Below are 55,202 nucleotides of genomic sequence, written 5' to 3'. Positions count from 1 at the left end.
CGCTGACCCGCCAGGCACCGTGATGACCGTTCAAGTTCGCTTATTTGCGGAAATGGTTATCGACAATAACAATCTGGCCGACGCCGCTTGCGCAGCCGCCCCGGGAGGGCCACCCATGTATTTCGATCCAGACGTCGTCCGTTTCTTCGCCCAGGCCCAGCAGTCCGGGCAGCCGCCGATGGAGGAACTGCCCTTGCCCGAGGCGCGGGCGATGATGCGCGGCGTCGCCGCGCAGTTCGGTTTTCCGCGTGTGGAAATGGCCGAGGTCCGCGACCTGCAGGCGCCGGGTCCGGCCGCGCCGATTCCGCTGCGCCTGTACCGCCCGCACGGCCTCGACGCCGGTCCGGCCCCCACTTGCCTCTATGCGCACGGCGGTGGCGGCGTGGTCGGCGACCTCGACTCGCACGACGACGTGTGCCGGCAACTGGCCGCGCGCGCCGGCTGCCAGGTGCTGGCGGTGGACTACCGGCTGGCGCCCGAGCATCCGGCGCCGGCCGGCACCGAGGACGTGATCGCCGCGCTGCACTGGTTGGCCGCGCACCCGGGCGAAGTCGGCGCCGATCCGCAGCGTCTGGCCGTGGCCGGCGACAGCATGGGCGGCGCCCTGGCGGCGAGCGCCGCGCTGGACGCGCGCGATGCCGGCATCGCCCTGCGCTGCCAGATCCTGATCTATCCGCTGACCGACGTGCGCCCGGACAATCCCTTTCCCTCGCGCGTGCACAACGCCGGCATCCCGCCGCTGACCGAAGCGGCGATGCGCTACTTCGATCGCCAACTGCTGCCGGACCCGTCGCTGGCGTCGGACTGGCGCATCTCGCCGGTGGTGGCGCCGGACGTGGCCGGTGTCGCCCCGGCGCTGGTGGTGCTGGCCGAGCGCGACGCGCTGCACGACGAAGGCCTGCACTACGCGCAGCGCCTGCGCGAGGCGGGCGTGGAAACCCTGGTGCGCGTCCACCCCGGCATGATCCACGGCTTCATCAACATGGGCGGCGTGATGCGCGTGGCCGGCGAAACCCTGGACCTGGCCGCGCTGCTGCTGCGCCAGCGCCTGCTGCCGGTGGCTACGCAGGACTGAGCCCAACCGCAGCGCGTCCCAGCTTCCGGCAATCACCGCCGGTCGCTGCCTCGCCAGGAACAATGCGTCCGTCGCGTCCGTAGGAGCGGCTTTAGCCGCGACGGAGCACCTCCGATGTGCGACCGGGTCGCGGCTGAAGCCGTTCCTACGTGGGGCGGCGTTGGGTGGCCTCACTGCACGCTGCAGTTGCCGCGCCGCGCCGCGCGCGCTTAGCGCGGGGTGCTGCGCAGCAGTTGCCGGAACGCCTCGTCCAATTCAAGCTGGTCGCCGCTGCCAGCGGGCAGTTGCGGTGCACCTGCCTCCATCCTGCCCAGCTCCGCGTCAAGGAAATCGCTGATCGCCGGAATCCGTGGCCCGTCTTCGACCTCGGCCGATGCCCGCTTCTTGTCCAGCAAGGCGTCGATGGCGTCGCGCAGGGCACCGGAAGGAACCAGGGCATCCAGCAGCGAGGCGAAGGCCATCGGAGGCATGCCGTGCCCGCGTTCGATCCATTGGCAGGCCAGCACGGGGCGCAACACGTACAGATACTTCTTGGTGCGGATGCGCTCGCCGCGCAGGTAGCCGCGGTAATTGCCCTTGGCCATGCTGAAGTAATGCCACCAGGTCGCCAGCGGCGAATAGAAGTCCTGGGCCATCTCCCGCAGCGTCGCCACGGCCGCGGCGTCTTGCCGGTACACCACCGGCGATTGCAGCCACTCCAGCAAGGTCGGGTTGGATTTGGAGACCAGCCGCAACGCCTTGCGCAGGTCCCAACCGCTGACATCCAGGTCGCTGTCGATCGGCAGCTCGATCACGTCGCGCTGCGGCTCGCCCGGCCCGGTCCGTTCGTTGACGGTGAGGTACCAGTCCGGCCGATGCACATAGACGAACCGCGCGTCGTAGTCGCTGTCGGGCGAGGAAAAGCCCCAGCCGCGGCTGCCGGATTCGCAGGCCAGCAGGATGCGGACCTCATGGCGTTGCTCGATGTCCTGCAACGTGGCCAGCACGGCGGCACGCTTGTCGGGGGCGATCGGGTGGATCGCCATGTCGGGTGAGGTGGATTGATCTGCCACAGCAACTTCCATCGAAGGTTGGATCACGCCACCCGGTTGCGCCGCGCGCGTTCCAGGTGCACCAGCAGCAGCGAGATCGCCGCCGGGGTCATGCCGGGGATGCGCTGCGCCTGGCCCACGGTCTGCGGGCGCACGCGCTCGAGCTTCTGCTGCACTTCGGCCGACAGCCCGCGCACCTGCGCGTAGTCGAAGGCGGCCGGGATCGGGGTGTCCTCGTGGCGCTGCTGGCGGGCGATCTCGTCGCGCTGTCGGTCCAGGTAGCCGGCGTACTTGATGCCGATCTCCACCTGCTCGGCCACCTGCGCGTCGGCCACGCCCGGGCCCAGCGACGGCACCCGCATCAGCGCGGCGTAGTCCAGCTCCGGACGCTTGATCAGGTCGAGCACGGTGGTCTCGCGGCTCACCGCCACGCCCAGCGTGGCCGCGACCTCGCGGCCCAGCGCGTTGCCTGGCGTGGCCCACAGCGCGCGCAGGCGCTCGTTCTCGCGCGCCACCGCCTCCTGCTTGGCCTGGAAGCGCGCCCAGCGCGTTGCGTCGACGATGCCCAGGTCGTGGCCGATGCCGGTCAGGCGCGCGTCGGCGTTGTCCTCGCGCAGCTGCAGCCGGTACTCGGCGCGGCTGGTGAACATGCGGTACGGCTCGCTAGTGCCGTGGGTGATCAGGTCGTCGATCAGCACGCCGATGTAGGCCTGGTCGCGGCGCGGCGACCACGGGTCCAGCCCGCGCACCTGGCGCGCGGCGTTGAGGCCGGCGATCAGGCCCTGCGCGGCGGCTTCCTCGTAGCCGGTGGTGCCGTTGATCTGCCCGGCGAAGAACAGCCCGGGCATGGCCTTGGTCTCCAGCGAGGCCTTGAGCCCGCGTGGGTCGAAGAAGTCGTACTCGATGGCGTAGCCGGGGCGGGTGATGTGCGCGCGTTCGAAGCCGCGGATCGAGCGCACCAGCTCCAGCTGCACGTCGAACGGCAGCGAGGTGGAGATGCCGTTGGGGTAGATCTCGACCACGTCCAGGCCTTCCGGCTCGACGAAGATCTGGTGGCTGGCCTTTTCGGCGAAGCGCACCACCTTGTCCTCGATCGAGGGGCAGTAGCGCGGGCCGATGCCCTCGATCTGGCCGGTGTACAGCGGCGAGCGGTCCAGCGCGCCGCGGATGATGGCGTGGGTGCGCTCGGTGGTGTGGGTGATCCAGCACGAGACCTGGCGCGGATGCTGGGCGGCCTCGCCCAGGAACGACATCACCGGCAGCGGATCGTCGCCGGGCTGTTCCTCCATCGCCGCGTAGTCCAGGCTGCGCCCGTCGATGCGCGGCGGGGTGCCCGTCTTGAGCCGGTCCACGCCGAAGCGGCCGTCGCGCAGCGCCTGCGCCAGCGCGGTGGCCGGTGGGTCGCCGGCGCGGCCGCCGGCGTACTGGGTCTGGCCGATGTGGATCTTGCCGGCCAGGAAGGTGCCGGCGGTCAGCACCACCGCCGCGGCCTCGAAGCGCAGCCCGGTCTGGGTCAGCACGCCGCGCACGCGCTCGCCGTCCATCACCAGGTCGTCCACCGCGGCCTGGAACACGGTCAGGTTCGGCTGCGCCTCGACCAGGCGCCGGATCGCACTGCGGTACAGGTTGCGGTCGGCCTGGCAGCGGGTCGCGCGCACCGCCGGGCCCTTGGACGCGTTGAGGGTGCGCCACTGGATGCCGGCCAGGTCGGCGGCGCGGGCCATCGCCCCGCCCAGCGCGTCGATCTCCTTGACCAGGTGGCCCTTGCCGATGCCGCCGATCGCCGGGTTGCAGCTCATCGCCCCCACCGTCTCCACGTTGTGGGTCAACAGCAGGGTGCGCGCGCCGGCGCGCGCGGACGCCAGCGCCGCCTCGGTGCCGGCATGGCCGCCGCCGATCACGATCACGTCATGGCGGTAGAAGGAGTCGCTCATCGGGGTCTCGTCGGCCGGCGCGGGGCCGGCGGCAGGGGGCGACACGTGGCGTCGCCCAGGGTGTGAACAGGAATTTTAGCGGTTGCATCACAAATTGCAGATCCGGGCCTCAAGTTGGCACGCAATCTGCAGATATTCCCACTGCACCCAACGTGGCAATGCGTCAGGGGCGTATGACTGGAATTGGAACAGGGGCCAGTCACGCGCACGTTGGGGGAGCTGGGGGCCGGTAGTCGGGGGACTACCGGCCCTTTTTTATGCCCGTTTTTCGCCGGTCGCCGGCGCCACCCCAGCAATGGCAAGGCCCCAACGCGAAAAGCCCCGGCGGACCGGGGCTTTTCGTTGTGAGGCGCCGACGCCCGACAGGGCCGGAACAGGGGGGATCCAGATTTCCCTGTCGGACATCGACATAGACGGTGGGGTCGACCCCTTCGGGTCATAAAGCGACGCAGGCGGTCACCCCGTAGGACGTAGAGTGCGTGCTGGGACAGGCGAACGCAAGCCCTTTCTTAGGGTTCGAGTGTGCGACGCGTCCCATTGCTGCGACCCATATTGCCGGGGCGTGGCGCCGGCGGGCGCTGCATGCCCTCGGGACGCTGCATCGCCGGCCGGGCCGGCTGCATCGACTGCGGCCGCGGTGCCGAATTGAGCGCGTCCGGACGGCGCAGGCGGTCCATGTCGCGCCACGGCGTCGGTACCCGACCACCCACGCTGGGCGGCGGGGACGGCGGCCGCGAACCGCCGTCGTCCGGCCGCGGACGCGGTGGCGGGCGGTGGCGCGGACCATCGTAGCCACGGTAGTAGTAATACGGCACGCCGTACCCGTAGTAGCCGTAATAGGACGGGCCGTAGCCGTAGTAGGGCACCGCGCCGTAGGGCGAGTAGTACTCCGAGTAGCCGGCCGGGTAGCGGTATTCGACCGACGGGGCGCCACGGTAGTAGCCACCCTCGCCGCCTCCGGCGTAATCGTAGGTGGCACAGCCGCCCAGTGCGGCCAGCAGTCCAGCGGCGCAGATCAGGCGCAGTTTCATGGCGTTTGCCCTCCAGCAGGCTGGCTGACAGGTTCGGTCCGTGGCATTGAATCCCCCCTTAACTTCATCGGCCGCACTTGAACGCTTAAGTTGCGCGCAACGACGGCGAACCGGCGCGGGTCGCGGGCGCTGCACGTTGGCGACGATACGCTACCCTTTCGCGTATGGTCTCACGTTTTCTGCCCGAGTTCGGCGACGTCCTGGCGGCCGCCGCACGCATTGCCGCGCACGCGCGGCCGACCCCGGTGCTGCGTTCGCGGGCGCTGGATGCCGCCACCGGCGCGCAGCTGTACTTCAAGGCCGAACACCTGCAGCGCGGCGGCGCGTTCAAGTTCCGCGGCGCCTGCAACGCGGTGTGGGCGCTGGACCCGGCGCAGGCGGCCTGCGGGGTGGTCACCCATTCCTCCGGCAACCATGGCGCGGCCCTGGCCCTGGCCGCGCGCACCCGCGGCATCGGCTGCCATGTGGTGGTGCCGGAGGGGGCGGTCGCCGCCAAGCTCGCCAACATCGCCCGCCACGGCGCCACGCTGTGGCGCTGCGCGCCCAGCATCGTCGCGCGCGAGGCGCTGTGTGCGCAGGTGCAGCGCGATACCGGCGCGACCCTGGTGCATCCCTATGCCGATCCGGCGGTGATCGCCGGGCAGGGCACCGCGGCGCTGGAACTGCTGGACGCCAGTGGCGGGCTGGACCTGCTGGTGGTGCCGGTCGGCGGCGGCGGCCTGGCCGCGGGCAGCCGGCTGACGCTGTCGGCGCGGGCGCCGCAGGCGCAGTTGCTGCTGGCCGAGCCGGCCGGCGCCGCCGACACCGCGCGCTCGCTGGCGGCCGGCGAGCGCCGCGTGGACATGGTCCCGGACACGCTCTGCGACGGCCTGCGCGGCACCCTCGGCGAACCCAACTTCGCCCTGCTGCACGGCCAGGCCGAGGTGCTGGTGGTGGAGGACACGGCGACCGTGGCGGCGATGCGGCTGCTGTGGCAGGTGCTCAAGCAGGTGGTGGAGCCGTCCTCGGCGATCGCCCTGGCGGCGGTGCTGGCGCAGCCGGCGCGCTTTGCCGGGCGCCGGGTGGGGGTGATCCTGTCCGGCGGCAACGTCGACCTGGACGCCTTGCCGTGGGGCGCGGCATGAGCGCGCGCGGGGGCTTCCGCTGGCTGCGCTGGCTGGTGCGCCTGGCGGCGTTGCTCGGGCTGTGGCTGCTGGGCGTGGCGATCTACATCGTCTGGGTCGGCGACCGCGACCAGGCGGCGCCGGCCGACGCGATCATCGTGCTCGGTGCCGCGGCCTACGATGCCAAGCCGTCGCCGGTGTTCGAGGAGCGCATCCGCCACGGCCTGGACCTGTACCAGCGCGGCTACGCGCCGACCCTGATCTTCACCGGCGGCTTCGGCAACGGCGCGCGTTTCGCCGAGTCGCAGGTGGCCCGGCGCTACGCGCTGCGCCACGACGTGCCGGCCGACGCGATCCTGATCGAAACGGTGTCGCGCACCACCCGGCAGAACCTGATCGAGGCGCGGCGGCTGATGCGCGAACACGGCCTGCACCGGGTGATCGTGGTCAGCGATCCGCTGCACATGGCACGGGCGCTGCGGCTGTGCCAGGAACTGCAGATCGACGCGCTGGCGTCGTCGACGCCGAGCAGCCGTTTCCGCAGCTTCCAGACCCGCTGGCGCTTCCTGCTGCAGGAGCTGTACTTCTTCCATCGCGACCTGCTGGAGCGGGGCGTCGAGCACGGTGGCGAGACCGTATGATGGGTCTTTCCACGGCCGGAGGGCGGCAGCCATGAGCAACCACGGAGTTCCTGCGCAGGACCAGGCCATCGCCCTGGTGCAGGCCTATTACGCGGCGTTCAACCGCGGCGACTGGGACGGCATGCTGGGCATGCTCACCGACGATGTCGCCCACGACCTCAACCAGGGCGCGCGCGAGACCGGCAAGGAGGTCTTCGCCGCCTTCCTGCAGCGCATGAACGCCAGCTACCGCGAGCAGCTGCACGACATCGTGGTGCTGGCCGCGCAGGACGGCCGCCGCGCCGCGGCCGAGTACGTGGTGCATGGCGAATACCACCACACCGACACCGGCCTGCCGGAGGCACGCGGCCAGCGCTACGTGCTGCCGGGCGGGGCGTTCTTCGACATCCGCGACGGCAAGATTGCCCGGGTGAGCAACTACTACAACCTGGAAGACTGGATCGCGCAGGTCTCCGCCTGAGCCGCGCGCCGGCCTGAGGCCGGCGCGTTCGCGCTGTCGCAAAACTGTCCGCCGGCCGTCATCTGCGGCCGCAGGCGCCGCCGCTATGGTCGCCGCGCCGAGTGGGGAGGATTGCCGATGCGCGCGCTGCTTCGTTCTCCGGCCGTCGCGGTGGCGCTGCTGGCCTGCACGCTCGCGCTGGCCCTGCTGGGCGTGCGCGGGATCTGGGACGCCGACGAAGGCCGTTACTCCAATGTCGCGCTGAACATGCTGCACAGCGGCGACTGGCTCACGCCGCGGCGCAGCGAGGACGTGGCGCACTGGACCAAGCCGCCGCTGACCTACTGGGCGATCGCCGCCAGCGTCGCGGTCTTCGGGCCATCGCCATGGGCGGCGCGGCTGCCCTCGGCGCTGGCCTACCTGTTGTGCGTGCTGTTGGTCTGGCGGCTGGCGATGCGGCTGTTTCCCGAACGCACCGAGTTGCCGGCGCAGGCGGCGCTGCTGTACGCGACCATGCTGGCGCCGTTCGGCGCGGCGCAATGGATTTCCACCGATTTCCTGCTCGCCGCCTGCGAGACCCTGGCGGTGTGGGCCTTCGTCGAAGCGCGGGCGCATCCACCCGGCCAGGGCAAGCGCTGGATCGCGGCGATGTGGGCCGGCTTCGCCCTGGCGTTCATGACCAAGGGCCCGCCTGGCCTGCTGCCGCTGCCGGCGCTGCTGCTGTTCAATGCGGTGACGCCCGGGCCGCCGCGGCGCGCGCTGCAGCTCTCCGGCATCGTCCTGTTCGTGGTGCTGGCGCTGCCCTGGTACCTGGCGGTGATCCACGGCCATCCGGGCTTGCTGCGGTACTTCGTCGGCGACGAAGTGGTCAAGCGCGTGGCCAGCGATGCGTTCGGGCGCAACGCGCAGTGGTACGGCTGGGCGGTGGCGTATGCGCCGATCCTGGTCCTGGGCACGCTGCCGTGGACGCCGGCCCTGGCGCGCTGGGCCTGGCAATTGCCGCGGCAGCTGCGGCAGTGGTGGCGCGATCCGGCGTTGGGCCTGCAGCAGGCCGCGCCGCTGCTGCTGGCACTGTGGCTGCTGCTGCCGCTGCTGGTGCTGTGCCTGTCGCGCTCGCGGCTGCCGCTGTACGTGCTGCCGCTGTTCGTGCCGCTGGCGCTGCTGGCGGCGTGGCAGCGTGCGCAGGAAGGCCGTGCGCCGTGGCGCTGGCCGTGGCTGCTGGCGTGGTGCGGGCTGTTGCTGGTGATCGAACTAGTAGTGGCGCTGTTGCCCACGCACAAGGATGCCGGCGCCTGGGCGCAGGCGATCGCCCGGCGTGCCGGCGCGCCGGTAACCGAGGTGGTGTTCGTCGAGGACATGGCGCGCTACGGCCTGCGCCTGGAACTGGGCACGCAGGTACGCAAGATCCGCCTGGAGCCGGTGCGTGACGCGCCGCGTTTCGGTCCCGAGTACGACGCCGATCTGGCCACGGTGCTGCGGCAACCGCGCGCCGGCCGCGTGTGGGTGTGCAAGCAGGAGGCCTGGCCGCAGGTGGCCGCGCGCATCGCCGCGCAGGGCGCACAGGCGCAAGCGTTGGGGATGCCCTACCAGGGCCGGGTGCTGTTCCGGGTGCGGCCTGGCTCAGTCGCCGCGGCGGCGGATCGGGATCGCTGACAGCGGCACCGCGGCGATCTCGCCGCCGCCTTCGCGGATCGGCGCGCCCGGCGGCGGCGCCCAGGCGTGCGCGTAGATCACTTCCCAGGTGCTGGGCAGGGTGCCGTCGGCGCCGCGCAGCGGCTCGTAGGCGGCGCTGGCGGCGGCGAAGCGGCCGCGGCCGGTGAGCGTGTGGCGGCGCGCCTGCAGTGCGTTGGTGGCGCCGATCGCGCGCAGTTCGCGCATCAGCGCGGGCAGGTCCGGATAGGTCAGGTTGAACACGTCGCGGTCCAGCACCGGATCGCGGAAGCCCGACAGCATCAGCGCATCGCCGAACTGCGCGATCGGCGCGAAGCGGCTCACGTGCGGCGTCGTCCGGTCGGCCTGGGCGAATGCCTCGCGCAGTTCGATCAGGGTATCCGGGCCGAAGCTGGAACACAGCAGCAGGCCGCCGGGGCGCAGCACGCGGCGGAATCCGGCGAACACCGCCGGCAGGTCCTCGACCCACTGCAGGCACAGATTGCTGAAGATCACATCGACGCTGTGCTCGGCCAGCGGCAGTGCGCGCGCATCGGCGCAGACGCGGCCGAACGGCTTCCACCAGCCGGCCTGGCGCTTGGCCTGCTGCAGCATCGGCAGTGCCTGGTCGAGCGCGATCACCTGCGCGCGCGGCCAGCGCTTCTTCATCGCCGCGGCGGCATGCGCCGGGCCGCTGCCCACGTCCAGCACCACCTGCGGCACGCGGTCGCCGAGGTAGTCCAGCGATTCCAGCAAGCGCCCCTGCACCTCGCGCTGCAGCGCCGCGGCGGCATCGTAACTGGCGGCGGCACGCGCGAACGCGCGGCGGATATGCTGGGAGTCGAACGCGGAAGGATCCATCCGCGCATTATCGCCGCCCGCGTCGTGCTGCGGCCAGCAGCGGCGCGGATCACCGCGTTCCGTACTGCGCGCCGACCGGACGCCGGGTGCGGCGGCTGTGCGTCTCAATCCTGCATTGCGTTTCCGGCGCCTTGTCGTCGCGCACATCCAGCGATGACAAGCGGATCAGCGCGATCCGCATTCGTCGCGACCAGGTATGCGAACCGGCTGTGCATCCCCACTCCCGAATCCCCACTCCCGGCTCTTCAGAACGCCCCCGGATAGCTGCCGCCATCCAGCAGCAGGTTCTGCCCGCTCAGGTAGCCGGCCTGCGCGCTGCACAGGAAGGCGCAGGCCGCGCCGAACTCTTCCGCGGTGCCGAAGCGCCCGGCCGGAATCTGCCGGCGCTTGCGTTCGGCCAGATCGGCGGGGTCGATGCCCTCGCGCTGCGCGGCGTGGGCGATGTTGCCGCGCAGGCGGTCGGTGTCGAATTGCCCCGGCAGCAGATTGTTGATGGTGACGTTGTGCGCCACGGTGCGCCGCGCCAGCCCGGCGACGAAGCCGGTGAGGCCGGCGCGCGCGCCGTTGGACAGGCCCAGGCTGTCGATCGGCGCCTTCACCGCGGCCGAGGTGATGTTGACGATGCGGCCGAAGCCGCGCGCCTGCATCGCATCGACGGTGGCGCGGATCAACGCGATCGGCGCCAGCATGTTGGCGTCGAGCGCGCGCAGCCAGTCCTCGCGTTCCCAGTCGCGGAAATCGCCCGGCGGCGGCCCGCCGGCATTGTTGATCAGGATGTCCACCTGCGGGCAGGCGGCCAGTGCGGCGGCGCGGCCGGACTCGGTGGCGATGTCCGCCGCCACCGCGACCACCTCGCCACCGCCGTCGAGCGCGCGCAGCTGCGCCGCGGCCGCATCCAGCCCGGCCTGGCCGCGCGCCACGATCACCACATGCACGCCTTCGCGGGCCAGCGCCTGTGCGCAACCCAGTCCCAGCCCCTTGCTCGCGGCGCAGACCAGCGCCCACTTGCCGGCGATTCCCAGGTCCATGCTTGCACTCCGGTTGGAAGGAGTCGCGATGATCGGACATCGGCGCTGTGGCGGCCAGCGTCACACCGCGACTGCAGGACAGTTGAGCGTGCAGGACATGTGCTGGAGCGACGCCGCTGCGCTGCGTTCGGCCGTCATGCGTCGTGATTGCAATGGCATCCACAGGGATAGGCCTGGCATCCTCGTGGGAGGGACTTCAGTCCCGACGACGGAGGGTGTCGGTCGGCTTTCGTCTTCGCTTGTCGCGGCGGCACGACAGTTGAGTCCCACGGCGGAGCCGCTTGCGTCTTTCTGACGTCGGTGCGGGTCGTGTGATGCAATGTCGGAGTCAACTGTCATGCAGCGCGCGACGCGCGAGGTGGTGTGCGCTTTCCGATGGCGCAATGCGTCGGGACTGAAGTCCCTCCCACAGTGCACCCGGCGGGCTCGTCGCAAGCGCCTGTAGGAGCGGCTTTAGCCGCGACCCGATGCAGCAGGCGTGTCGCGGCTGAAGCCGCTCCTACGACAGCACTGTGGAACGCGCTTCGCGACGCCGCTAGTCCAGCGTTGCCAGGAATCCGCGCAGCGCGTCGGCGACGGTGTCGGCATGGCCGAGGAACGGGGCGTGGCCGCCGCCGGCGATGATCAGTGCGCGCGCGTTCGGCGCCAGCGCCGCGGCGGCCTCCATGCCCGCGGGTGGGACCAGGCGGTCGCGTTGGCCGCCGATCCACAGGCTGGGCACGCGCAGGCCGGGCAGGGCGCGGCGCAGGTCGGTGCGTTCCAGCAGGGTCAGGCCGTCCTGCAGCACGTGCGGGTCGGGCGCGCCGCGGGCGTCGAGCGCCTCGCGCAGCGTGCGCAGTTCGGCGCGCGCGTGCGCCGAGCCGAGCGTATCCAGCGCCAGGAAGCGCTCGAGGGTGCCGCGATAGTCCTCGGCCAGATCGCGGCCGAACTGTTCGAACACCTGTGGCTCCACCGCGTGCGGCCAGTCGCTGCCGCGGACGAAGCGCGGCGTCGCCGCGAGCATCGCCAGCCCGCGCACCTGCGGTTGCGTGGCGGCGGCGTGCAGCGCGAACAGCCCGCCCAGCGACCAGCCCAGCCACACGGCCGGCGGGGTGGCCGCGGCGATCGCGCTGACCACGTGCGGCAGCGCCAGCGGTGTGTCGTCGCCGCGACTGTGGCCGTGCCCGGGCAGGTCCACCAGGTGCAGGCGGTACTGCGCCGACAGGCGCTCGACCAAGGGCGCGAAGATGCCGCCGTTCAACGCCCAGCCGTGCAGCAGGACCAGATCGGGGCCCTGCCCCAGGGTGTCGATATGCATCGTCGTGCGTCGTTGCGAAAGAACAGGAAAGGCGGCGTCGGCTGCCGCGTCAGTGCGCCGCGCGCTGCGCCAGCACCTGCGGCAGCAGCAGGCGCCACTGCCGGCGCGGATAGTCGCGGGTGCGCCAGGCGGACACGCGATGCGCACCGCGGCGCTGCTGGATCGCTGCGCTCAGCCAGTCGCCATCGATGCCCTGCCAGGCGCCGGCCGGCGTCAGCAGGTTCGGCGCCAGCCGCGGATGCACGTCGTCGCGCAGCATCTGCCACAGCGTGTCGGGGGCGAACGGCGAGGCGGCGAGCACGGCGGCGATCTGCGGATGGTGTGCGTCGACCGCGGTGTCCAGGTACAGCTCGGCCAGCGCGTCCCACACCGCGCGTCGCGCGGCGAGGTCGGTCGCGCTCACGCCGGCACGCCGGGCGGATGCGCGGCCACGCGATCGCGCGCGAGCGCCAGGGCATCCAGCAGCGCCTGCACCTGCGCCGGCGTGTGCAGCGCCGACAGGGTCACGCGCAGCCGCGACTTACCCTCCGGCACGGTCGGCGGACGGATCGCCGAGACCAGGTAACCGGCCTGTTCCAGCGCCGCCGACCAGGCCAGCGCGGTGCGCTCCTCGCCGCACAGCAGCGGCTGGATCGGCGTGTCCGAGGCCATCAGTTCCAGGCCATGGCGGCGTGCGCCACCGCGGAACAGGGCGATCAGTTCGACCAGCCGCTCGCGCCGCCACTGGTCGCGCCGCGCCAGCTTGACTGCCGCCAGCGAGGCCGCGGCCTGCGCCGGCGGCAGCGCGGTGGTGTACAGATACGGCCGCGCGGTTTCGGCCAGATGCCGGATCAGCGTGGTATCGCCGACCACTGCGGCGCCGTAGCCGCCCAGCGCCTTGCCCAGGGTCACCAGTTGCAGCGGAACGTCGTCGACACCCAGCCCGGCCTCGGCGACGCTGCCGCGCCCCTGCGGGCCGACCACGCCGACGCCGTGCGCGTCGTCCACGTACAGCAGCGCCTGTTGGGTGCGCGCCACCAGCGCCAGCGAGCGCAGCGGGGCGACGTCGCCGTCCATGCTGAACACGCCATCGGTGGCCAGCATCGCCGCGCCGTCGGCGGCGTGCTTGAGCTGGCGCATCGCGCCTTCGGCATCCAGGTGCGGATAGCGGCGCAGGCGGCAGCCGGCGAGGCGGCTGGCGTCGAGCAGGCTGGCGTGGTTGAGCCGGTCCTGCACGCACACGTCCTCTTCCTCGCTCAGCAGCGCCTGCTGTACCGCCAGGTTGGCGATGAAGCCGCTGCCGAACAGCAGCGCCTGCGGATAGCCGAGCCAGTCGGCGATCTCGCGTTCCAGCGCCTCGTGCAGCGCGTGGTGGCCGCACACCAGGTGCGAGGCGGTGGCGCCTGCGCCCTCGCGCGCGGCGGCGTCCTGCAGGGCGGCGACCACTTCGAACTGCTGCGCCAGGCCCAGGTAGTCATTGCTGCAGAAGCCGGTCAGCCAGCGGCCGTCCACTTCCAGGCGCACGCCGTCGCGGCGACCGACGCTGCGGCGCACGCGCAGGCGCCCCTGCGCTTCGCGCAAGGCGCGCGCAGACTGGATGCGGTCGTGCAGGTCGGGACGGGCCATGGGCGCGGGACGGGCATCTGGCGGGCTAGCGTAGCGCGTCCCCGGCCGAGCCGGGCGCCGCCGGCGATGGACGGCCGGATCGGCGGACGGACGCGCGACCCGGGGTCAGACCAGGGCCGCGGCGATCGCCGGCGTGGGCTGGGCGGTGATGTCCGCGTGCACGGTGCCGGGATGGTCGTGCGCGTCGGCGTCCACCATCACCTGCATCGGCCGCAGCCCCAGCCGCGCGAACAGCGCCTGGTCGCGCTCGGTGTCCGGGTTGCCGGTGGTCAGCAGCTTCTCGCCGTAGAAGATCGAGTTGGCGCCGGCACAGAAGCACAGCGCCTGCAGTTCGTCGCTCATGCTCTCGCGCCCGGCCGACAGCCGCACCATCGCCCGCGGCATCGCGATGCGGGCGACGGCGATCGTGCGCACGAATTCGAACGGATCCAGCTCGACCGTGCCGTGCAGCGGGGTGCCGGCGACCTGCACCAGGCGGTTGATCGGCACCGAGTCCGGATGCACCGGCAGGTTGGCCAGCGCCTGCAGCAGGCCGGCGCGCTGGTCGCGCGACTCGCCCATGCCGACGATGCCGCCGCAGCAGGTCTTCAGCCCGGCGTCGCGCACGTGGGTCAGCGTGTCCAGGCGATCCTGGTACTGGCGGGTGTGGATGATCGAGTCGTAGAAATCCGGCGCGGTGTCCAGATTGTGGTTGTAGTAGTCCAGCCCGGCCGCCTTCAGCGCCTGCGCCTGGTTGCCGTCGAGCATGCCCAGGGTGGCGCAGGTCTCCAGGCCCAGCGCCTTCACCTCGCGGATCATCTCCGCCACCTTCGGGATGTCGCGGTCCTTGGGCGAGCGCCAGGCCGCGCCCATGCAGAACCGCGACGCGCCGGCGGCCTTGGCCTGGCGCGCCTTGTCCAGCACCGCCTCGGTGCTCATCAGCTTCTGCGCCTCCACGCCGGTGGCGTAGCGCTGCGCCTGCGGGCAGTACGCGCAGTCTTCCGGGCAACCGCCGGTCTTCACCGACAGCAGCGTGGACACCTGCACCTGCGCCGGATCGAAGTGTTCGCGGTGCACGGCGCCGGCGCGGTGCAGCAGTTCCGGGAACGGCAGATCGAACAGGGCGAGCAATTCCTGGCGTTGCCAGTCGTGTCGGACGACAGCGGACATGGGGGTTTCCTGACGGTCAGCGGCTGGGAAAGCGGGCAGTCTGGTAAGCATGCAACGTCCTGTCAACTTCACGATGGCTGGTTTGGTTGACGGTGGCTGGCGCTGGCTGCAGCGCCGCCTGCTGCCGGAACGCTGCCTGGTGTGCGGGGAGCCCGGCGCGCCGGGCCTGGACCTGTGTGCCGCCTGTCGCGACGATGTGCCCTGGAATGCCGCGGCCTGTTGCCGCTGTGCGCTGCCGTTGCCGGCGCTGGATGCCGAGCAGGTCTGCGGCGCGTGCCAGCGTCGGCCGCCGCCGCTGGAGCGGGTGGCCAGCGCCTGCGTGTACGCCGCGCCGGTCGATGGCCTGTTGCGCCGCTTCAAGTTTCATCAGGACCTGGCTGCCGGGCGCCTGCTCGCCGCATTGCTGCAGGCACGCTGCGCGGCCTTGCCGCGGCCGCAGGCGCTGCTGCCGGTGCCGCTGCATCCGGCGCGGTTGCGCCAGCGTGGCTACGACCAGGCGCTGGAACTGGCGCGGCCACTGGCGCGCGCGCTGGCGCTGCCGCTGTGCCTGGAATTGCAGCGGGTGCGGGCGACTGCGGCGCAATCCGAACTGGACGCCCGCGCACGCCGGCGCAATCTGCGCGGCGCGTTCGCGGTGCCGGATTCGGCGGCGCTGCCGGCGCACGTGGCCCTGGTCGACGACGTGATGACCACCGGCGCGACCCTGCATGCCGCGGCAAAGGCGCTGCGCCGTGCCGGCGTCGAACGGGTCGATGCCTGGGTGGTGGCGCGGGTGCCGTGAGCGTGGTCGTCCATCGGGCGCGGGCGGTTGGCGTCGCTGGACGGCGCGCGACCGGGCCGCGCATGTCTTGCCTGCGAATCGGCCGACGGGTCGCAGCGGCGATCTGCCGGATGCGCGCGCCTGTGCGCATGAACGGTCGGCGGACGCACGGCTTTATGATCGTGAGGAAGCCAACAACGAAAGGAGCTTGCGATGCGCTGGAAGGCGTTGGGTCTGTCGATGGCGCTGTGTGTGTCCGGTGTTGCCGGGTGTGGGTATGACAAAGCCCCGGATGTCGCCGACGCCAGCCCGGTCAAGGCGAAGCTCGAATGGCGGCTGGCCAGCCATGCGTCCACCCCCGACTATGTGCAGGCCGACTATCACGGGCAGCCGGTGTACCTGGCACCGCAGGCGCTACTGGTCGTCGAAAAGGCGGCCACCGTCGCGCCCGCCGACAACGGCAATGGCCAGTCAGCGCTGGACCTGCGCTTTCCTGGACATGGCCAACGTCTTACCCAGGCCACCGAGCAGAACGTCGGCAAGCCGATCGCACTGCTGGCCGACGGCGAGGTGCTGACCGTGGCCACGATCATGGCGCCGTTGCCGGGGGACAGCCTGCGGATCAGCGGGCTGCAGGACGTGCAGGAACAGCAACGGGTGTTCGCGCTGCTGACCCACGCGCCGGCCGCGGATGCGCCAGCGCAGTACGCCAAGCGCTAGAACGCATCGGGGCGAGGAGGAGCGGCGGATGCCGCCTCCTTGTCAGGTCATGCGTGGGTCGAGTCGATGGCCTGGCTGACGGCGGGGCGCGCCGGAAGGTGACAATGTCGGCAGGGCGCGTCCTAGGCGCCGACCTTTTGCGAGGGCCCTGGAGCACGTTTCACAGTCCGGCGCGCACTGTGCGTGATCGATGACGGCCCTAGCCGGCGCGCAGCGCCAGCGCCGCGGCAATGCCGGCGAAGATGGCCAGGCCGACCCAGTTGTTGTGCAGGAAGGCGCGGAAGCACGCCGCGCGTTCGCGGTGCCGGGCCATGCGGAACTCGACGACGACCAGCAACGCCGCCACGCCCAGGCCGGCCCAGTACCACACGCTCAGGTCCGCGCGATGCCCGACGAAGGCGAGGGCGACGAACATCAGCGCGTACAGCACGCCCTGGATGACCAGGTCGAGTTCGCCGAACAGGATTGCGGTGGACTTGGAGCCGGCGCGCAGGTCGTCCTCGCGATCGACCATCGCATACCAGGTGTCGTAGGCGGTGGCCCACAGGATATTGACCGCGTACAGCAGCCAGCCCAGCGCCGGCACCTCGCCGCGCACCGCGGCGAAGGCCATCGGGATGCCCCAGCCGAAGGCCATGCCCAGGTAGACCTGCGGCAGGTAGGTGTAGCGCTTCAGATAGGGATAGCTGGCGGCCAGGAACAGCCCGACCACGCTCAGGCCGATGGTCAGCGCGTTCATCGTCAGCACCAGCGCGAACGCCACCAGCATCAGCACCGCGAACACCGCCAGCGCTTCGCGGCCGCTGACCGCGCCGGTGGCCAGCGGCCGGCTGCGGGTGCGCTCGACCTGCGGGTCCAGCCAGCGGTCGGCGTAGTCGTTGATCACGCAGCCGGCCGAGCGGGTCAGCCACACCCCGGAGGTGAACACGAACAGGGTCCACAGCGGCGGTACCCCATCGGCGGCCAGCCACAGCGCCCACCATGTCGGCCACAGCAGCAGCAGCACGCCGATCGGCCGGTCGCCGCGCAGCAGTTTCCAGTACTGGCCCAGGCGCGCGCGCGGCGGCAGCGCGGCAGGCGTTTCGTAGCGTTCGTAACCCATCGCGCAAGGGTAGCAGCCACGTCGTGCGGGCGGCAGCACGCAATGTCGTGGCGGTAGCCTGCGCGCCGTGCGGTGACCGCCTTGGGCGCGAGGCGTCGTCGTCGCTTGTGGGTCTGCAGGTGCGCACTGGCGGTGTGTCCGGCCCCAGCCTGCGGACGCGTCTGAGCGGAACCTTTGCTACGTCCGGGGGCGGCCTCGGCGTCGCCCGCGCCTTGCGTGCGGTTGCCTGGTCAAGCGGGGCGGCCTCGTCGGACGGCCGCGGGGGCGCTGTCGCAGGGAGTTGCGGCCGGGGGAGACGCGGCCGACGAATGCCGTTAGAATGCGCGTCCGTTGCGCCCGTAGCTCAGCCGGATAGAGTAGTGGCTTCCGAAGCCATTGGTCGGGGGTTCGAATCCCTCCGGGCGCGCCACCCCGTACTGCCCCTGCTTCCTCCGCATCGCCTTTCCGGCGATCACGCGCTCGGCAATCCGACCTGCTGGCGCCGCATCGCGCACGCCGCGACGCCGCTATCGTATGCGCATGCCTGCGCTCATCTTTCCCACCGCTATTCCTGCTCCTGCCCGTCCTGCCGCCTGCTGCGGCGCAGACGCTGGCACCACTGATCCGCGCGTGCGTGTCGGGTGCGCAGCGCAGCGCTGCCCATGAACATGACCGGTTCGCGTCTCACCAGTCCACGGGCGGCCTTGCCCAAGCCTGCCGTGCGCCGGCTCGGCGCGGACGATGCGCTGGCCTATCTGCGGGTGGGCGAGGGCGCGCCGGTGCTGCTGGTGCACGGTGCCCTGTGCGACTACCGCTACTGGGCGCCGCAGCTGCGCGGCCTGGCCGACCGATTCCAGCTCAGCGCGCTGAGCCTGGGCCAGTACTACCCGCGACTGCCGTCGGCGTCGCGGCATGCGTTCGGCTGGCGCTGGCATGCGCAGCAGCTCGCCCCCTTCATCGCCGAGGAAGCGCGGCCGGTGCATCTGGTCGGCCATTCCCGCGGCGCCGCCGTGGCCTGGCAGGCGGCGCTGTTGCGGCCGGACGCCATCGCCAGCCTGACCCTGTTCGATCCGGGTGGTCCGCAGCCGCAGGGGTTGCCGGCGGAGGTGCAGGCGGTCCGCGCGCAAGCGATCGCCTTGCTGCAGAGCGGCCAGGTCGAGGCCGGCCTGGAATGTTTCGTCGATTCGGTCAGCCAGCCCGGCGCCTGGGCGCGCAGCAGCGCAAGCTTCCGGCAGATGGTGCGCGACAACGCGCAGACTCTGGTGCCGCAGATCGCCGACGCGCTGCCCGCCTACCGGCCAGAGCAGGCGGCGACCTTGGCGATGCCGGTCCTGCTGGTCGCCGGCGAACACAGTCCGGTGCAATACCGCGACAACGCCGCTGCGCTGGCGGGCTGGCTGCCGGACGCACAACTGCAAAACATCGCTGGCGCGTCCCACGGCATGACCTTTACCCATGCGCGACGTTGCAACAAGGCGATCGCCGATGCGGTTGCCGCCGCCGAACGCGCGCGTTGAGCGATGCCGGGATGCACGCCAGCGTGGAACACGCCGGCGCTGGACGATTATCTAGACAAGAAGCGTGACCGGCCGATTTCTATGCACGGCACGCCTGATCCGATTGCGGCGGGCAGCCAGCCAGAAACCCTGCTGCGTTCTGCGCAGTGTCCATCGTTGCCTGTAAGCAAGCGGTTATAAATCGCCAACGCCGGCGCGCTGAATGAATCTTCACGCACTGTCACGATGAGACCGTCGTTGCAGAGTGGAATTATTTATTTTTCCGGTATTGACAGCATTTACCGGGTCGCTGAGTTTCGAATCGAACGCGCCGCTGCCCATCCACACCGGACAGTCCTCGTGTTCCACGCGACACCAACAGCCGCAGTCGCTACTTTCTCAAAATAACCTCAGGGGATTCCGTCATGAAAATGATTCGGATGCACGGGCTCGTGCATGCTTTGGCGATCGCCACATTCGCGCTCCCTGCCACACTCCTAGCGTCCGCCGTGTCGGCGCAGGCGATCGGCACGTTTCCGCCGATCGAAACCAGCATCACCCTTCCGCACGACGAGGCGGCGCATCGTCAGCCGGCGGAGTGGTGGTATATGACCGGCTTCCTGGATGGCACCGATCCATCTGGGGGGAAACACTCATATGCCTATGAAATGGTGGTGTTCCAGATCGTCGGCGTCGCGAATACACCGCCGGTCTACGATGCGCATTTCGCGATCTCGGATCTGGATCGGGGCGACTTCCGGTTCAAGAAACAGGTCATCACCGGGCCGTTCATGACCTCGACCGATCGTTTCGATCTGGACGTCGCCGGCTTCCAGATGGGCGGCACGATGGGCAGTTACTACGCCAAGGCCGCACCCGCCGATCTGGATTATGCCATCGACCTCAGCACCCAGGCGCTGCAGAAACCGACCTTGAACGGAACCAACGGCGTGGAAACCTATGGCGGATTCATCTCGCCGTATTATTCCTTCAACGTCAATGCAACCAGCGGCACGGTGTGGGACCACGGCGTGCCGGTCAAGGTCACCGGCACGTCCTGGTACGACCACGAATGGGCCAACGGCATTCCTGGCGATGCCAACAGCGGATGGACGTGGTTCGGCGTGTCGCTGGACGACAACAGCCAATACAACATCAGTTTCTTCATGAAGGGCGACGGCACGGTCGATCAGGCGCTCGCCGTCAAGACCGCCGACGGTCATTACGCGCCGGTCGATCCCAGCGCGATCAAGTTGGAGCGGATCGGCAGCTGGACCAGTCCCAATACCGGCTACACCTATCCGGCGCAATGGCAGGTCACCCTGCCGGACGGCGACATCACCATCACCCCGATGCTGCAGAACGCCGAACTGTACGCACCAGCGACGCAGAAGTTCTATTTCGAAGGTCCCGCCAAGGTGGTGGGCACGTTGGCCGGAAAACCGATCACCGGCAAGGCGTTCGCCGAAATGAATCCGTGGGGCGTGGAATGGGGTGCGCGCGTCCTGCCTTGACGTGCCGAATCGCATCCAGCCAGTACGACATCCATCATCACTTAGCAGGGGATCATGATGCGTTTCTCGACAACAACGTTTCGTCGCTTCCGCGGTTGGTTCGCCGCCGCCATGGTCATCGCGTGCGGCTTCTCATCCTTGCCTGCCGCTGCGCAGATTTTCGAAGAACCCGCACCGGTGCAATTGCCGCGCGACGAAGGTCCGCACCACAGTCAGTTGGAATGGTGGTATTTCGTCGGCCATCTGTACGGTGTCGATCCCAGTGGTGCCAAGCGCGAATTCGGCTACGAGGTCACCGTGTTCCAGTTGTGGCCGATCGGGTCCGGGCCTGCCACCTACTCCTGGCATTTCGCGGTGACCGACGTCAACAACAAGCTGCACAAGGTGGAGGAACGCGTCGTCACCGAGCAGATTCCGGATCAGAAGGGGTCCTTCAACTTCACCAACCAGGACTGGTCGATCAGCGGGTCGCAGCAGAACTACACGATCAAGGGCGCACTCAGCGACGGGCGCTTCGCCATCGACCTGAAGACCAGCAGCGACCTGCCGTTCGTGCTGCATAACGGCAACGGCGTGGTGGACTATCGGCCCATCGCCAAGACCTCGGCCTATTACTCCTCCACGGCGCTGGATACGGAAGGCACGGTCTACGACAACGGCGTGCCGATCAAGATCGTCGGCACCTCGTGGCAGGACCGCCAGTGGTTCGTGAAAGGCATGGCGTCCGACGAAAACGGCTCCTTCTTCGGCGGCGGCTGGAACTGGTTCGCGATCCAGATGGATAACGACACCCAGTACATGCTGTATTACCTGCAGGATCCCAATACCGGCGCCATCACCAACAAGTTCGGCACGCGCGTGTCCAAGGGCGTGGCGACCCCGGTGTCCGGCGACCAGATGGATCTGCAGCGGCTGGCGACCTGGACCAGTCCGAACTCCGGCTACACCTACGAGTCCAAGTGGAACGTGATCCTGCCGGAAGGCAATCTGCTCATTACCCCGCTGGTCGACGACCAGGAGATGCTCTGGACCGGGCATCGCACATATTGGGAAGGCGCTTCGCAGGTGGTCGGCAACCTCAACGGCGCTGCCGTGACTGGCCGCAGCTACGTTGAAGTCAATCCGTGGCGGCAGCCGTACACGTCGCTGCCCTGATCGACCCAACGCGCTTGCTTCTGGTCCAGGCGGATGGTTCGCCTGGACCAGTCGCGTTCACGGCCGTGGCGTTTTCGGGTGCTGCGGCGTCCCCCGCGAGGTGGATCGTTCGACGCGAATCGCTTGGTCAGCCCAGCAACCAGCGTGCCTCGCCAAGCCGCGGCGAAAGCGCCTTATTCGATGTGCCGCTACGCGCTGCGCGCCACCGGCGCCGGCTCGCCCCGGTCCAACTGCCGGTAGCCGATGGCCTCGGTCAGGTGCGCGGTGGCGATGGTGTCGCTGGCGTCCAGGTCGGCGATGGTGCGGGCCACGCGCAGGATCCGGTGCAGCGAGCGTGCCGACAGCCGCAGGCGTTCGATGGCATGCTCCAGCAGCGCCTCGTCGCGCGGCTGCAGGCGGCAGTCGCGCAGGGTCTCGCTGTGGCCGAGCTGGCCGTTGGGCCGCCCGGCACGTGCCTGCTGGCGTTGCCGCGCCTGCTCCACGCGCTCGCGCACGACGGCGCTGGCTTCGCCGGGCGGCGCATCGGCGCGCAGCGCCTGTGGCGGCAGCCGCGGCACTTCCACGTGCAGGTCGATGCGGTCCAGCAATGGGCCGGAGATGCGCGCGCGGTAGCGGCGCACTGCGTCCTCGCTGCAGCGACAGCGGCCGCTGGGGTCGCCGGCCCAGCCGCAGGGGCAGGGATTCATCGCTGCCACCAGTTGGAAGCGCGCGGGAAACTCGGCGCTGCGCGCCGCGCGCGACACGGTCACCTGGCCCGATTCCAGCGGTTCGCGCAGGACTTCCAGCGCATGCCGGTTCCATTCCGGCAGCTCGTCCAGGAACAGCACGCCGTGGTGCGCCAGCGAGATCTCTCCGGGGCGCGGATGGGTGCCGCCGCCGACCAGCGACACCGCGCTGGCGGTGTGGTGCGGTGCGCGGTAGGGGCGTTGCCGCCAGCGCGACGGGTCCACGCCGCGGCCGCTGACCGAAGCGATGGCCGCGCTCTCCAGTGCCTCGGCTTCGCTGGCCTCGGGCAGGACCCCGGGCAGGCGCGAGGCCAGCAGGGTCTTGCCGCAGCCGGGACTGCCGATCAGCAGCAGGTGGTGATGCCCGGCCGCGGCGATCTCCAGCGCACGACGCGCCTGCGCCTGGCCGCGCACGTCGCTCAGGTCGGGAAAGGGCGCGGCGACCGTGGGCGGCGCGGTGGCCGCGGGCAGGGTCTTGCTGCCGTTGAGCAGGCCGCATACTTCCAGCAGAGTGCGCGCGGTGTAGGCCTGCACGTGTTGCGCCAGTGCGGCCTCGGCGCCGTTGTCGGCCGGGACGATCAGGGTGCGTCCGGCCTGGGCGGCGGCCAGTGCGGCCGGCAGGACGCCGTCGACCGGGCGCAGTTCGCCGGTCAGCGCCAGTTCGCCAAGGAATTCGTACTGGCCGAGCACCTGCGGGTCGAGCTGGCCGGCGGCGGCAAGGATGCCCAGCGCGATCGGCAGGTCGAACCGCCCGCCTTCCTTGGGCAGATCGGCCGGGGCCAGGTTGACGGTGATCCGCCGTGCCGGGAACTCGTACTGCGCGCAGAGCAGGGCGGCGCGGACGCGATCGCGCGACTCGCGCACCGCCGCCTCGGGCAGGCCGACGATCTGCGTGGTCGGCAGGCCGCCGGACAGATGGACTTCGACCCGAACCGGAGGCGCAAGCACCCCCGCGCGGGCACGGCTGTGCACCAGCGCCAGGCTCATGGTGGCGGGTGGATCAGGCGTTGGGGCTGGGCGTGGGCCCGCTGCGCGCCGCTTCCAGCGCGGCGACGCTGCGCTCCAGCGCTTCGAGCTTCTCGCGGGTGCGCAGCAGCACCGCGCGCTGCACTTCGAATTCCTCGCGGGTGACCAGGTCGAGCTTGCCAAGCCCGGCCTGTAGCGCGCTCTTGAAGGTGCTCTGCAGTTCGTCGCGGGATTGGCGCAGGCCCGGCGGCACCAGGTCGCTGAGGCGGCGGGCGAGGTCGTCGAGATGGTTGAGGTCGATCATGGCTGTGCTCCGGCAGGTGGCGTCAGAGTGCGGCACCGGGAAGGTCGGGACCATCGGGATCGGACGCGGCGCGCTGTCGGAAAATTCCGGCGTTGGGGGCGCGCGGTCATTGAACCCGACGGCCGCCGATCGCGCAACCGCGCTATCCTGAGGCCATTGTGATTGGAGAACGCCGCATGAAGATGATCATGGCCGTGATCAAGCCGTTCAAGCTCGACGACGTGCGCGAAGCGCTCGCCGCGCAGGGCGTGGCCGGCATCACCGTCACCGAGGTCAAGGGCTTCGGCCGGCAGAAGGGCCACACCGAGCTGTATCGGGGCGCCGAGTACGTGGTCGATTTCCTGCCCAAGGTGAAGCTGGAAGTGGCGGTCAGCGAGGACCAGGTCGAGCGCGTGGTCGAGGCCATCGTCAAGGCCGCCGCCACCGGCAAGATCGGCGACGGCAAGGTGTTCGTCTACGACCTGGGCACGGTGGTGCGGATCCGCACCGGCGAACTGGACGCGGACGCGCTGTAACGCAGTCACCGCGCCTGCAGCGGCGTGGCATGGATGGTGTCGTGCAGGAGCGGCTTCAGCCGCGATGGGCGCTCCCGATAGAGCCTGTCGCGGCTGAAGCCGCCCCTTCAGGCGTGGCGGGCCAGCCGGATGGGCCGCCACGCTGCGCCAGACGCGGGCTCAGACGCCGCCGTAGCCGCGGCCGAGGGTGAGCCAGAACGTCGCCACCACCACCACCGCCACGGCGATCGTAGCGCTGCTGGACGGTAGCGGCAGTGGCGCGCGCGACCGGCGCGACAGCGCGATGACCACCAGGCCGATCGGTGCCAACAGGCCTTCCTGCGCCGCCTCGCGCAATGCCGGCAGCACCGGCCCGGCATGGAACAGCACGCTCACGCAGGCCACCGCGCCGGCAGTAGCGTAGGCCGCCAGCATTGGCCTGCCTTTCGGCAGCCACGGGGCAATGGCGCGCAGCACCTGCAGATACAGCCAGGCGCCGGCCAGTCCCATCCCCAGCCGCCAAGCCCAGGCCGGCTGCAGGGCGAGGTCGCGCAGGACGAAGGCGAGGTCCCCGTCATTGGTGACCGCGGAGAACAGCAGATAGCCGGCGCCCCACATTCCGTTGAAGGCGGCGATCAGCGCGAGCGCCAGGCGCGGCGTGTCCGCGCGACGGCGGCGTGCCGCCAGGATGCAGGCTGCGGCCACGCATAGATTCGCCAGCGGGCCGGCAGCATCGACGAAGGGGCGCCCAGGCTGGCAGCGGAAGTACACCGACGTGAGCCAGCGGACGGTGCCGCCGCTGCCCAGGCAGGCCAGGCCATGGCCCACCGCTTCGTGGGCCACGCAAGCGACGACGAAGCCGATCGCGGCCAGCGCGCACAGGGTCCACGGCGACGTCGTCTGGGAGCGCATGGGAGGCTCGCGGTTTGTGCGATGGAGGCCGGCGCATCGTCGCACGCGCGGGCCATGGCGTGCGGCATCGCTTGGCGCCTACAGCGCGCGATCGCGGCAACCGGCGAGGCGATGCCATGCGCGATGCAGCGCGCCTGTCGATTCGGATGCGCACGCATTGGGGGCCGGCCTTGCCGAGGGCCCCGACAGCGCTCCGCGGCATCGGCGCACGTCAGGCGCGCGCCGATGCCGATGGAGGACGGCGCCTTAGCCGCCCAGCGCCTCGGCCACGAACGGCGGCAGCACCTGGGTGCCGGTGTGCAGGTGCGCGCTGTAGTAGCGGGTGGCGAACGGCTTGGCCGCGGCGTCGTCCTGGCGGAAGTCGAAGCCGCCCTGCTTGCGCGCCATGGTCACGCTCCACCAGCCGGTCGGGTAGCAAGGCTGCGGGAACGGCACGGTGTGGAAGCTGGCGAAGCCGGCCTTGCCCATCTCCGCGCGCATTTCCTTGATCAGGTCCAGCAGCGCCAGCGGCGATTCGGACTGCTGCACCAGGATGCCGTCGTCCTTCAGCGCCTTGAAGCAGCTCTCGTAGAAGGCCTTGTTGAACAGGCCTTCGGCTGGGCCGACCGGGTCGGTGGAATCGACGATGACGATGTCCACGCTGCCGGCCGGGCAGTTGGCCATGTAGGCCACGCCGTCGTCGAACAGCAGCTCGGCGCGCGGGTCGCCGTTGGAGTCGCACAGCTCCGGGAAGTACTTCTCGGCCATGCGCGTGACCTGCTCGTCGATGTCGCACTGGGTGGCGCTTTCCACGCCCGGGTGCTTGAGCACTTCGCGCAGGGTGCCGCAGTCGCCGCCGCCGATGATCACCACGCGCTTGGGCGCGGCGTGGGTGAACAGCGCCGGGTGGCTGATCATCTCGTGGTAGAAGAAGTTGTCGCGCGTGGTCAGCATCACCGCGCCGTCGATCACCATCAGCTTGCCCCAGTCGGTGGTGTCGTAGATCTCGATCTTCTGGAACGGCGACTGCACCTCGTCCAGCTTGCCGGTGATGCGGTAGCCGATGGCCGAGCCGGTGGGCTGGAAGTGTTCGATGTACCAGTTGTCGTTGGCGCTCATGGAATGTCCTAGGAAAGCAAAAAAGAATGCAGCAGTCCCTTCTCCCCCCGGGAGAAGGTGGCGCGAAGCGCCGGATGAGGGTCGGGCGCAGCCTCGCGCAGCCAAGCCACGCGATGCTGTCACCCACTCTCTCCGGATGAGGGCCGGGCACAGCCACGTGCAGCCGAGCTACCCGATGCTGTCGCCGCACCCTCCGGACGCGGCCCCGCGCACTCAAGCCACGCCAGGCGCCCGCGAACCCGGCCCGGCTCCACCAGGAGCCGAGGGCGTCGGAACGGCGCGGATTGTAACGGACCCCACGCGTAGCAGGGGTTACAATCCACGCCCTTTTTCCGTCAGCCGAGCCGCCACGATGAGCGATTGGTCCCTCGACCAAGCCCGCAAGACCTACTCGATCCCGCACTGGGCCGACGGGTACTTCGACGTGGACGCGGCCGGCCGGGTGGTGGTGCGGCCGCAGGGCGCCGACGGCGTGGCGATCGCGCTGCCGGAGGTGGTGGACGCCGCACGTGCCGCCGGCGCCAAGCTGCCGATGCTGGTGCGCTTCCCGGACATCCTCGGCGAGCGCCTGGGCAAGCTGCAGGCCGCCTTCGCCCAGGCCCAGGCCGACTGGGACTACAGCGGCGGCTACACCGCCGTGTACCCGATCAAGGTCAACCAGCACCGCGGCGTGGCCGGTACCCTGGCCAGCCACCAGGGCGAGGGCTTCGGCCTGGAGGCGGGCAGCAAGCCGGAGCTGATGGCGGTGCTGGCGCTGTCGCGGCCGGGCGGGCTGATCGTGTGCAACGGCTACAAGGACCGCGAGTACATCCGCCTGGCGCTGATCGGGCGCAAGCTCGGCCTGCAGACCTTCATCGTCATCGAGAAGCCGTCGGAGCTGAAGCTGGTGCTGGAGGAGGCGCGCGCGCTGGACGTGAAGCCGGGCCTGGGCGTGCGCATGCGCCTGGCCTCGCTGGGCGCGGGCAAGTGGCAGAACAGCGGTGGCGACAAGGCCAAGTTCGGGCTGTCGCCGCGGCAGGTGCTGGACCTGTGGAAGACGCTGCGCGACACCGAATACGCCGACGCGCTGAACCTGCTGCACTTCCACATGGGCTCGCAGATCTCCAACGTGCGCGACATCGCCAACGGCATGCGCGAGGCCACCCGCTATTTCGTCGAGCTGTCCAAGCTGGGCGCGCAGATCAGCCACGTCGACGTCGGCGGCGGCCTGGGCATCGACTACGAAGGCACCCGCTCGCGCAGCTATTGCTCGATCAACTACGGCCTGCACTCCTACGCCAGCAACATCGTGCAGCCGCTGGCCAGCGCCTGCGAAGAGCACGGCCTGCCGCCGCCGCGCATCGTCACCGAGTGCGGGCGCGCGATGACCGCGCACCACGCCGTGCTGATCGCCAACGTGTCCGAAGTGGAGCAGGCGCCGGAAGGCCGCGTGCCCGACGCGCACGACGACGAACCGGCGGCGATCCGCCACCTGCGCGAGATCCATGCCGAACTGGACCAGCGCCCGGCGGTGGAACTGTTCCAGGAAGCGCAGCACTTCCACGCCGAAGGCCTCAGCGGCTACGCCCTGGGCCAGATCGACCTGACCCATCGCGCGCGCATCGACGACCTGTTCTACGCCATCGCCCATGGCGTGCGTGCGCGGCTGAGCCATGAGGAAAAGAGTCATCGTCCGGTGCTGGACGAACTCAACGAGCGCCTGGTCGACAAGTACTTCGTCAACTTCAGCGTGTTCGAATCGATTCCCGACGTGTGGGCGATCGACCAGGTGTTCCCGATCGTGCCGATCGAGCGCCTGAACGAGGCGCCGGCGCGGCGCGGCGTGGTCTGCGACATGACCTGCGATTCCGATGGCATGGTCAAGACCTACGTCGAGAACGAAAGCCTGGACAGCTCGCTGCCGCTGCACGCGCTGCGCCCGGGCGAGAGCTACCGCATCGGCTTCTTCCTGGTCGGCGCCTACCAGGAGATCCTCGGCGACATCCACAACCTGTTCGGCGACACCGACGCGGTGGAAGTGGCGGTGGACGGCGACGGCTACCGCATCGCCCAGCAGCGCCGCGGCGACACCACCGACGTGATGCTGGACTACGTCGGCTACCGCCTGGACGACCTGCGCGCCGCCTACGACGAACGCGTGGCCGCCGCGCAGTTGCCGGCCGCGCAGGCCACGGAACTGGCCGATGCGCTCGAGGCCGGCCTGACCGGCTACACCTACCTGTCGGACGAACCGCTGGGCTGAGTTCGCACAACCCGCGCCAACGCCGCGCATGGCGCGGTGAGCGTTAAGCCCCTCTCCCCTCGGGAGAGGGGTTGGGGTGAGGGTACGGCGCTGCAAGTAAGCATGGGGGACGCCTAGCGCCGCCGCCGCGCCTCGCAGGCGCGATCGCGCCGGCGCCGATGCCGGTGCACGACCGCCGCCGCAACCGGCGGTTCAGCCAGTAAGCTGCTCGCTCCCCACCGCCAACCGCCTTCGATGCGCTATCCCGGCCTCGACCTGCTGCGCGCCACCGCCATCGTCTGGGTGATGTTGTTCCACTCCTTCGTGGTCGGTGGGCTGGGCGCGGATTGGGAGTGGCTGTCGCGCTATGGCTGGATGGGCGTGGATCTGTTCTTCGTGCTCAGCGGCTTTTTGATCGGCGGCCAGGTGCTGGCGCCGCTGGCCCGCGGCGAGCCGCTGCGCTACGGCGATTTCTACCGGCGCCGCGCCTACCGCATCCTGCCGGCGTACGTGGTGGTGCTGGCGTTGTACCTGGCCTGGCCCGGGTTCCGCGAAGCGCCTGGGATCGCGCCGTGGTGGCTGTTCGCCAGTTTCACCCTCAACCTGGGCATCGACTACGCCAACCAGCAGGCGTTCTCGCATGCCTGGTCGCTGTGCGTGGAAGAGCACTTCTACCTGGTGTTTCCGCTGCTGGCGGCATGGATGCTGCGGCGGTCATCGGCGCCGCGTTTCGTGGCGCTGTGCGTGTCCGTGGTGCTGGCAGGCATCGCCCTGCGCAGTGCGATCTGGCTGCACGACAGCGCGCTGGATCGCATCGGCGCCGGGCTGCAGCGCAACTGGTTCATCGAGGATCTCTACTACCCCACCTGGAACCGTCTGGACGGCCTGCTGGCGGGCGTTGTGCTGGCGGTGCTGAAGACCTTCCGGCCGCAGCACTGGCAGCGGCTGCAGCGCAACCCCAGCGTCGTGGCGCTTGCCGGCATCGTGGTCTGTGCGCTGGCGATGTGGCTGTTCCGCGACCGCACCGGCCTGCTCGGCAATGCGATCGGCTGGCCGGTGCTGTCGCTGGGCCTGGCGCTGCTGGTCGGCGCCGGCGCCTCCACCCAGGGATGGCTGGGGCGCTGCCGGGTGCCGGGCGCGGCCTGGCTGGCCGCGGTGTCCTACAGCCTGTACCTGAGCCACAAGGCCGCGTTCCATCTGACCCAGGCGTGGTTCGGTGCGCCGCTGGACGGGCGCGGGCCGCTCGCCTTCGCCGCCTATGCCGGCATGGCGCTGCTGTTCGCGGCCGTCCTGCACTACGCGGTGGAGCAGCCGTTCCTGCGCCTGCGCGAGCGGCGCGGCGCCGCAGCTGTCGCGGCCGCGCATGGTTGAGCGCACGGTTTCCGACCGGCACGTCCCGGTGAAGAGCGATGGCAAGCCTTCAAGACCGTGACCAGCGGCGGCGCAACATGCTCGCGGGCGGCGTCCTGATCGCTAGGAGGATGCCCTGCAAGGGCGGCAAGTAGGCGCGCGGGGCGCCTCACCCATCCCCGGCCAGCGCTGCATGCGCCGCTTGCAGGCGCTGTTGCAGGATCTCCGCCAGCCGCGCCACCGCCGGCGGCGGCACGGCGGACGCGCGATGCAGGCTCAGCCCTAGCGCCGGCAACGCGGGCAGGCCGCTGGCGCCGGGTGGGAGCAGGGCCAGTCCGGCCGGCACGCCGGCCGGGGTGCGCAGGGTGATGCCCAATCCGGCGCGGACCGCCGCCCATACGCCGCCGAGGCTGGCGCTGGTGAAGGCGATCCGCCACGGGATGCCGGCGCGGTCCAGTGCGGTGGTCGCGGCCGTGCGCAGCAGGCAGGGGGCTTCCAGCATCACCAGTGGCAGTGGTGCCGCGCCGTTCCAGTCGGCCACGTCCGGCGCACCGCGGTCGCCCGGGGCAATCCAGCGCAGCGGCCACGCCGCTTGCGCCTGCCGATGCGCCGAGGCCGCGCCGGAGTTCCAGGCCAGGGCCAGGTCCAGTTGCCCGGCCTCCACCCGCGCCAGCAGTTCCTGGTGGCGGGCGATGCGCGCTTCGATCCGCACCTGCGGGTGGGCGCGGGCGAAGCGCCCGAGCACGTCCGGCAGCATGTGCTCGCCGAAGTCCTCCTGCAGGCCCAGCCGCACCCAGCCCTGCAGCGCCGTGTCCTGCAGCGCCACGACCGCCTCGTCGTTGAGTTCGAGCAGCCGCCGCGCGTAGCCCAGCAAGGCTTCGCCGGCCTCGGTCAGGGCCAGGCCGCGGCCCTGGCGGCGCAGCACCGGCTGCCCGGCCTGCTCCTCCAGCTTCTTCAGCTGCGCGCTGATCGCCGAGGTGGAGCGCCCGCGGCGGTCGGCCGCCTTGGCGAAGCTGCCCAACTCCACGCCGGCGACGAAGCTGCGCAGCGCGTCGAGGTCGAAGGTGATGGGGCGCATCGGTCGATCCTGATTTTCCGGACGGTCGTTTCGATATTTTCCGATTTTTCGGAAGGTTGTGCGCGATTAGGCTGTGCCCGTTCCTCCATGCGAGAGTTCCGATGTTCGACCCTGGCACGCCGTTTCCTTCCCAGCAGGCCGCGTTTGGCGACATCGCGCCGGCCTTCGCCCGCCTCACCGACGAGGTGCTGTTCGCCGAGGTGTGGCAGCGCCCCGGGCTGTCGCCACGCGAGCGCAGCCTGGTCACGGTGGCGGCGCTGGTGGCGCTGTCCCGTCTGGAGCAGTTACCGCTGCACCTGGCCCGCGCGCTGGACAACGGCCTGGACCGCGACACCCTGGCCGAGGCCATCACCCACCTGGCGTTCTACGCCGGCTGGCCGTGCGCGGCGTCCGCGTTGCCGTTGCTGCGCACCGCCGCCGCGGCGCGGCCGGCCATGACGGAGACGCGCTGATGCCGTACGCCCGCGTCTCGCTGCTGCGCGGCCACCCGCTCGCCTACCTGCGCGCGCTGTCGGCCAGCCTCTACCGGGCCATGCACGACGCCTTCGAAGTGCCCGCCGGCGATTGCTTCCAGGTCATCCATCAGCACGACCCGGACGAACTGGTGTTCGATCGCGATTACCTGGGCGGGCCGCGCTCGGATCGTTTCGTGCTGATCGCGATCACCGCCGGCCGCGAACGCAGCGCCGCCTGCAAGCAGGCGTTCTATCGGCGCCTGGTCGAACTGCTGGCGATCGCGCCGGGAATTCCACCGGAGGATGTGATGGTCACCATCGTCACCACCGCGGCGCAGGACTGGTCCTTCGGCGGCGGCCGCGCCGGCATCGTGGCCCGCGGAGTGCCGGCATGATCGCCATGCAGTACAGCATCGCGTTGCCGGCGGACTACGACATGGCCCTCATCCGCCGCCGCATCGCCGACAAAGGCCCGTTGCTCGACACGCTGCCGGGGTTGCAGTTCAAGGCCTACCTGGTCGCCGATCGCAGCGATCCGCTGCTGCCCGGCCGGCAGAACCTGTATGCGCCGTTCTATCTGTGGCGTGATGCGGCGGCGATGCACGCGTTCCTCGCTGGCCCCGCGTTCGCCGCGCTGTGCGAGGCCTTCGGACGCCCGACCGTGCAGGCGTGGATGGTCGCCAAGGCGTGGACATCCGCGGCGCTGCACTCGGCGCGCTACGCCACCCGCGCGCTTCCGGCGCCATCGCCTGCCTGCGGAAGCGAGACCGACGACATGGCGGTGCCTGACGAACGCGCGCTGGCCACGGTGTGCGGCTACGAACCGCAGGGATGGACGCGGCTGCGTTTTCACCTGTGGCGCGATCTGCCGCCGGAACACGCTGCCGCACACCGCTATGCCGTGCATCACCTCAGCGTGCCCGGCGTGACCGACGCCGCCGGGTGAGCCGGCGGGTTGGCTGCTCAGTACATGTTCTTCTTGTAGTCGGCCTGCAGCCCTTTGCGCACCACGCCGGGCACCGAGACCGCCGCGCGCATCAGCGTGGCCTGGGCGCCGCGCGCGCCGCTGAGCCGGACGTGGTCGCGGAAGATCGCCGGCGGGTCCAGGTCGTGTGCGATGGCGGCGGGCGGCCAACGGTCGAAACGACCGAGCGCGCGGCTGTGCGTCTCTTCGAGGAGCGCCGGCAGCACCCGCACCGCCAGATGCGGAACGCGTCCATCGACGGCGAGCGCGTTGCGGATCGCCTCGTCGGTGCTGGGGCGGGCGAGCCCCTCGATGCACACACAGCGCGCGCTGCCGGGGCGCAGTGCCAGCAGCGCGAGCTGCGGCCGCGCCAGCAGGTTGCCCAGGCTGTCGACGCGGCGATTGCCCGGCCGGTCGGCGAACCACCAGGCATCGCGGTGGGCTTGCAGCAAGGCCCCGGCGCGATCGCCGCGCGGACTGACATCGACGCGGCCCTCGGCATCGGCGGTGGCCAGGATCAGCAGCCGGCAACTGGCGAGCAAACCTTCCGGCGTCTCCGGTGGCGTGGCGCCGGTCTGCACCTCCGCGTGCCACCAGTCGGCGCGCAGCAGGGCCTTGGCGCAGTGCAGATAGCACTCCTCGACGGCGACGAACACGCGCGTGCCGTCGTCGCCGGCGATGCGGCCATTGATCCGCAGGGTTTCGCCCAATCCGGGTACCAGGAACAGCGAACCGAAGCCGGCGCCGACGTGCGCGTGGGCGGTGTCCAGTGCCTGCAGCGGGATCGACAGCAGATGCGGCGTATCGCCGCGCGCGAAGCCGGGTGCACCGCTGCCCGCACTCAATGCCAGGCGCTGGCCGGCGACGCCGGCGAACAGCAAGGGGCTGGCGGCCAGCCAGCGCAGCGCATGCGCGTCCAGGTGGTCGATCACCTTCAGGTCGCGCGGGCCGGGCAGGCGGCCCACGCAGTCCTGCAGCTGCGCTGCGTCGGTGACGAAGTCGGTCATCGCGCTGTCTCCCGGAAGCGGAAGACGCCGTGGTCGAGCGAAGCGGGAGAGGTCATCGCAAAGCACTCCTGTGAACGAGCGGGAGGCTTGCGCGAAGGCTGGCGACGCCTGGAACCGTACCACAGCGCGGCGGACGCCGCGTCCGGCGGCTTACGGTCGTCCCTGGCCAGGCAACACCGTGACAGGGAACCTCTCATCTCTCCGGGGACGTGTCCCGCAGGAGCGGCTTCCGCCGCGACAGGGGCGTTCCCGGTGAAGCCCGTCGCGGCTGAAGCCGCTCCTACGCAGCAAGCCGTGGCGGATGCAGGTGATGCGAGGTGCCCTACAGCCGCAGTTCCAACCCGAGGTAGGCCGAACGCCCGGGCGCTGGCGAGAACATCGCCTGATTGTTGCCGCCCCAGAAGAAGCTGTCGTACCAGACGTAGGCGTAGCGGGTGTCGGTGAGGTTCTTGACCTGCAGGTCGAGGCTGGTGCGCGGACTGAGCTGGTAGCGCACGCTGGCATCGACCACGCGGAAGCCGCCGTACTTGCCCTGCGCATTGCGCTCGTCGATGTAGTAGTCGCCTTGCGCGCGCGCCTGCACGCCGAACGTCCAGCGCGCGTCGGGCCGGTAGTCGACGCCGGCGTTGCTGATGTAGCGCGGCACCGAGAACACCTCGCGGCCGCGCAGCGATTCGCCCGAGGCGTTGTAGGCGCTGACCACCTTGGCCTCCTGCAGCGCCTGCGACAGCCACAGCGTCCAGTGCTCGCCCAGTTGCGTGCTCAGTTGCAGGTCCACGCCCTGGCGCCGGGTCTGGCCCAGGCCCACGGTGGTGCCGGAGCTGACATTGTTGGCCACCTCGTCGGTGGCGTCCTGGCGCCAGACCGCCACGCGCGCCTCGGTGCCGGCGGCCGGCTGCAGTTTCAGGCCCAGTTCCTTGCCGGTGTTGATCGACGGCCGCACGCCGGGCTGGCCCGGCGTCAGGTAGGCCGGGGCGGTGGAACCGGTGAGGATCTGGAAGGTGCGGCCCCAGTTGGCGTACACGCTCAGCTGCGGCGTCAGCGCGTAGATCACGCTGAGCTTGGGCTGGTCGATCCAGCCGTAGCGCTGCAGCGGCGCGTGCACGCCGCCGGGCAGCGTGGTGTCGCCGGAAAAGCGGTCGACGCGGAACGCCGGCACGATCTTCAGCGCGGCGGTCGGCTGCAATACCGCCTGCAGGTACAGGCCGAGGTTGTCGAGCGTGTAGCGGTCGTCGTTCTGCACGCGCGCCGGCGCGCTCCAGAAATCGGTCGGCACCGCGTAGGCATAGCGGTAGCGGCGATAGCGGTTGTCCTGGTGCTCGGCGTTGAGGCCGCCTTCCAGGCTCAGCAGGTCGCTGGCCTGCCAGGTGACGGTGCTGAGCAGGCCGGTCTGGGTTTCGTCCCATTGCCGGCGCTGCCGCGGTGCGTTGCCGATCGGGTAGGGGGTGAAGGTGACGCGGCGCTCTTCGTCGTAGCGGTTGACGTACAGCGTGTTGCGCAGCTGCACACCGTCGCCGAGCTTGAAGTCGGCATGCACGCTGGCCTGGCGCAGGGTGCGCTCGCCGCCGTCGTTGGCATTCTGTGGCGGCGACTGGTCGCGGTCGTCGTTCCATTGCGCGGCGGTGAGGAAGCCTGGCGCATCGGCCTTCAGATGGTAGGCGCGGGCGATCAGGCCGATGCGCGCGGTGTCGTCGTCTTCGCCGTAGAACCACTTGCCGCCGAGCGTGTACTTGCGCGCGCTGTCGTGCGCGCGCTCGCCTTGTGTGGCCTGGGCGCCGACGAAATAGTTCTGCGCCAGGCCGCCTGCCTCATGGCCGACGGCGTACTGCAGTGCGCGCGTGGCGAAGCTGCCGTAGCTCAGTCGCAGATCCTGGTAGTCGCCGCCCTGGCGGGTGGCGATGTTGAGGTTGCCGCCGATGTTGTGCAGGCCGTAGCGCGGGTCGTTGGTGCCGCGCACGACTTCGATGTAGGCGATCTCCAGCGGGAAGATCATGTCGGTGAAGCGCTGGTTGCCGCTGTTGGCATCGCTGGGCACGCCATCGATCAGGATCTTGATGCCGTTGAGGTAGCCCTCGCCGTTGAAGGCGCGGAAGGTCGCCTTGCCGGATTCGGCGCCCTGGCGGATCTCGGTGAGCTGCACGCCGGGCATCATGCCCAGCAACTCCCAGCCGTTCATGACCTGCTTGTCGCCGATCTGCTCGCTGCCGAGCACGTCGACCGAACTGAGGATGTTGCGGGTGGACAGCGAGGCGGCGGTCGCGCGCCGCGCCTCCACGGTGCCAAGGGTGGTGGTGGTCTCGGAGGTGAGGGTCTGCGCGGCGGCATGGCCGGCGGCAAGCCCGGCCAGCACGGCCAGCGCAAGGGATTCGATCTTCATGGGGTCTGCAAGCAAGTGGGGACAGCGGAGGGCTGGCGGCAACGGCGAGGTTGCGGGGCTTGCTTGTTCGGTACGCTGGGCGTACCTCGCTCCGTGAAGGCGATGTTATGCGATTTCGCCGGGAAAATCGCGCGGTTGTCTGCGCCACGCAGGCAACCGCGCCGTGGCACCGGCGTGCGGATGGCGCCGGGAAGACCGAGGCGCGGCCGCAGCGGACCGCGCTGACGTCGGCAATGGCTACAGGCGCAGTTCGAAGCCGAGATAGGCCGCGCGTCCGGGCGCCGGCGAGAACATCGGCTGGTCGTTGCCGCCCCAGAAGAAGTTGTCGTACCAGACGTAGGCGTAGCGGGCGTCGGTGAGGTTCTTGACCTGCAGGTCGAGGCTCGCACGCGGGCTGAGTTGGTAGCGCACGCTGGCATCGACCACGCGGAAGCCGCCGTACTTGCCCTGCGCATTGCGTTCGTCGATGTAGTAGTCGCCCTGCGCGCGCGCCTGCAGTCCCAGCTTCCAGCGTGCGTCGGGCCGGTAGTCGACACCGGCGTTGCTGATGTAGCGTGGGGTGGAGAACACCTCGCGCCCGCGCAGCGACTCGCCGCTCGCGGTAAAGGCGCTGACCACTTTGGCTTCCTGGATCGCGTGCGACAGCCACAGCGTCCAGCGCTCGCCCAGTTGCGTGCTCAGTTGCAGGTCCACGCCCTGCCGGCGGGTCTGGCCGAGCCCGACCGTGGTACCGGTACTGGGCATGTTGGCCACTTCGTCGGTGGCATCCTGGCGCCAGACCGCCACGCGCGCCTCGGTGCCGGCGATGGGCTGCAGTTTCAGGCCCAGCTCCTTGCCGGTATTGATCGAGGGCCGGAACGTGCTCTGCCCGGGCGTCAGGTAGGCCGGGGCGGTCGAGCCGGTGAGGATCTGGAAGGTGCGGCCCCAGTTGGCGTAAACGCTCAGCTGCGGGGTCAGCGCGTAGATCAGGCTGAGCTTGGGCTGTTCGATCCAGCCGTAGCGCTGCAGCGGCGCATGCACGCCGCCGGGCAGCGCGGTCTCGCCGGAGAAGCGGTCCACGCGGAATGCGGGGACGATCTTCAGCGCATCGCTCGGTTGGATCACCGCCTGCAGGTACAGGCCGAGATTGTCGAGGCTGTAGCGGTCGTCGTTCTGCACGCGTGCCGGCGCGCGGTCGAAATCGGTCGGCACGCTGTAGGCGTAGCGCGAGCGCCGGTAACGGTTGTCCTGGTGCTCGGCATTGAAGCCGCCTTCCACGCTCAGCAGATCGCTGGCCTGCCAGGTGACGGTGCTGAGCAACCCGGTCTGGGTTTCGTCCCATTGCCGACGCTGCCGTGGCGCGTTGCCCAGCGGGTAGCGGGTGAAGGTGATCCGGCGATCGTCCTGGTAACGGTTGAGGTACAGCGTGTTGCGCAATTGCAAGCCGCCGCCGAGCTTGAAGTCGGCGTGCACGCTGGCCTGGCGTATGTCGCGGTCGTCGCCGTCGTTGGCGTTCTTCGGCGGCGACTGGTCGCGGTCCTCGGCCAACTCGGTGGCGGTGAGGAAGCCCGATTCGTCGGCCTCGTGGTGGTAGGCGCGTGCGATCAGGCCGATGCGTGCGGCATCGTCGTCTTCGCCGTAGAACCATTTGCCGCCGAGGGTGTACTTGCGCGAGCGGTCGTGCTGGCGATAGCCGTGCGCGGCCTGCGCGCCGACGAAATAGTTCTGCGCCAGGCCATCGGCCTCATGGCCGACGGCGTACTGCAGTTCGCGGGTGGCGAAACTGCCGTAACTCAGCCGCAGGTCCTGGTAGTCGCCGCCCTGGCGGGTGGCGATGTTGAAGTTGCCGCCGATGTTGTGCAGGCCGTAACGCGGATCGTTGGTGCCGCGCACCACCTCGATGTAGGCGATCTCCAGCGGGAAGATCATGTCGATGAAGCGTTGGTTGCCGCTGTTGACGTTGCTCGGCACGCCGTCGATCAGCACCTTGATGCCGTTGATGTAGCCCTCGCCGTTGAAAGCGCGGAAGGTGACCTTGCCCGACTCGGCACCCTGCCGGGTTTCGGTGAGCTGCATGCCGGGCATCTGCCCCAGCAACTCCCAGCTGTTCATGACCTGCTTGTCGGCGATCTGTTCGCTGCCGAGCACGTCGACCGAGCTGAGGATGTTGCGGGTGGACAGCGAGGCGGCGCTGTGGCGCCGCGCTTCCACGGTGCCGAGGGTGGTGGTGGTGTCGGTGGTCGTCTGCGCGGCGCCGTCGCCGGCCGCGAGCCCGGCCAGCACGGCGAGGGCATGGGTGTAGGTCTTCATGGTGGCTGCGGACAAGGGGGAGTGGAGACTGGCGGCAGCGGCTGGCTGCGGGCGAGCGGGTGGTACGCGGTCCGAGGTACGAGCGCGGCCCCGATTAGGTGATGTTATATCATTTCGTTAAGGAGTTGTCGGAATCCGCCTGCCGGTCGACGCGACAGGTGCCCGTCTCGGCCGTGCGGCAGAGGGACTTCGCCGCATGGACGCGAGAGAGACGGGACGTGGCGGGGCCGCGCGGAGCGGCCCCGCGGCCGTTCAGGCCGGTTGCCGCGCGACCTGGAAGCCGGCGAAGGACTGCGTCACCGGCATGATTTCCAATCGATTGATGTTCAGATGCGGCGGCAGCGTCGCCACCCAGAAGATCTGTTCGGCGATGTCCTCGGCGGTCATCGGCTGCGCACCCTGGTAGAGCGTGTCCGAGGCCTGCTGGTCGCCATGGGTGCGGACCAGGGTGAACTCGGTCTCGGCCATGCCCGGTTCGATCGCGGTGACGCGCACGCCGGTGCCATGCAGATCCGAGCGCAGGCCCAGCGAGAACTGGCTGACGAAGGCCTTGGTGCCGCCGTAGGTGTTGCCGCCGGGGTAGGGATACAGCGCGGCGACCGAACTGATGTTGATGATCGCGCCGCGACGCTGGATCAGCGTCGGCAGCAGGCGATGGGTCAGCGTCACCAGCGCGGTGATGTTGGTGTCGATCATCGTGCGCCAGTCGTCCAGTTGCGCGGCCTGCGCCGGCGCGGTGCCCTGGGCCAGGCCGGCGTTGTTGACCAGCAGGTCGATGCCGCGGAACGCCTCGGGCAATGCCGCCAGCATCGCGTCCAGCGCGTCGGTGTCGCGGATGTCGAAGGCGGCGATGTGCACGCGCTCGGCGCCGAAGGCGTCCAACAGCGGTTGCAGGCGCTCGGCGCGGCGGCCGGTGGCGATCACGCGCCAGCCGGCATCGACGAAGCGGCGCACGGCGGCAGCGCCGAAACCGGAGGTGGCGCCGGTGATCAGGGCAGTCTGAGTCATTGGGGGGCCGGGAATAGGGAGTGGGGAATCGGGAATGGTAAAAGCAAAACCCGGTCGCGCGCGTCGACGGCGCGTGTGCCCGCAGGGGAAGTCGGCTTCGATGATCGATGGCGGGCCCGCGCGGCGCGACAGCGCGCGGATCCGAAGCGTCTTCAAGCCTCGTCGCGCGGAACGGGACGTGCTCGTGTCCCCATTCCAGATTCCTGGCGACTAGGTCTTTTGCGTAGCCGCCGGCAGATCGTCGTCGTGGAACTGCAGCGTCATATCGGGGCCAGCGCGGCCCAACGTCAGCAGAGACAACTCATGCACGCACGTAAAGGTGAAAACGACAAGAAGGCCGCTTCACCCATTCCCCAATCCCGATTCCCGAATCCCGGCTCTACTGCGCCTTGATCGCGATCGCCGACAGCCCACTGCCGTTCAACTTCTGCTTGGCCTCGGCCAGTTCGCTGGCGGTGCCGTACGGCCCCATGCGCACGCGATAGACGGTCTTGCCGCTGATCTGCGCCGATTCCACGCGTGCGGACAGGCCGAGCATCGCCAGCTTGGCTTTGGTCGACTCGGCGTCGCCGGAGGCGCCGAATGAGCCGGCCTGCAGGATGTAGCGGGCGTTGTCGGGCGCGGCCGTTGCCGCGGCAGTCGCCGGTGCGGTGGTCGCGGCAGGCGTTGCCGTGGCGGTTGCCGGCTTGGCGGCGGCGGGGGCGGTGCTGGCGGCCGCGCTCGGCGTTTCCGGCAGCGGGGTCGGGTTGGCCGCCGTCGCGGTCGGCGCGGTGGCGGCCGCGGCCGGAGTGGTGCCGGTGGCGGCCGTGCCTGCGGCGGCCTGCGCCTTGGCCTGGCGAATGGCCTCGGCGCGCGCGCTGGCGGCCAGTTCGGCGTCGGACATCTGCACTTCCTTGCCGGGCAGCAGGGTGTAGAAGTCGTACTGGGTCTGCGCGTCCTTCTTCGCTTCCGGCTTGGTGCTGCCGGCCGCGTTGGCGGCGGGCTTGGGCAGGTCCGGGGCCGCATCGACGTCGGCATCGGCCACCGGCGCCGGTTGCGCATCCGGATTGGCGCGCGGGCCGCCCACGCGCAGGAAGTCGCCGTCCTTCTTGAACAGCCCCGGCGCGCCGAGGAACACCACCGCGGCGATCGCCGCGCCGGCGATCAGCCACACCCACCCGGGCGTGCCGTTGCCGCTGTTGCGCCGGGCCTGGGTCTTACCGCGTCGTGCTGCCATTTACCGCTTCTCCACTCACATTTTTTCCGGGGCCGAGACGCCCAGGAGATTCAGACCGTTCGCCAGGACCTGCTGCGCCGCCACCGCCAGGGTCAGCTTGGCGTTGCGTTCGCCGGCGTCGTCCACCAGCACCGGGGTGCCGTGGTACCAGGTGTGGAAGGCCGTCGCCAGTTCGCGCAGGTATTGCGCGATCAGGTGCGGCTCCAGCGCATGCCCCGCATTCTCCACCACTTCCGGGTAGCGCGAGAGTTCCTGCATCAGTTCCAGCGAGGTCGCGTCGCTGAGCCGGTTCAGTTGCGCCTGGCCGTCCGCCTGGTCGTAGTCCAGCTTCTTCTCCTGCGCCTGGCGCAGCAGGCTGCACACGCGGGCATGCGCGTACTGCACGTAGAACACCGGGTTGTCGTTGCTCTGCTGGCGCGCCAGGTCGATGTCGAAGGTGAGCTGGGAATCGGGCTTGCGCGCGATCAGGAACCAGCGCGTGGCGTCGCGGCCGGCTTCCTCGATCAGGTCGCGCAGGGTCAGGTAGCTGCCGGCGCGCTTGGACAGCTTCACTTCCTCGCCGCCGCGCATCACCGTGACCATCTGGTGCAGCACGTACTCCGGCCAACCCTTGGGGATGCCCAGGTCCATCGCCTGCAGGCCGGCACGCACGCGCGCCAGCGAGCCGTGGTGGTCGGCGCCCAGTTCGGTGATGGCGCGCACGTAGCCGCGCTGCCACTTGCTCAGGTGGTAGGCCACGTCCGGCACGAAGTAGGTGTAGGTGCCGTCGGACTTGCGCATCACGCGGTCCTTGTCGTCGCCGAAATCGGTGGATTTCAGCCACAGCGCGCCGCCCTCTTCGTAGGTATGGCCGGAGGTGATCAGCTTCTGCACCGCCTCCTCGACCTTGCCGTCGCGGTACAGCGAGCTTTCCAGGAAGTAGATGTCGAAATCCACGCCGAACGCGGCCAGGTCGTGGTTCTGCTCGTTGCGCAGATATGCCACGGCGAAGCGGCGGATCGCATCGAGGTCCTGCGGATCCTTGGCGCCGGTGACCACGTGGCCCTCCAGGTCGACCGCGGCGCCGACCATGTAGGCGTCGGCCACGTCCTGGATGTAATCGCCGCGGTAGCCTTCTTCCGGCCAGTCGGGGCTGTCGGGGGTCTTGCCCAAAGCGCGCGCCTGCACCGAGCGCGCCAGGTTCTCGATCTGGTTGCCGCCGTCGTTGTAGTAGAACTCGCGCTTGGCGTTCCAGCCGTTGGCCTCGAGCAGGCGCGCCAGGCAGTCGCCGATGGCCGCGGCGCGGCCATGGCCGACGTGCAGCGGCCCGGTCGGGTTGGCCGAGACGTACTCCACGCCCACGGTGCGGCCGTTGCCGACCAGGCTGCGGCCGTAGTCCTCGCCCTGCTTGAGCACCGCCAGCACCTCGCGCTGGTAGGCGCCGGGACCGAGATGGAAATTGATGAAGCCGGGGCCGGCGATCTCGACCTTGCTGACGTCGTCGTTGGCCGGCAGCGCGTCCACCAGCTGCTGGGCGAGGGCGCGCGGATTGGTGCGCGCGGCCTTGGCCAGCAGCATCGCCGCGTTGGTGGCGAAGTCGCCGTGCTCGCGGGTCTTGGGCCGCTCGACCACGAAGTCCGGCGGCAGGGTGTCGGCCGGCAGGGTGCCATTGGCGCGCAAGGCTTCGATGCCTTGACCGATCAGGGCGCGGAGTTGGGATTTCACGAGATCTCTGCTTGAAGCGCGGAACCGGCGATTTTACCCGACCCGCCGCCTCCCGGCCCGTCCCGGGTTCAGCCCGACCTCAGCCGCGACGCCACGATGCCGCGACCAGCACGCGCCTGCGCCCCTGGGCCTGGGCCGGCTGACCGCCGGCGTGGCCTGGAGCCGGCCTCGCCGGGATCGGCGCCCTGCGGCATGGCACGCCCAGCCGCCGCCTCGGTTCAGGCCCAGCCGCGCGATGCCATCGAGACAGGCACGCCGTCGCCGACGATGAAGTGGTCGAGCAGGCGCACGTCGATCAGGTCCAGCGCCTGTTTCAGCCGGTCGGTGACGGCGCGGTCGGCGGGCGAGGGTTCCGGGTTCCCGGACGGGTGGTTGTGGCCGATGATCACCGCGGCGGCGTTGAGCGTGAGCGCACGCCGCACCACCTCGCGCGGATGCACCTCGGCGCCGTCCAGCGTGCCCTGGAACAGTTCCTCGAACGCCAGCCAGCGGTGCCGGGTGTCCAGGAACAGCGCGGCGAACACCTCGTACGGCCGCGCCCGCAGGCGTTGCGCGAAGTAGCGGCCGGCGGTGATCGGGTTGCTGAGGGTGTCGCCGCGCTGCAGTTCCGCGGCCAGGTGGCGCTGGCCCAGTTCCAGCGCCGCCGACAGCTGGCAGGCCCGCGCCGGGCCCAGCCCGGGCAGGCGCACCAGGTCGCCTGGCGATCGGTCCAGCAGCGTGCGCAACGGCCCGTGCCGCTGCAGCAGGTCGCGCGAGGTGCGCACCGCGTCGCTGCCGGGCAGGCCGGAGCCGAGAAAGATCGCCAGCAGTTCGGCGTCGGAAAGGGCCCGGGGACCGCGTGCCAGCAGCTTTTCCCGGGGACGTTCTTCGCAGGGCCAGTCGGAGATGTGCATATCGCCAGGGTGCCGGCCGACATGGCGCAACGGTATCAGGCCGCCAAAACCCATCGGGTAAGCTAATCGTCCTTGTATGGGTAGGACATTCCCGACGTGACCGCGATTTTCGAGAGGCCCCTGCCGGGGCGACGTGTGCTGTTGTGCGTCGGCGGGGGAATCGCCGCCTACAAGGCGCTGGAACTGGTGCGGCGCCTGCGCGACGCCGGCGCCGAGGTGCAGGTGGCGATGACTGCCGGCGCGCAGCAGTTCGTCACCCCGCTGAGCTTCCAGGCGCTGTCCGGCCATCTCACCCGCACCACGCTGTGGGACAGTGGCGCCGAGCAGGCGATGGGTCACCTGGAACTGGCCCGCTGGGCCGAGCAGGTGGTGGTGGCCCCGGCCACTGCCGACCTGCTGGCGCGCCTGGCGCACGGGCTGGCCGACGACCTGGTGGGCACGCTGTGCCTGGCCAGCACCGCACCGTTGACCGTGTGCCCGGCGATGAACCACCGCATGTGGCTGCACCCGGCCACCCAGGCCAACATCGCCACCCTGCGCGCGCGCGGCGCTCAGGTGGTCGGCCCGAACGACGGCCCCCTGGCCGAAGGCGAGTCCGGCCCCGGACGCCTGGCCGAACCGGAGCAGATCGTCGCCGCGCTCGTTGGGCGCACCGACCAGAGCGCCGCATCAGCCAAGCCGGCCGTGGCCGCCGTCCCGGCGCGTTCCGGCGCGGGCACCGGCACTGCCGCCCTGCGCGGCCTGCGCGTGGTGATCAGTGCCGGCCCCACCTACGAAGACCTGGATCCGGTGCGTTACCTGGGCAACCGCAGCAGCGGCAAGATGGGCTATGCGCTGGCCGCGGCCGCGGTCCGGCAAGGCGCCGAGGTGGTGCTGGTCAGCGGTCCGGTGCATTTGTCTACGCCCGACGGCGTGCAGCGCATCGACGTGCGCTCGGCCGCGCAGATGCGCGAGGCGGTGCTCGGCGCGCTGCCGGCGGACATCTACATCGGCACCGCCGCGGTCGCCGATTACACGCCAAAACAGGTGGCGGCGCAGAAGATCAAGAAGAGCGGCGAGACGCTCACCCTCGAACTGACCCGCACTCCGGACATCCTGGCCGAGGTCGCCGCGCAGACCCAGGCGCTGAAGCTGGTGGTCGGCTTCGCCGCCGAGACCCACGACATCGAGCGCTACGCCCGTGGCAAACTCGCCGACAAGCACCTGGACCTGATCGTGGCCAACCGGGTGGGGGTGGCCGGCAACGGCTTCGAGAGCGACCAGAACGCGGCCACGGCCTACTGGCAGGATGGCGAACGCGACTTCCCGGCGGTCTCCAAGACGCAGCTGGCCGAACAACTGCTGGACCTGATCGCGCAGAGGCTGCACGCATGAGCACTCCCACGCCCTATCCGCTGCAGGTGAAGTTGCTGGATCCGCGCTTCGGCGACAGCTGGCCGCTGCCCGACTACGCCACCGAAGCCAGCGCCGGGCTCGACCTGCGCGCGGCCACCGAGGCGCCGTTGACCCTGGCGCCGGGCGACACCGCGCTGATCCCCAGCGGCCTGTCCATCTACATCGCCGATCCGCAGCTGTGCGCGGTGGTGCTGCCGCGCTCGGGCCTGGGCCACCGCCACGGCATCGTGCTCGGCAACGGCACCGGCCTGATCGACGCCGACTACCAGGGGCCGCTGCTGATCAGCGTCTGGAACCGCGGCCGCGAGGACTTCACCATCGCCCCCGGCGACCGCATCGCGCAGCTGGTGGTGATGCCGGTCGTGCGTGTCGCCCTGCAGGTGGTGGATACTTTCGCCGACAGCGCCAGGGGAACGGGTGGATTCGGCCATACCGGAGTGCGCTGACAGGGGATCGTCTGCATGAGCGAGGCAACACAAGCGCGGCCGGTGCCGCAGGGTTTGCGCAAGGTGGCGCCTCTGCTGACGGTGCTGCTGGTGCTGTTGGTGGTCTGGTTCGGCTGGAGCGGGGTCGAGCAATGGCGCGCCGAGCAGGCCGCCGCCACGCTGGAGCAGGCGCGCGATGCCGCGGTGACGCAGACCCAGCAGGCGCTGGCGGGCGTGGGCAGACGTCTGTCCGAACGCCTGCAGCAGCCGGCCGTGCAGGCGGCCTTGAGCCGCGGCGATGCCGCGGCCGCCGCCCAGGCGCTGCGTGCGGACTGGGCGCAGGCCGAGGCCGCGCAGGTGCTGCCGGCCGATCTGGAACCGGGCTACACCGATGCGGCGCACTTCGGCTACGGCCGCCTGGCGCTGCTGGAGAAGGCCCTGATGACCGGCAAGCTCGCCAGCGCGGTGATCCGCGACGGCGGCGGCCCGCGGCTGGGCCTGGCCGCGCCGGTCTCGCTGGGCGGCAACGCCGGGGTGGTGTACCTGCGCCTGCCACTGGCGCTGCTGACCGACCCGGTCGCGCAGGCATCGGTGCCGGGCACCGGCTATCTGGCCCTGCGCCAGGGCAGCTACGACGTGATCGCCGCCGGTGACAATGCGCTGCATGATCGCGCCGACGCGATGTCGCGCCCGGTCGGCGACAGCGGTCTGCGCATGGTCGCCTCGCTGCCGGATACCGAAGCCGGCCCGCTGGGGCTGGGCGCGCTGCCCTGCCTGCTGGTCGCCGGCCTGTGCCTGGTGCTGGGCGCGCTGGTGTTGCTGGCCGCGCGTGGGCGCCTGCCGCAGCCGCGGGTGCGCCGCGCCGGCGCGGCGGTGGCCGAAGAACACACCCTGCAGCAGAGCCTGCAACGCCAGGAACCGCCGCCGCCGCCACCCGTCACCGAGGAGGCCGCGCCGGCCAAGCCGGTGCCGGCGTTCACGGTGGCGCCGGAGATCTTCCGCGCCTACGACATCCGCGGCGTAGTCGGCCGCGACCTCAGCCCGCAGGTGGCGGCGCTGATCGGCCAGGCGATCGGCGCGGTGATGCAGGAGCAGGGGCTCAACGAGGTGGTGGTCGGCCGCGATGGCCGCCTGTCCGGGCCGGAGCTGTCGGCCGCACTGATCGAAGGCCTGCGCCGCGCCGGCTGCCACGTCACCGACATCGGCCTGGCGCCGACCCCGGTGGTCTACTTCGCCGCCTACCACCTGCGCGCCGGCAGCTGCGTGGCGGTGACCGGCAGCCACAATCCCGCCGACTACAACGGCTTCAAGATCGTGGTCGGCGGCGAGACCCTGTCCGGCGCCGCCATCGCCGACCTGCACGCACGGATCAGCGCCGGCCGCCTGCCCACTGCCGAGGAACCGGGCCGGCTGCAGCAGCGTGACGTCGGCGACGACTACATCCAGCGCATCGCCGACGACGTGCAGCTGGACCGCCCGCTCAAGGTGGTGGCCGATGCCGGCAACGGCGTCGGTGGCGAACTGGCGCCGCGCCTGCTGGAAGCGATCGGTGCCGAGGTCGTGCCGCTGTACTGCGACGTCGACGGCACCTTCCCCAACCACCATCCCGACCCCAGCGAGCCGCACAACCTCGAGGATCTGGTGCAGACGGTGCGGCGCTTCGATGCCGACCTCGGCGTGGCCTTCGACGGCGACGCCGACCGCCTCGGCGTGGTCACCAAAGAAGGCACGGTGATCTACCCGGACCGCCTGCTGATGCTGTTCGCCGCCGACGTGCTGCAACGCAATCCCGGCGCGCTGGTGATCTACGACGTCAAGTGCACCGGCAAGCTGTCCGACTACGTGCTGCGCAACGGCGGCAGCCCGCTGGTCTGGAAGACCGGGCATTCGCTGATCAAGGCGAAGATGCGCGAGACCGATGCCGAACTGGCCGGCGAGATGAGCGGCCACTTCTTCTTCAAGGAGCGCTGGTACGGCTTCGACGACGGCCTGTACGCGGCGGCGCGGTTGCTGGAGATCCTGGCCCAGCGCGAGGAATCGCCGTCGGAGGTGCTGGCGGAGTTGCCCGACAGCGTGGCCACGCCGGAGATCAAGCTGCCGGTGGACGGGCAGGACGCGCATGCGCTGGTCGCCGACCTGGTCGCCCAGGCGCAGCAGGAGGGCTCGCCGTTCGCCGGCGCGCGGCTGCTGACCATCGACGGGCTGCGCGCCGACTTCCCGGATGGCTGGGGCCTGGTGCGCGCCTCCAACACCACGCCGGTGCTGGTGCTGCGCTTCGAAGCCGACAACGCGGCGGCGCTGGAGCGGATCAAGGCGCTGTTCCGCGCCCAGCTGCAGGCCGTGCTGCCGGGCCTGGCGCCGACCTTCTGAGGCGGCGTCGCGCGCCCGGCCTGGTCCGGGCGCCGGGGTGTGCGACGGCTCAGCCGCCGGCGGTGGTGGCGGACTGTGCCGGGCCGTTGCCTCTGGCCGCGCGATAGCGCTGCAGCACGTCCTCGATTTCCTGATCCAGGCCGAGCCGCTGCTGTTCGAAGTTCTTCTGCATGCGCAGCTGCCATAGCAAGGCGCGGTGCCGCTGCTGCACGTCGTCGGCGGTCTTGGCCGGCACGCTCTGCCCGGCCAGCTCGCGCGCGCCGGCGCCGGACAGCAGGCCGATCAGGCCCTGGCGCAGGCTCTCCACGTTGTAGCGCGCGGTCTGGATGTTGTTGTCGACGATGCCGATGCGCTCGGCGAACACCCGGCGCAGTTCGTCCTCGGTCTGGTACGACAGCAGCATCGCCTGGTCGGTGCGCTTGCGCGTTTCCAGCGCGGCCTGGTCGGCGCGCTGCTGCGCGGCGTCGGCGGCGGCCGCGGCGCGTTCCTCGGCGTTCAGCGCACGCCCGACCTCGGCGCTGCGCATGCCGCTGGTGGCGTTGAACTCGTCGCGCGCCTGGTTCACCGCTTCCGGCGGCAACGCATCGCTGCAGGTACGTTGGCCGCCCTGGTTCCAGCAGTACAGCTTCTTGGACGGCGCCGACGCCTGTTGCGCGGCGGCCGGCAAGGCCAGCAGCGCCAGCAGCGCCGGCAGGACGCGAGTGCGTGGTCGGATCGGCATCGTGGCAGCCCCCTGCTGTCAGCCAGACGAAGCGCAGCCGTAGCGGGCCCGGTAGGCCAGCAGCGGTTCGCGGAAGCCGACAAGGTCTGCGTTTCCGTCGATGAATGCAAGCAGGTCGCCCAGATGCGCGACCGAGACCACAGGAACGCCGGCCTCGGCGGCCACCGCCTGCGCCGCCGAGCGGCGGTCGTCCTCGGCGGCGATCTCCTGGCGGTCCAGCGCGACCAGGATCGCGGCCGGCTCGCCGCCGGCGGCGCGGATGATGCCCAGCGCCTCGCGGATCGCGGTGCCGGCGGTGATCACGTCGTCCACGATCAGCACCCGGCGGCCGGCCAGCGGCGCGCCGATCAGGCTGCCACCTTCGCCGTGTGCCTTGGCTTCCTTGCGGTTGAACGCCAGCGGCAAATCGCGCCCGCGCCGCGCGTACTCGCAGGCCACCGCCGTCGCCAGCGGGATGCCCTTGTAGGCCGGGCCGAACAGCAGATCGAAATCGAGCCCGGCGGCATCGGCCGCATCGGCGTAGCACGCCGCCAGCCGCGCCATGCTGGCGCCGGAGTCGAAGCGTCCGGCATTGAAGAAATACGGACTGAGGCGCCCGGACTTCAGCGTGAACTCGCCGAAACGCAGCGCCTCCACGTCCAGGGCCAGTTGCAGGAAACGTTGCCGGTAGTCGGTCATTGGGAGGCCGGGATTCGGGATTGGGGATTAGGGATTCGTAAAAGCGTACCCCATGCGCGGACGCTGCATGGGCGTGACCGGCTATGCTTTCACAAATCCCGTCATCCCCAATCCCGAATCCCGGCTCCCCACCCATGCGCATCATCAGCTTCAACGCCAACGGCCTGCGGTCGGCCGCCACCAAGGGTTTTTTCGAGTGGTTCGCCACCCAACAGGCGGATGTGCTGTGCGTGCAGGAGACCAAGGCGCAGGAGCATCAGCTGGCCGGGCCGGCGTTCCTGCCGGACGGCTACCGGGTCTGGTTCCGCGACGCCAGCACCAAGAAGGGCTACAGCGGCGTGGCCATCTACAGCAAGCGCGAGCCGGACGAGGTGCGGACCGCGCTGGGCTGGCCCGAGTTCGACGAGGAGGGCCGCTACATCGAGGCGCGCTTCGGCAACCTGAGCGTGGTGTCCTTCTACATTCCCTCCGGGTCATCCGGCGAGCTGCGTCAGGGCTACAAGTTCCAGGTCATGGACTGGCTGCGGCCGATCCTGGTGGAGTGGCTGCACAGCGGCCGCGACTACGTGCTGTGCGGCGACTGGAACATCGTGCGCTCGGCGCTGGACATCAAGAACTGGAAGTCGAACCAGAAGAACTCCGGCTGCCTGCCGGCCGAGCGCGACTGGCTCAACGGCCTGTGCGCCGACCGCGCCGAAGAGGCCGATGCGGCCAGCGGCCGCGGCTGGGTCGACGCCTACCGCGCGCTGCATCCCGACGGCCAGGACTACACCTGGTGGAGCAACCGCGGCGCGGCGCGCGCCAACGACGTCGGTTGGCGCATCGACTACCAGTTCGTCACCCCGACCCTGCGCGAGCGCCTGCAGGGCTGTTCGATCTATACCGCGCAGCGCTTCTCCGACCACGCGCCGTTCACGGTGGACTACCGCGAATGAGCGGCGGTGCTGCCGCGGCGCCGGTGTCCTACAAGGGCTGGGCCGGGATCAAGCGCGCCTTCGCTACGCCGTCGGCGGCGACGATGGCGCTGCTGGGCTTCGGCAGCGGCCTGCCGTTCCTGCTGATCGCCTCGCAGACCCTGTCCACGCGCCTGCGCGACGTCGGCCTGGACCTGGGCAGCATCGGCCTGATCAGCCTGGCCAGCTTCTTCTACCTGCTCAAGTTCCTGTGGGCGCCGCTGCTGGATCGCTACCGCTTCCCGCTGTTCGGCTTCCTCGGCCGGCGCCGCTCGTGGCTGCTGGTCGCGCAGCTGGGCGTGGCGGTCGGCCTGGTGGCGCTGGCGTTCACCCGTCCGGAGCTGAGCGTGGCCGCGCTGGTGCTGTGGGTGTTGATCGCCTCCTTTGCCGGTGCCACCCAGGACTCGGTGGTGGACGCCTACCGCATCGAGATCGCGCCGCCGTCGGCGCAGGCCGCGCTCGCCGCGACCTATACCTTCGGCTACCGCATCGGCCTGATCCTGTCCGGCGCCGGCGCGCTGTACCTGGCGCAGTTCGGCAACTGGAGGTTGGCCTATCTGGTCATGGCCGGGCTGATGCTGCTGCCGATCGTCACCACCCTGGTGTGTCGCGAGCCGGAGGTGCCGGCCTCGACGGTGGTGCGCAAGATCGACGTGGTCGGCGCGTTCTGGCAGCCGATCTCCAGCTTCTTTTCCAGCAACGGCCTGGCGCTGGGGCTGGCGCTGCTGCTGTTCGTGGGCCTGTTCAAGTTCCCCGACCAGGTGATCGGGGTGATGTCCGGCCCGTTCTATCTGGATTCGGGCTTCGACAAGGCCGACATCGCCACCGTCTCCAAGCTGTTCGGGGTCTGGATGGGGATCGCCGGGGCCTTCGCCGGCGGCCTGGCGGTGGCCGCCTTCGGCTTCCGGCGCATGTTGCTGGTCGCCGCGCTGGGCGTGGCGCTGTCCAACCTGGCGTTCCTGCTGATGGCGCACAACCCCGGCCAGCTCTGGTCGTTCTACGCCGCGCTCAGCGCCGACAACCTGTTCCAGGGCTTCGCCGGCACCGTGCTGGTGGCCTTCATGTCCTCGCTGACCGACCGCAACTTCACCGCCACCCAGTACGCGCTGCTGGTGTCGCTGGCCAACCTGCCGGGCAAGTTCGTCGGCGGCGTCTCGGGCTATATCGTCGAAGCCACCTCCTACAGCACCTTCTTCGTGCTCAGCGCCTTCACCGTGATCCCGACCCTGCTGCTGCTGGCCTGGCTGTGGCCGCGGATCCGGGAACAGACGCCCCCAGCGCTGCCGCCGGGCGATTGAAAGGGCGCCCCCGGGCGCGGATGATGGGCAGCGGTGCATGCATGCGCCGCCGCCCGGGAGTCCGCATGAGCGACCTTGTGTTGCGCGATATCGACCCGTTCCTGCTCGAACGCATCCGCCGCATCGCCGTTGCGCGCGGCTGGACCCAGCGCCAGGCGGTGCTGGCGCTGATCGAGCAGGGCCTGTTCTCCAGCGAGCACGACGTGCGCAGCGGGTTCGAGCACCGCGAGGTGGATGCGCTCTCGGAGGCGATCGCGGCCTTGCGCGCGCTGCCGGCCGGCAGCGGCTTCTGACCTTCTAGCTAGCGTCGTCGTTCAGGCGGGGTGGATCGCGCCGAGGATGCGCGGCCCGCGCGCGCCGCTGACCGACGGCAGGTTGCCCGGCAGCCCGGCCAGGGTCTGCCGCGCCAGCCAGGCGAAGCCCATCGCTTCGATGTAGTCCGGGTCCAGGCCCTGCGCCTGGGTCGATTGCACCTGCACGCCCGGCAGCCGCGCCTGCAGCCGCGCCAGCAACAGCGGGTTGTGCACGCCGCCGCCGCACACCAGCAGCTGCCGGGTCGCCGGTTGCTGCGCCTGCAGCGCGTCGGCGACGGTGGCCGCGGTCAGTTCCAGCAGCGTCGCCTGCACCGCGGCCGGCGCGGGCGCCGGCGTGTCCAGGCAGGCCTCCAGCCAGCGCAGATGGAACTGCTCGCGCCCGGTGCTCTTGGGCGGCGGCAGCGCGAACCAGGGATCGGCCAGCAGGCGTTGCAGCAGGTCGGCGTCGACCGCGCCGCTGGCGGCGAACGCGCCGCCGGCATCGTAGGGCTGGCCGCGATGGCGCTGGCACCAGGCATCGAGCAGTGCGTTGGCCGGGCCGGTGTCGAACCCGCGCACCGCGCCGTGCGCCGGCAGCAGGGTCAGGTTGCCGATGCCGCCGAGGTTGAGCACGGCCCGGTCTTCGTGCGCCGCCCCCAGCATCGCCGCATGGAAGGCCGGCATCAGCGGCGCGCCATGGCCACCAGCGGCGACGTCGCGGCGGCGGAAGTCGCAGACCGTGGCGATGCCGGTCAGTTCGGCGATGCGGTTGCCGTCGCCAAGCTGCCAGGTGAAAGCGGGGTCGGCCAGCGGGCGATGGCGCACGGTCTGCCCGTGCGACCCGATCGCGCGGACCGCGGCCGGCGCCACCCCGGCGTCCTCGAGCAGGCGCAACGCCGCCTCGGCGAAGGCGATCGCGACCTCGGCATCGAGCTTTCCCAATGCGTCCAGCGAGGCGATGTCGCCGCCTTCGCCCAGCGCGATCAGCGCCGAGCGCTGCTGCGGCGCCCAGGCATAGGTGCGTCCCAGCTGCAGCTGCGGACGTCCAGCGTGGTCGAAGCGCACCAGCGCGGCATCGATGCCGTCGGCGCTGGTGCCGGACATCAGGCCCAGGAACAGGGCGTCGTCGGGAACGGCGGAAGGCGAGGGCATGCAAGACACCAGGCGGCGGTCGGCGCCGCAGCGTGGGCCAGGCGCCGCCGCCCGTCAATGCGCGGCGCGGCGCAAGCGGACGCCAGTACTCAGCCGGCGTCGTGCGAGCTGGCGGCCTTGGACGAGGCGACGACCTTCTTCTTCTTCGCGTCCGGCTCGCCGGCATCGGCGTAGATCAGCTTCTCCACACGCTGGATGCGCGCCAGCGCCGGCGAGGTCTGCGCGCGGAACGCGGCCAGTTCGGAGCCGGCCAGCGGGGTCGGCGGCGGCATCGTCACCGAGGCCGGGTTGCGCTGCACCCCGTCCACGCGGAATTCGTAGTGCAGGTGCGGCCCGGTGGCCATGCCGGTCATGCCGACGTAGCCGATCACCGTGCCCTGGTTGATGCGCTGGCCGGCCTTGATGCCGCCGAAGCGCGACATGTGCCCGTACAGCGTGCTGTAGCCCTTGCCGTGATCCAGGATCACCACGTTGCCGTAGCCGCGCTGGGTGCCCACGAACTGCACCCGCGCATCGCCGGCGGCCATGATCGGCGTGCCGGTCGGCGCCGCGTAGTCGATGCCCTTGTGCATGCGCATGGTGCCCAGCACCGGGTGCTTGCGCGCGCCGAAGGTGGAGCTGATGCGGCTGTAGGACACCGGCATGCGGATGAAGCTCTTCTTCAGCGGCCGCCCGGTCACGTCGAAGTACTCGGCCGGCTTGCCGCCGCGCTCGAAGCGGAAGCCGCTGTAGGTCTTGCCGCGGGTGGTGAAGGTCGCCGCCAGGATCTTGCTGGTGTCGATGCGCTCGCCTTCGCGCCAGGTCTCGTCCATGACCACGCTGAAGCGGTCGCCCGGCTGCAGGTCCTTGTCGAAGTCGATGTCGTACTTGAAGATCTCGTCGGTCATCGTCGCGATCGCCGACGGCGACAGCCCGGCCTTGCGCGCGGCCACGTACAGCGAGCTGGTGATCTCACCGCTGGTGACCACGGTGCGCGTGCTGGTCTCGCGCTCGATCACCTTTTCCTTGATGTCCTCGCCCAGCAGCGACAGTTCCACCCGATGGGTGGCGTCGCGATCGAAGCGCAGGGCGCGCAGGTCGCCGGTCGTCGCCAGGTCGAAGCCGATTTCCGCGCCCGGGCGCAGCTTGGTCAGCGCGTCGTGGGTGCCGGGATGGTCGAGCACCCGCTGCATCACCGTGGCGGGGAGGCCGAGCTTCTCGAACACCGAGCCCAGGGTCTGCCCGGATTCGATCCGCACCACCTGCCAGTTGTCGGTGATCGCAGCCTGCTGTTGCTGGGCAAGCGAGATCGGCGGCAACGGCAGCGCCAGCGTCGCCTGCGTGGTCTGCAGCGGCACGTCGATGGCGTTGGAGAAGCCCGGGACGATGGTGGCGACCATCGCGCCGATGGTGGCGAACAGGCTGGCGTGGATCCAGTGGCGGCGCGTCCAGCGGCCGGCAGGAAGATGTTCCTTCAACTTGCGATGCAGCGCAGTGTCGTGGAGAACGTGAAGGCGTTGCTGGAACCGCTGCCGGCGCGCGCGTTCCTGATCACTGTTGGGCATCAAGGCTTCCTCACGAGCCCGAAGCGCGAGCTCAAAACTCGGCTACCATAAACATCGTTCCACAGCGCGTCAAACCATTGAGCCGGCTCGGATTTTCACCTGGCTGCACGGTTAACTCGCTCTTAACGCCATTCACGTTTGTTGACGCCATTCGCCGGAGTTCCTGTTTTGTCCACGATCGAAGAGTCCCTTGCCCTGATCGGCCGCGGTGCCGATGAAATCCTCAAGCGTGAAGAACTGGAGGCCCGCCTGCGCAGCGGCCGTCCGCTGCGGATCAAGGCCGGCTTCGATCCCACCGCGCCGGATCTGCACATCGGCCACACCGTGCTGTTGAACAAGATGCGCCAGTTCCAGGACCTGGGGCACCAGGTGATCTTCCTGATCGGCGACTTCACCGGGATGATCGGCGACCCCACCGGCAAGAACGTCACCCGCAAGCCGCTGACCCGCGAGGACGTGCTGGCCAATGCGCGCACCTACGAGGAGCAGGTGTTCAAGGTGCTGGATCGCACGCGCACCGAGGTGCGCTTCAATTCGGAATGGTTCGGGCAGATGAGTGCGGCCGACATGATCCGCCTGGCCGGCCAGCACACCGTGGCGCGCATGCTCGAGCGCGACGACTTCGCCAAGCGCTACGCCGCGCAGCAGTCCATCGCCATCCACGAGTTCCTTTACCCGCTGGTGCAGGGCTACGACTCGGTGGCGCTGAAGGCCGACGTCGAGCTGGGCGGCACCGACCAGAAGTTCAATCTGCTGATGGGTCGCGGCCTGCAGGAGCACTACGGGCAGCCGGCGCAGATCGTGCTGACCATGCCGCTGCTGGAGGGCCTGGACGGGGTCAACAAGATGTCCAAGTCGCTGGGCAACTACATCGGCATCAGCGAGCCGGCCATCGACATCGTCACCAAGACCATGAAGATCGGCGACGAGCTGATGTGGCGGTGGATCGAGCTGCTGTCCTTCGAGATCGGCATGAACGAGGCGCAGGCGCTGCAGCAGCAGGTGCAGGCCGGCAGCCTGCATCCGCGCGAGGTGAAGCTGCGCCTGGCGCGCGAACTCACCACCCGGTTCCACGATGCCGCTGCTGCCGAACAGGCCATCGTCGGCTGGCATGCCGTGGTGACAGGGCAGGGCGACACCAGCGCCTTGCCGCTGCAGCAGGTCGCGGTGCCGGCGGAAGGGCTGCGGATCGCCGCATTGCTGACCGCCGCGGGCCTGACCGCCAGCAATTCCGAGGCCACCCGCAAGCTGAAGGAGCGGGCAGTGCGCGTGGCCGGCGAGGTGGTGGAGGATCCGCAGCAGAGCTTCGCGCCCGGCTTCGAGGGCGTCCTGCAGGTCGGCAAGCGGACATTCGCCCGGGTCCAGCTCATCGCAGCATGAGATCGCCCGCCCGATTGCCGCTCAGGCAATCGGGCGACGGTGGCGCGCCGCTGCCCACGCTCTATATATAGGGAGTGGCCGCGCCCGCGAAGCAGCGCCCATCAAATAGCGTGCGCGGTAAGGCAGGTGGGGCTGACAGGGACTCCGCGACGGGAGAGTGAAAAAAGTTTTCACACCCTCTTCCCAAGCGCCCGTTTTGGGGCCATACTTTCCCTCCCCTGACGCAACGCCTTCACGGCAACGCGGCAAGGGCGTCAAAAACCTCTTCAAAAAGGTGTTGACGAAGTGAAAAAGTCGGTTAATATGGCCGGCTCGCTTCGAGGAAAAGCCTTCGGATTTGGACGAAGAAGCGGCGTCAACCA

General features: G+C 70.1%; 50 protein-coding genes and 1 tRNA gene. 24 read left to right on the top strand and 27 right to left on the bottom strand.

Translation table 11 applies throughout. The features are described from left to right. The first annotated feature begins 115 nt into the window (after positions 1-115). A complete protein-coding gene (locus PIQ37_RS18855; RefSeq protein WP_342074635.1) occupies positions 116-1,075 on the top strand; it encodes an alpha/beta hydrolase in 960 nt (319 codons plus the stop codon). A gap of 209 nt (positions 1,076-1,284) precedes the next feature. On the opposite strand, the gene PIQ37_RS18850 is transcribed toward PIQ37_RS18855, so the two are convergent. From PIQ37_RS18850 to PIQ37_RS18840, 3 genes are all read right to left on the bottom strand, one after another. After that, entirely contained in the window at positions 1,285-2,100 is an 816-nt protein-coding gene (locus PIQ37_RS18850) for a nucleotidyltransferase domain-containing protein (RefSeq protein ID WP_342074654.1), read from the bottom strand. Between the two features lie 50 nt (positions 2,101-2,150). Further along, positions 2,151-4,040, bottom strand: coding sequence for a tRNA uridine-5-carboxymethylaminomethyl(34) synthesis enzyme MnmG (mnmG, locus tag PIQ37_RS18845; protein WP_342074634.1), 1,890 nt, complete (start codon positions 4,038-4,040; stop codon positions 2,151-2,153). 509 nt (positions 4,041-4,549) lie between these two features. Then, positions 4,550-5,071, bottom strand: a complete 522-nt coding sequence (locus PIQ37_RS18840) for a hypothetical protein (RefSeq protein ID WP_043094298.1) — start codon at positions 5,069-5,071, stop codon at positions 4,550-4,552. A 164-nt stretch (positions 5,072-5,235) separates the two neighbouring features. Here PIQ37_RS18840 and PIQ37_RS18835 point away from each other — a divergent pair, with 164 nt between their 5' ends. From PIQ37_RS18835 to PIQ37_RS18820, 4 genes are all read left to right on the top strand, one after another. Then, the gene (locus PIQ37_RS18835) at positions 5,236-6,195 is read left to right on the top strand and encodes a pyridoxal-phosphate dependent enzyme (RefSeq protein WP_342074633.1); all 960 of its coding nucleotides are present in this window, start codon (positions 5,236-5,238) and stop codon (positions 6,193-6,195) included. Beyond that, positions 6,180-6,815, top strand: a complete 636-nt coding sequence (locus PIQ37_RS18830) for a YdcF family protein (RefSeq protein ID WP_026144308.1) — start codon at positions 6,180-6,182, stop codon at positions 6,813-6,815. Before PIQ37_RS18835 ends, PIQ37_RS18830 begins: the two co-directional genes overlap by 16 nt. 31 nt (positions 6,816-6,846) lie before the next feature. Further along, the gene (locus PIQ37_RS18825) at positions 6,847-7,275 is read left to right on the top strand and encodes a ketosteroid isomerase-related protein (RefSeq protein ID WP_342074632.1); all 429 of its coding nucleotides are present in this window, start codon (positions 6,847-6,849) and stop codon (positions 7,273-7,275) included. Between the two features lie 117 nt (positions 7,276-7,392). Beyond that, a complete protein-coding gene (locus PIQ37_RS18820) occupies positions 7,393-8,907 on the top strand; it encodes an ArnT family glycosyltransferase (protein ID WP_342074631.1) in 1,515 nt (504 codons plus the stop codon). On the opposite strand, the gene bioC is transcribed toward PIQ37_RS18820, so the two are convergent. The 7 genes from bioC to bioB all read right to left on the bottom strand — a co-directional run bounded on the left by bioC (position 8,875) and on the right by bioB (position 14,844). Further along, on the bottom strand, positions 8,875-9,765 hold the full coding sequence (gene bioC, locus PIQ37_RS18815) for a malonyl-ACP O-methyltransferase BioC (RefSeq protein WP_150410930.1): 891 nt from the start codon (positions 9,763-9,765) through the stop codon (positions 8,875-8,877). The genes PIQ37_RS18820 and bioC overlap by 33 nt on opposite strands. Before the next feature lie 49 nt (positions 9,766-9,814). Then, positions 9,815-9,946, bottom strand: coding sequence for a hypothetical protein (locus tag PIQ37_RS18810; RefSeq protein WP_342074630.1), 132 nt, complete (start codon positions 9,944-9,946; stop codon positions 9,815-9,817). A gap of 64 nt (positions 9,947-10,010) precedes the next feature. Next, positions 10,011-10,793 carry an SDR family oxidoreductase gene (locus PIQ37_RS18805; RefSeq protein ID WP_342074629.1) on the bottom strand — a complete coding sequence of 261 codons (783 nt, stop codon included), beginning with the start codon at positions 10,791-10,793 and terminating at the stop codon, positions 10,011-10,013. Positions 10,794-11,328: 535 nt separating this feature from the next. Continuing rightward, positions 11,329-12,090, bottom strand: a complete 762-nt coding sequence (gene bioH / locus PIQ37_RS18800) for a pimeloyl-ACP methyl ester esterase BioH (RefSeq protein WP_342074628.1) — start codon at positions 12,088-12,090, stop codon at positions 11,329-11,331. Positions 12,091-12,139: 49 nt separating this feature from the next. Further along, positions 12,140-12,493: a DUF7079 family protein gene (locus PIQ37_RS18795; protein ID WP_342074627.1), complete on the bottom strand. Its 354-nt coding sequence runs from the start codon at positions 12,491-12,493 to the stop codon at positions 12,140-12,142. After that, positions 12,490-13,695: an 8-amino-7-oxononanoate synthase gene (gene bioF, locus PIQ37_RS18790; protein WP_017909536.1), complete on the bottom strand. Its 1,206-nt coding sequence runs from the start codon at positions 13,693-13,695 to the stop codon at positions 12,490-12,492. Before bioF ends, PIQ37_RS18795 begins: the two co-directional genes overlap by 4 nt. A 105-nt stretch (positions 13,696-13,800) precedes the next feature. Then, entirely contained in the window at positions 13,801-14,844 is a 1,044-nt protein-coding gene (bioB, locus tag PIQ37_RS18785) for a biotin synthase BioB (RefSeq protein WP_342074626.1), read from the bottom strand. A gap of 49 nt (positions 14,845-14,893) precedes the next feature. Between bioB and PIQ37_RS18780 the strand changes: the two genes are divergently transcribed. Together PIQ37_RS18780 and PIQ37_RS18775 are read left to right on the top strand one after the other, a co-directional pair. Further along, a complete protein-coding gene (locus tag PIQ37_RS18780; protein ID WP_407136570.1) occupies positions 14,894-15,625 on the top strand; it encodes a ComF family protein in 732 nt (243 codons plus the stop codon). Positions 15,626-15,817: 192 nt separating this feature from the next. After that, entirely contained in the window at positions 15,818-16,324 is a 507-nt protein-coding gene (locus PIQ37_RS18775) for a SecDF P1 head subdomain-containing protein (RefSeq protein ID WP_342074624.1), read from the top strand. Between the two features lie 199 nt (positions 16,325-16,523). On the opposite strand, the gene ubiA is transcribed toward PIQ37_RS18775, so the two are convergent. Next, positions 16,524-17,426, bottom strand: coding sequence for a 4-hydroxybenzoate octaprenyltransferase (gene ubiA, locus PIQ37_RS18770; RefSeq protein WP_342074623.1), 903 nt, complete (start codon positions 17,424-17,426; stop codon positions 16,524-16,526). A gap of 332 nt (positions 17,427-17,758) precedes the next feature. Here ubiA and PIQ37_RS18765 point away from each other — a divergent pair. The 4 genes from PIQ37_RS18765 to PIQ37_RS18750 all read left to right on the top strand — a co-directional run bounded on the left by PIQ37_RS18765 (position 17,759) and on the right by PIQ37_RS18750 (position 21,570). Beyond that, a tRNA-Arg gene (locus tag PIQ37_RS18765) sits at positions 17,759-17,835 on the top strand. A gap of 238 nt (positions 17,836-18,073) precedes the next feature. After that, positions 18,074-18,922 (top strand): alpha/beta fold hydrolase, encoded by an 849-nt coding sequence (locus PIQ37_RS18760; RefSeq protein WP_407136571.1) that lies wholly within the window; start codon positions 18,074-18,076, stop codon positions 18,920-18,922. 404 nt (positions 18,923-19,326) lie between these two features. Beyond that, positions 19,327-20,415 carry a lipocalin family protein gene (locus PIQ37_RS18755; protein WP_342074621.1) on the top strand — a complete coding sequence of 363 codons (1,089 nt, stop codon included), beginning with the start codon at positions 19,327-19,329 and terminating at the stop codon, positions 20,413-20,415. A gap of 177 nt (positions 20,416-20,592) precedes the next feature. Beyond that, positions 20,593-21,570, top strand: coding sequence for a lipocalin-like domain-containing protein (locus PIQ37_RS18750; protein WP_342074620.1), 978 nt, complete (start codon positions 20,593-20,595; stop codon positions 21,568-21,570). Between the two features lie 188 nt (positions 21,571-21,758). Here the strand turns inward: PIQ37_RS18750 and PIQ37_RS18745 are convergent, their stop codons facing one another. Further along, positions 21,759-23,282, bottom strand: coding sequence for a YifB family Mg chelatase-like AAA ATPase (locus PIQ37_RS18745; protein WP_342074619.1), 1,524 nt, complete (start codon positions 23,280-23,282; stop codon positions 21,759-21,761). Positions 23,283-23,295: 13 nt separating this feature from the next. Continuing rightward, complete coding sequence (gene ubiK / locus PIQ37_RS18740) at positions 23,296-23,565, bottom strand: ubiquinone biosynthesis accessory factor UbiK (RefSeq protein ID WP_342074618.1); 270 nt, start codon at positions 23,563-23,565, stop codon at positions 23,296-23,298. 176 nt (positions 23,566-23,741) lie between these two features. Here ubiK and PIQ37_RS18735 point away from each other — a divergent pair, with 176 nt between their 5' ends. Then, on the top strand, positions 23,742-24,080 hold the full coding sequence (locus PIQ37_RS18735; RefSeq protein WP_010341856.1) for a P-II family nitrogen regulator: 339 nt from the start codon (positions 23,742-23,744) through the stop codon (positions 24,078-24,080). Positions 24,081-24,239: 159 nt separating this feature from the next. On the opposite strand, the gene PIQ37_RS18730 is transcribed toward PIQ37_RS18735, so the two are convergent. Together PIQ37_RS18730 and speE are read right to left on the bottom strand one after the other, a co-directional pair. Further along, entirely contained in the window at positions 24,240-24,971 is a 732-nt protein-coding gene (locus tag PIQ37_RS18730; protein ID WP_342074617.1) for a hypothetical protein, read from the bottom strand. 246 nt (positions 24,972-25,217) lie between these two features. Further along, on the bottom strand, positions 25,218-26,069 hold the full coding sequence (gene speE, locus PIQ37_RS18725) for a polyamine aminopropyltransferase (protein ID WP_048491552.1): 852 nt from the start codon (positions 26,067-26,069) through the stop codon (positions 25,218-25,220). A 352-nt stretch (positions 26,070-26,421) separates the two neighbouring features. Here speE and speA point away from each other — a divergent pair, with 352 nt between their 5' ends. Continuing rightward, positions 26,422-28,311: an arginine decarboxylase gene (speA, locus tag PIQ37_RS18720; protein ID WP_342074616.1), complete on the top strand. Its 1,890-nt coding sequence runs from the start codon at positions 26,422-26,424 to the stop codon at positions 28,309-28,311. Between the two features lie 234 nt (positions 28,312-28,545). After that, complete coding sequence (locus tag PIQ37_RS18715) at positions 28,546-29,661, top strand: acyltransferase family protein (RefSeq protein WP_342074615.1); 1,116 nt, start codon at positions 28,546-28,548, stop codon at positions 29,659-29,661. Positions 29,662-29,809: 148 nt separating this feature from the next. Here PIQ37_RS18715 and PIQ37_RS18710 read toward each other — a convergent pair whose 3' ends face one another. Beyond that, complete coding sequence (locus PIQ37_RS18710; RefSeq protein WP_342074614.1) at positions 29,810-30,718, bottom strand: LysR substrate-binding domain-containing protein; 909 nt, start codon at positions 30,716-30,718, stop codon at positions 29,810-29,812. Between the two features lie 101 nt (positions 30,719-30,819). Here PIQ37_RS18710 and PIQ37_RS18705 point away from each other — a divergent pair, with 101 nt between their 5' ends. Genes PIQ37_RS18705 through PIQ37_RS18695 form a run of 3 tightly spaced genes read left to right on the top strand, consistent with a single transcriptional unit; the run spans position 30,820 to position 32,119 of the window. Then, complete coding sequence (locus PIQ37_RS18705) at positions 30,820-31,170, top strand: carboxymuconolactone decarboxylase family protein (protein WP_342074613.1); 351 nt, start codon at positions 30,820-30,822, stop codon at positions 31,168-31,170. Further along, entirely contained in the window at positions 31,170-31,568 is a 399-nt protein-coding gene (locus PIQ37_RS18700) for a tautomerase family protein (RefSeq protein ID WP_342074612.1), read from the top strand. Before PIQ37_RS18705 ends, PIQ37_RS18700 begins: the two co-directional genes overlap by 1 nt. Further along, entirely contained in the window at positions 31,565-32,119 is a 555-nt protein-coding gene (locus tag PIQ37_RS18695; RefSeq protein WP_342074611.1) for a DUF4865 family protein, read from the top strand. The genes PIQ37_RS18700 and PIQ37_RS18695 overlap by 4 nt, the downstream gene beginning before the upstream one ends. A 17-nt stretch (positions 32,120-32,136) precedes the next feature. On the opposite strand, the gene PIQ37_RS18690 is transcribed toward PIQ37_RS18695, so the two are convergent. The 7 genes from PIQ37_RS18690 to radC form a co-directional block, all read right to left on the bottom strand. Next, on the bottom strand, positions 32,137-33,144 hold the full coding sequence (locus PIQ37_RS18690) for a pyridoxamine 5'-phosphate oxidase family protein (protein WP_342074610.1): 1,008 nt from the start codon (positions 33,142-33,144) through the stop codon (positions 32,137-32,139). Between the two features lie 322 nt (positions 33,145-33,466). Next, a complete protein-coding gene (locus PIQ37_RS18685; RefSeq protein WP_342074609.1) occupies positions 33,467-35,521 on the bottom strand; it encodes a TonB-dependent receptor in 2,055 nt (684 codons plus the stop codon). Positions 35,522-35,758: 237 nt separating this feature from the next. Then, positions 35,759-37,810, bottom strand: coding sequence for a TonB-dependent receptor (locus PIQ37_RS18680; RefSeq protein ID WP_342074608.1), 2,052 nt, complete (start codon positions 37,808-37,810; stop codon positions 35,759-35,761). Between the two features lie 252 nt (positions 37,811-38,062). After that, on the bottom strand, positions 38,063-38,818 hold the full coding sequence (locus tag PIQ37_RS18675) for an SDR family NAD(P)-dependent oxidoreductase (RefSeq protein WP_342074607.1): 756 nt from the start codon (positions 38,816-38,818) through the stop codon (positions 38,063-38,065). 379 nt (positions 38,819-39,197) lie between these two features. Next, positions 39,198-40,034, bottom strand: a complete 837-nt coding sequence (locus tag PIQ37_RS18670; RefSeq protein ID WP_342074606.1) for an SPOR domain-containing protein — start codon at positions 40,032-40,034, stop codon at positions 39,198-39,200. A gap of 15 nt (positions 40,035-40,049) precedes the next feature. Then, positions 40,050-41,738: an arginine--tRNA ligase gene (gene argS / locus PIQ37_RS18665; RefSeq protein ID WP_342074605.1), complete on the bottom strand. Its 1,689-nt coding sequence runs from the start codon at positions 41,736-41,738 to the stop codon at positions 40,050-40,052. A gap of 218 nt (positions 41,739-41,956) precedes the next feature. Next, on the bottom strand, positions 41,957-42,631 hold the full coding sequence (gene radC, locus PIQ37_RS18660) for a RadC family protein (protein WP_152237292.1): 675 nt from the start codon (positions 42,629-42,631) through the stop codon (positions 41,957-41,959). A gap of 96 nt (positions 42,632-42,727) precedes the next feature. Here radC and coaBC point away from each other — a divergent pair, with 96 nt between their 5' ends. Genes coaBC through PIQ37_RS18645 form a run of 3 tightly spaced genes read left to right on the top strand, consistent with a single transcriptional unit; the run spans position 42,728 to position 46,821 of the window. Then, complete coding sequence (coaBC, locus tag PIQ37_RS18655; protein WP_342074604.1) at positions 42,728-44,005, top strand: bifunctional phosphopantothenoylcysteine decarboxylase/phosphopantothenate--cysteine ligase CoaBC; 1,278 nt, start codon at positions 42,728-42,730, stop codon at positions 44,003-44,005. After that, positions 44,002-44,472 (top strand): dUTP diphosphatase, encoded by a 471-nt coding sequence (gene dut, locus PIQ37_RS18650; protein WP_017907877.1) that lies wholly within the window; start codon positions 44,002-44,004, stop codon positions 44,470-44,472. The genes coaBC and dut overlap by 4 nt, the downstream gene beginning before the upstream one ends. Positions 44,473-44,487: 15 nt before the next feature. After that, entirely contained in the window at positions 44,488-46,821 is a 2,334-nt protein-coding gene (locus PIQ37_RS18645) for a phosphomannomutase/phosphoglucomutase (protein WP_342074603.1), read from the top strand. 49 nt (positions 46,822-46,870) lie between these two features. Here the strand turns inward: PIQ37_RS18645 and PIQ37_RS18640 are convergent, their stop codons facing one another. Together PIQ37_RS18640 and pyrE are read right to left on the bottom strand one after the other, a co-directional pair. Continuing rightward, positions 46,871-47,542: a hypothetical protein gene (locus tag PIQ37_RS18640; protein WP_051067856.1), complete on the bottom strand. Its 672-nt coding sequence runs from the start codon at positions 47,540-47,542 to the stop codon at positions 46,871-46,873. An 18-nt stretch (positions 47,543-47,560) separates the two neighbouring features. Continuing rightward, positions 47,561-48,220 carry an orotate phosphoribosyltransferase gene (pyrE, locus tag PIQ37_RS18635; RefSeq protein ID WP_160962628.1) on the bottom strand — a complete coding sequence of 220 codons (660 nt, stop codon included), beginning with the start codon at positions 48,218-48,220 and terminating at the stop codon, positions 47,561-47,563. 134 nt (positions 48,221-48,354) lie between these two features. Between pyrE and PIQ37_RS18630 the strand changes: the two genes are divergently transcribed. The 3 genes from PIQ37_RS18630 to PIQ37_RS18620 all read left to right on the top strand — a co-directional run bounded on the left by PIQ37_RS18630 (position 48,355) and on the right by PIQ37_RS18620 (position 50,764). Next, positions 48,355-49,155 (top strand): exodeoxyribonuclease III, encoded by an 801-nt coding sequence (locus PIQ37_RS18630; protein ID WP_150410967.1) that lies wholly within the window; start codon positions 48,355-48,357, stop codon positions 49,153-49,155. Beyond that, entirely contained in the window at positions 49,152-50,471 is a 1,320-nt protein-coding gene (locus tag PIQ37_RS18625) for an AmpG family muropeptide MFS transporter (protein WP_342074602.1), read from the top strand. The genes PIQ37_RS18630 and PIQ37_RS18625 overlap by 4 nt, the downstream gene beginning before the upstream one ends. 65 nt (positions 50,472-50,536) lie before the next feature. Next, complete coding sequence (locus PIQ37_RS18620) at positions 50,537-50,764, top strand: hypothetical protein (protein WP_026143529.1); 228 nt, start codon at positions 50,537-50,539, stop codon at positions 50,762-50,764. A 21-nt stretch (positions 50,765-50,785) separates the two neighbouring features. On the opposite strand, the gene PIQ37_RS18615 is transcribed toward PIQ37_RS18620, so the two are convergent. Together PIQ37_RS18615 and PIQ37_RS18610 are read right to left on the bottom strand one after the other, a co-directional pair. Further along, a complete protein-coding gene (locus tag PIQ37_RS18615) occupies positions 50,786-51,916 on the bottom strand; it encodes an anhydro-N-acetylmuramic acid kinase (protein ID WP_342074601.1) in 1,131 nt (376 codons plus the stop codon). Positions 51,917-52,005: 89 nt separating this feature from the next. Continuing rightward, complete coding sequence (locus PIQ37_RS18610) at positions 52,006-53,460, bottom strand: peptidoglycan DD-metalloendopeptidase family protein (RefSeq protein WP_342074600.1); 1,455 nt, start codon at positions 53,458-53,460, stop codon at positions 52,006-52,008. Between the two features lie 168 nt (positions 53,461-53,628). On the opposite strand from PIQ37_RS18610, the gene tyrS reads away from it, so the two are divergent. Next, positions 53,629-54,840, top strand: a complete 1,212-nt coding sequence (gene tyrS, locus PIQ37_RS18605; protein ID WP_342074599.1) for a tyrosine--tRNA ligase — start codon at positions 53,629-53,631, stop codon at positions 54,838-54,840. Positions 54,841-55,202 lie beyond the last annotated feature (362 nt).

The sequence above is a fragment of the Xanthomonas protegens genome (assembly GCF_038442435.1).
Taxonomy (GTDB): Bacteria; Pseudomonadota; Gammaproteobacteria; order Xanthomonadales; family Xanthomonadaceae; genus Xanthomonas_A; species Xanthomonas_A sontii.
Note: the sequence above shows the minus strand (reverse complement) of the source record. Positions and strands in the feature narration are given on the sequence as shown.

What these genes read in the sequence shown, in the direction of transcription:
- PIQ37_RS18855 (WP_342074635.1), top strand. Translation starts at nt 116, where the DNA reads ATGTATTTCGATCCAGACGTCGTCCGTTTCTTCGCCCAGGCCCAGCAG.
- PIQ37_RS18850 (WP_342074654.1), bottom strand. Translation starts at nt 2,100, where the DNA reads ATGGCGATCCACCCGATCGCCCCCGACAAGCGTGCCGCCGTGCTGGCC.
- mnmG (WP_342074634.1), bottom strand. Translation starts at nt 4,040, where the DNA reads ATGAGCGACTCCTTCTACCGCCATGACGTGATCGTGATCGGCGGCGGC.
- PIQ37_RS18840 (WP_043094298.1), bottom strand. Translation starts at nt 5,071, where the DNA reads ATGAAACTGCGCCTGATCTGCGCCGCTGGACTGCTGGCCGCACTGGGC.
- PIQ37_RS18835 (WP_342074633.1), top strand. Translation starts at nt 5,236, where the DNA reads ATGGTCTCACGTTTTCTGCCCGAGTTCGGCGACGTCCTGGCGGCCGCC.
- PIQ37_RS18825 (WP_342074632.1), top strand. Translation starts at nt 6,847, where the DNA reads ATGAGCAACCACGGAGTTCCTGCGCAGGACCAGGCCATCGCCCTGGTG.
- PIQ37_RS18820 (WP_342074631.1), top strand. Translation starts at nt 7,393, where the DNA reads ATGCGCGCGCTGCTTCGTTCTCCGGCCGTCGCGGTGGCGCTGCTGGCC.
- bioC (WP_150410930.1), bottom strand. Translation starts at nt 9,765, where the DNA reads ATGGATCCTTCCGCGTTCGACTCCCAGCATATCCGCCGCGCGTTCGCG.
- PIQ37_RS18810 (WP_342074630.1), bottom strand. Translation starts at nt 9,946, where the DNA reads ATGCGGATCGCGCTGATCCGCTTGTCATCGCTGGATGTGCGCGACGAC.
- PIQ37_RS18805 (WP_342074629.1), bottom strand. Translation starts at nt 10,793, where the DNA reads ATGGACCTGGGAATCGCCGGCAAGTGGGCGCTGGTCTGCGCCGCGAGC.
- bioH (WP_342074628.1), bottom strand. Translation starts at nt 12,090, where the DNA reads ATGCATATCGACACCCTGGGGCAGGGCCCCGATCTGGTCCTGCTGCAC.
- bioF (WP_017909536.1), bottom strand. Translation starts at nt 13,695, where the DNA reads ATGGCCCGTCCCGACCTGCACGACCGCATCCAGTCTGCGCGCGCCTTG.
- bioB (WP_342074626.1), bottom strand. Translation starts at nt 14,844, where the DNA reads ATGTCCGCTGTCGTCCGACACGACTGGCAACGCCAGGAATTGCTCGCC.
- PIQ37_RS18780 (WP_407136570.1), top strand. Translation starts at nt 14,894, where the DNA reads ATGCAACGTCCTGTCAACTTCACGATGGCTGGTTTGGTTGACGGTGGC.
- PIQ37_RS18775 (WP_342074624.1), top strand. Translation starts at nt 15,818, where the DNA reads ATGCGCTGGAAGGCGTTGGGTCTGTCGATGGCGCTGTGTGTGTCCGGT.
- ubiA (WP_342074623.1), bottom strand. Translation starts at nt 17,426, where the DNA reads ATGGGTTACGAACGCTACGAAACGCCTGCCGCGCTGCCGCCGCGCGCG.
- PIQ37_RS18760 (WP_407136571.1), top strand. Translation starts at nt 18,074, where the DNA reads ATGACCGGTTCGCGTCTCACCAGTCCACGGGCGGCCTTGCCCAAGCCT.
- PIQ37_RS18755 (WP_342074621.1), top strand. Translation starts at nt 19,327, where the DNA reads ATGAAAATGATTCGGATGCACGGGCTCGTGCATGCTTTGGCGATCGCC.
- PIQ37_RS18745 (WP_342074619.1), bottom strand. Translation starts at nt 23,282, where the DNA reads ATGAGCCTGGCGCTGGTGCACAGCCGTGCCCGCGCGGGGGTGCTTGCG.
- ubiK (WP_342074618.1), bottom strand. Translation starts at nt 23,565, where the DNA reads ATGATCGACCTCAACCATCTCGACGACCTCGCCCGCCGCCTCAGCGAC.
- PIQ37_RS18735 (WP_010341856.1), top strand. Translation starts at nt 23,742, where the DNA reads ATGAAGATGATCATGGCCGTGATCAAGCCGTTCAAGCTCGACGACGTG.
- PIQ37_RS18730 (WP_342074617.1), bottom strand. Translation starts at nt 24,971, where the DNA reads ATGCGCTCCCAGACGACGTCGCCGTGGACCCTGTGCGCGCTGGCCGCG.
- speE (WP_048491552.1), bottom strand. Translation starts at nt 26,069, where the DNA reads ATGAGCGCCAACGACAACTGGTACATCGAACACTTCCAGCCCACCGGC.
- speA (WP_342074616.1), top strand. Translation starts at nt 26,422, where the DNA reads ATGAGCGATTGGTCCCTCGACCAAGCCCGCAAGACCTACTCGATCCCG.
- PIQ37_RS18715 (WP_342074615.1), top strand. Translation starts at nt 28,546, where the DNA reads ATGCGCTATCCCGGCCTCGACCTGCTGCGCGCCACCGCCATCGTCTGG.
- PIQ37_RS18710 (WP_342074614.1), bottom strand. Translation starts at nt 30,718, where the DNA reads ATGCGCCCCATCACCTTCGACCTCGACGCGCTGCGCAGCTTCGTCGCC.
- PIQ37_RS18705 (WP_342074613.1), top strand. Translation starts at nt 30,820, where the DNA reads ATGTTCGACCCTGGCACGCCGTTTCCTTCCCAGCAGGCCGCGTTTGGC.
- PIQ37_RS18700 (WP_342074612.1), top strand. Translation starts at nt 31,170, where the DNA reads ATGCCGTACGCCCGCGTCTCGCTGCTGCGCGGCCACCCGCTCGCCTAC.
- PIQ37_RS18695 (WP_342074611.1), top strand. Translation starts at nt 31,565, where the DNA reads ATGATCGCCATGCAGTACAGCATCGCGTTGCCGGCGGACTACGACATG.
- PIQ37_RS18690 (WP_342074610.1), bottom strand. Translation starts at nt 33,144, where the DNA reads ATGACCGACTTCGTCACCGACGCAGCGCAGCTGCAGGACTGCGTGGGC.
- PIQ37_RS18685 (WP_342074609.1), bottom strand. Translation starts at nt 35,521, where the DNA reads ATGAAGATCGAATCCCTTGCGCTGGCCGTGCTGGCCGGGCTTGCCGCC.
- PIQ37_RS18680 (WP_342074608.1), bottom strand. Translation starts at nt 37,810, where the DNA reads ATGAAGACCTACACCCATGCCCTCGCCGTGCTGGCCGGGCTCGCGGCC.
- PIQ37_RS18675 (WP_342074607.1), bottom strand. Translation starts at nt 38,818, where the DNA reads ATGACTCAGACTGCCCTGATCACCGGCGCCACCTCCGGTTTCGGCGCT.
- PIQ37_RS18670 (WP_342074606.1), bottom strand. Translation starts at nt 40,034, where the DNA reads ATGGCAGCACGACGCGGTAAGACCCAGGCCCGGCGCAACAGCGGCAAC.
- radC (WP_152237292.1), bottom strand. Translation starts at nt 42,631, where the DNA reads ATGCACATCTCCGACTGGCCCTGCGAAGAACGTCCCCGGGAAAAGCTG.
- dut (WP_017907877.1), top strand. Translation starts at nt 44,002, where the DNA reads ATGAGCACTCCCACGCCCTATCCGCTGCAGGTGAAGTTGCTGGATCCG.
- PIQ37_RS18645 (WP_342074603.1), top strand. Translation starts at nt 44,488, where the DNA reads ATGAGCGAGGCAACACAAGCGCGGCCGGTGCCGCAGGGTTTGCGCAAG.
- PIQ37_RS18640 (WP_051067856.1), bottom strand. Translation starts at nt 47,542, where the DNA reads ATGCCGATCCGACCACGCACTCGCGTCCTGCCGGCGCTGCTGGCGCTG.
- pyrE (WP_160962628.1), bottom strand. Translation starts at nt 48,220, where the DNA reads ATGACCGACTACCGGCAACGTTTCCTGCAACTGGCCCTGGACGTGGAG.
- PIQ37_RS18630 (WP_150410967.1), top strand. Translation starts at nt 48,355, where the DNA reads ATGCGCATCATCAGCTTCAACGCCAACGGCCTGCGGTCGGCCGCCACC.
- PIQ37_RS18625 (WP_342074602.1), top strand. Translation starts at nt 49,152, where the DNA reads ATGAGCGGCGGTGCTGCCGCGGCGCCGGTGTCCTACAAGGGCTGGGCC.
- PIQ37_RS18620 (WP_026143529.1), top strand. Translation starts at nt 50,537, where the DNA reads ATGAGCGACCTTGTGTTGCGCGATATCGACCCGTTCCTGCTCGAACGC.
- PIQ37_RS18615 (WP_342074601.1), bottom strand. Translation starts at nt 51,916, where the DNA reads ATGCCCTCGCCTTCCGCCGTTCCCGACGACGCCCTGTTCCTGGGCCTG.
- PIQ37_RS18610 (WP_342074600.1), bottom strand. Translation starts at nt 53,460, where the DNA reads ATGCCCAACAGTGATCAGGAACGCGCGCGCCGGCAGCGGTTCCAGCAA.